The organism is Amycolatopsis sp. WAC 01375, from assembly GCF_003947325.1.
Lineage (GTDB): Bacteria > Actinomycetota > Actinomycetes > Mycobacteriales > Pseudonocardiaceae > Amycolatopsis.
In genome coordinates this window covers 1-54,388 of the sequence record NZ_QHHW01000053.1, presented here as the reverse complement: position 1 = coordinate 54,388, position 54,388 = coordinate 1, and the positions used below count along the sequence as shown (strand labels likewise).

61 protein-coding genes and 1 pseudogene (1 of these 62 cut by a window edge) are annotated in these 54,388 nt (G+C 68.3%); 29 read left to right on the top strand and 33 right to left on the bottom strand.

Features of this window, described 5'->3' with window-relative positions; translation table 11 throughout:
* A protein-coding gene (locus DL991_RS43110; protein ID WP_199754186.1) for a cellulase family glycosylhydrolase crosses the window boundary here: on the top strand, positions 1–20 show its end. 1,684 nt of this gene lie to the left of the window's left edge; the window shows 20 of its 1,704 coding nt (coding positions 1,685–1,704); its start codon lies beyond the left edge, outside the window; it ends in the stop codon at positions 18–20.
* Positions 21–119: 99 nt separating this feature from the next.
* Positions 120–605 carry a hypothetical protein gene (locus DL991_RS34710; protein ID WP_233599172.1) on the top strand — a complete coding sequence of 162 codons (486 nt, stop codon included), beginning with the start codon at positions 120–122 and terminating at the stop codon, positions 603–605.
* On the opposite strand, the gene add is transcribed toward DL991_RS34710, so the two are convergent.
* A complete protein-coding gene (gene add, locus DL991_RS34705; RefSeq protein ID WP_125788587.1) occupies positions 562–1,536 on the bottom strand; it encodes an adenosine deaminase in 975 nt (324 codons plus the stop codon). The two genes, DL991_RS34710 and add, sit on opposite strands and share 44 nt — an antisense overlap.
* Positions 1,537–1,698: 162 nt before the next feature.
* Here add and DL991_RS34700 point away from each other — a divergent pair, with 162 nt between their 5' ends.
* Positions 1,699–1,917, top strand: a complete 219-nt coding sequence (locus DL991_RS34700; protein ID WP_125788586.1) for an antitoxin — start codon at positions 1,699–1,701, stop codon at positions 1,915–1,917.
* Here DL991_RS34700 and recQ read toward each other — a convergent pair.
* The 3 genes from recQ to DL991_RS34685 are packed head-to-tail and all read right to left on the bottom strand — an operon-like array spanning position 1,914 to position 4,971.
* A complete protein-coding gene (recQ, locus tag DL991_RS34695) occupies positions 1,914–3,746 on the bottom strand; it encodes a DNA helicase RecQ (protein WP_125788585.1) in 1,833 nt (610 codons plus the stop codon). The genes DL991_RS34700 and recQ overlap by 4 nt on opposite strands.
* Positions 3,747–3,794: 48 nt before the next feature.
* Complete coding sequence (locus DL991_RS34690; protein WP_233599171.1) at positions 3,795–4,592, bottom strand: SMI1/KNR4 family protein; 798 nt, start codon at positions 4,590–4,592, stop codon at positions 3,795–3,797.
* Positions 4,593–4,623: 31 nt separating this feature from the next.
* A complete protein-coding gene (locus DL991_RS34685) occupies positions 4,624–4,971 on the bottom strand; it encodes a helix-turn-helix transcriptional regulator (RefSeq protein WP_125788583.1) in 348 nt (115 codons plus the stop codon).
* Between the two features lie 98 nt (positions 4,972–5,069).
* Here DL991_RS34685 and DL991_RS34680 point away from each other — a divergent pair, with 98 nt between their 5' ends.
* Both DL991_RS34680 and DL991_RS34675 read left to right on the top strand, forming a co-directional pair.
* Positions 5,070–5,582, top strand: coding sequence for a DUF664 domain-containing protein (locus DL991_RS34680; protein WP_125788582.1), 513 nt, complete (start codon positions 5,070–5,072; stop codon positions 5,580–5,582).
* A gap of 57 nt (positions 5,583–5,639) precedes the next feature.
* Positions 5,640–6,203, top strand: a complete 564-nt coding sequence (locus DL991_RS34675) for a hypothetical protein (protein WP_233599170.1) — start codon at positions 5,640–5,642, stop codon at positions 6,201–6,203.
* 113 nt (positions 6,204–6,316) lie between these two features.
* On the opposite strand, the gene DL991_RS34670 is transcribed toward DL991_RS34675, so the two are convergent.
* Positions 6,317–7,189: a hypothetical protein gene (locus DL991_RS34670; RefSeq protein ID WP_125788626.1), complete on the bottom strand. Its 873-nt coding sequence runs from the start codon at positions 7,187–7,189 to the stop codon at positions 6,317–6,319.
* A gap of 263 nt (positions 7,190–7,452) precedes the next feature.
* Here DL991_RS34670 and DL991_RS34665 point away from each other — a divergent pair, with 263 nt between their 5' ends.
* Entirely contained in the window at positions 7,453–8,403 is a 951-nt protein-coding gene (locus DL991_RS34665; protein WP_125788581.1) for a hypothetical protein, read from the top strand.
* On the opposite strand, the gene DL991_RS34660 is transcribed toward DL991_RS34665, so the two are convergent.
* The 5 genes from DL991_RS34660 to DL991_RS34640 all read right to left on the bottom strand — a co-directional run bounded on the left by DL991_RS34660 (position 8,393) and on the right by DL991_RS34640 (position 11,595).
* On the bottom strand, positions 8,393–9,019 hold the full coding sequence (locus DL991_RS34660; RefSeq protein WP_125788580.1) for a TetR/AcrR family transcriptional regulator: 627 nt from the start codon (positions 9,017–9,019) through the stop codon (positions 8,393–8,395). The genes DL991_RS34665 and DL991_RS34660 overlap by 11 nt on opposite strands.
* A 93-nt stretch (positions 9,020–9,112) precedes the next feature.
* A complete protein-coding gene (locus DL991_RS34655; protein ID WP_125788579.1) occupies positions 9,113–9,421 on the bottom strand; it encodes a cupin domain-containing protein in 309 nt (102 codons plus the stop codon).
* A gap of 36 nt (positions 9,422–9,457) precedes the next feature.
* Positions 9,458–10,486 (bottom strand): polyprenyl synthetase family protein, encoded by a 1,029-nt coding sequence (locus DL991_RS34650; RefSeq protein ID WP_233599169.1) that lies wholly within the window; start codon positions 10,484–10,486, stop codon positions 9,458–9,460.
* A gap of 84 nt (positions 10,487–10,570) precedes the next feature.
* The gene (locus tag DL991_RS34645; protein ID WP_125788577.1) at positions 10,571–11,014 is read right to left on the bottom strand and encodes a single-stranded DNA-binding protein; all 444 of its coding nucleotides are present in this window, start codon (positions 11,012–11,014) and stop codon (positions 10,571–10,573) included.
* A gap of 188 nt (positions 11,015–11,202) precedes the next feature.
* Positions 11,203–11,595 (bottom strand): NUDIX domain-containing protein, encoded by a 393-nt coding sequence (locus tag DL991_RS34640; protein ID WP_125788576.1) that lies wholly within the window; start codon positions 11,593–11,595, stop codon positions 11,203–11,205.
* 79 nt (positions 11,596–11,674) lie between these two features.
* On the opposite strand from DL991_RS34640, the gene DL991_RS34635 reads away from it, so the two are divergent.
* Positions 11,675–12,832: an epoxide hydrolase family protein gene (locus DL991_RS34635; RefSeq protein WP_125788575.1), complete on the top strand. Its 1,158-nt coding sequence runs from the start codon at positions 11,675–11,677 to the stop codon at positions 12,830–12,832.
* Here DL991_RS34635 and DL991_RS34630 read toward each other — a convergent pair.
* Together DL991_RS34630 and DL991_RS34625 are read right to left on the bottom strand one after the other, a co-directional pair.
* Positions 12,825–13,871 carry a winged helix DNA-binding domain-containing protein gene (locus tag DL991_RS34630; protein WP_125788574.1) on the bottom strand — a complete coding sequence of 349 codons (1,047 nt, stop codon included), beginning with the start codon at positions 13,869–13,871 and terminating at the stop codon, positions 12,825–12,827. The two genes, DL991_RS34635 and DL991_RS34630, sit on opposite strands and share 8 nt — an antisense overlap.
* Positions 13,868–14,854, bottom strand: a complete 987-nt coding sequence (locus DL991_RS34625) for a cation diffusion facilitator family transporter (RefSeq protein WP_199754185.1) — start codon at positions 14,852–14,854, stop codon at positions 13,868–13,870. The genes DL991_RS34630 and DL991_RS34625 overlap by 4 nt, the downstream gene beginning before the upstream one ends.
* 75 nt (positions 14,855–14,929) lie before the next feature.
* On the opposite strand from DL991_RS34625, the gene DL991_RS34620 reads away from it, so the two are divergent.
* From DL991_RS34620 to DL991_RS34610, 3 genes are read left to right on the top strand one after another with little or no spacing between them, the layout of a single operon-like run.
* Entirely contained in the window at positions 14,930–15,301 is a 372-nt protein-coding gene (locus DL991_RS34620; RefSeq protein WP_007030039.1) for a metalloregulator ArsR/SmtB family transcription factor, read from the top strand.
* Positions 15,302–15,320: 19 nt separating this feature from the next.
* On the top strand, positions 15,321–15,695 hold the full coding sequence (locus tag DL991_RS34615) for a DUF6153 family protein (protein WP_125788573.1): 375 nt from the start codon (positions 15,321–15,323) through the stop codon (positions 15,693–15,695).
* 48 nt (positions 15,696–15,743) lie between these two features.
* Positions 15,744–16,331: a DUF305 domain-containing protein gene (locus DL991_RS34610; RefSeq protein ID WP_125788572.1), complete on the top strand. Its 588-nt coding sequence runs from the start codon at positions 15,744–15,746 to the stop codon at positions 16,329–16,331.
* 19 nt (positions 16,332–16,350) lie between these two features.
* On the opposite strand, the gene DL991_RS34605 is transcribed toward DL991_RS34610, so the two are convergent.
* Complete coding sequence (locus tag DL991_RS34605) at positions 16,351–16,731, bottom strand: MerR family transcriptional regulator (RefSeq protein ID WP_125788571.1); 381 nt, start codon at positions 16,729–16,731, stop codon at positions 16,351–16,353.
* 28 nt (positions 16,732–16,759) lie between these two features.
* Here DL991_RS34605 and DL991_RS34600 point away from each other — a divergent pair, with 28 nt between their 5' ends.
* Both DL991_RS34600 and DL991_RS34595 read left to right on the top strand, forming a co-directional pair.
* Positions 16,760–17,473 (top strand): methyltransferase domain-containing protein, encoded by a 714-nt coding sequence (locus tag DL991_RS34600; protein WP_125788570.1) that lies wholly within the window; start codon positions 16,760–16,762, stop codon positions 17,471–17,473.
* A gap of 746 nt (positions 17,474–18,219) precedes the next feature.
* The gene (locus tag DL991_RS34595; RefSeq protein ID WP_370308753.1) at positions 18,220–19,440 is read left to right on the top strand and encodes a DUF222 domain-containing protein; all 1,221 of its coding nucleotides are present in this window, start codon (positions 18,220–18,222) and stop codon (positions 19,438–19,440) included.
* Positions 19,441–20,041: 601 nt separating this feature from the next.
* Here DL991_RS34595 and DL991_RS34590 read toward each other — a convergent pair.
* From DL991_RS34590 to DL991_RS34585, 3 genes are all read right to left on the bottom strand, one after another.
* Entirely contained in the window at positions 20,042–21,115 is a 1,074-nt protein-coding gene (locus DL991_RS34590; protein WP_125788569.1) for a SagB/ThcOx family dehydrogenase, read from the bottom strand.
* A gap of 53 nt (positions 21,116–21,168) precedes the next feature.
* Positions 21,169–21,291 carry a hypothetical protein gene (locus DL991_RS43845; RefSeq protein ID WP_255431388.1) on the bottom strand — a complete coding sequence of 41 codons (123 nt, stop codon included), beginning with the start codon at positions 21,289–21,291 and terminating at the stop codon, positions 21,169–21,171.
* An 81-nt stretch (positions 21,292–21,372) separates the two neighbouring features.
* Positions 21,373–24,285 carry a BTAD domain-containing putative transcriptional regulator gene (locus tag DL991_RS34585; protein WP_125788568.1) on the bottom strand — a complete coding sequence of 971 codons (2,913 nt, stop codon included), beginning with the start codon at positions 24,283–24,285 and terminating at the stop codon, positions 21,373–21,375.
* A 430-nt stretch (positions 24,286–24,715) separates the two neighbouring features.
* On the opposite strand from DL991_RS34585, the gene DL991_RS34580 reads away from it, so the two are divergent.
* Positions 24,716–24,994, top strand: a complete 279-nt coding sequence (locus DL991_RS34580; protein ID WP_125788567.1) for a YggT family protein — start codon at positions 24,716–24,718, stop codon at positions 24,992–24,994.
* 58 nt (positions 24,995–25,052) lie between these two features.
* Positions 25,053–25,982 (top strand): Ku protein, encoded by a 930-nt coding sequence (locus tag DL991_RS34575; RefSeq protein ID WP_125788566.1) that lies wholly within the window; start codon positions 25,053–25,055, stop codon positions 25,980–25,982.
* Here DL991_RS34575 and DL991_RS34570 read toward each other — a convergent pair.
* Entirely contained in the window at positions 25,969–26,616 is a 648-nt protein-coding gene (locus DL991_RS34570) for a B3/4 domain-containing protein (protein ID WP_125788565.1), read from the bottom strand. The two genes, DL991_RS34575 and DL991_RS34570, sit on opposite strands and share 14 nt — an antisense overlap.
* An 11-nt stretch (positions 26,617–26,627) precedes the next feature.
* Positions 26,628–27,239: a LysE family translocator gene (locus tag DL991_RS34565; protein ID WP_125788564.1), complete on the bottom strand. Its 612-nt coding sequence runs from the start codon at positions 27,237–27,239 to the stop codon at positions 26,628–26,630.
* A 149-nt stretch (positions 27,240–27,388) separates the two neighbouring features.
* On the opposite strand from DL991_RS34565, the gene DL991_RS34560 reads away from it, so the two are divergent.
* Together DL991_RS34560 and DL991_RS34555 are read left to right on the top strand one after the other, a co-directional pair.
* Positions 27,389–27,889, top strand: a complete 501-nt coding sequence (locus DL991_RS34560; RefSeq protein WP_125788623.1) for an ATP-binding protein — start codon at positions 27,389–27,391, stop codon at positions 27,887–27,889.
* A gap of 178 nt (positions 27,890–28,067) precedes the next feature.
* Positions 28,068–28,274, top strand: a complete 207-nt coding sequence (locus DL991_RS34555) for a CsbD family protein (protein WP_125788563.1) — start codon at positions 28,068–28,070, stop codon at positions 28,272–28,274.
* Between the two features lie 47 nt (positions 28,275–28,321).
* Here DL991_RS34555 and DL991_RS34550 read toward each other — a convergent pair whose 3' ends face one another.
* The gene (locus DL991_RS34550; protein WP_125788562.1) at positions 28,322–29,428 is read right to left on the bottom strand and encodes a cytochrome P450; all 1,107 of its coding nucleotides are present in this window, start codon (positions 29,426–29,428) and stop codon (positions 28,322–28,324) included.
* A gap of 87 nt (positions 29,429–29,515) precedes the next feature.
* Between DL991_RS34550 and DL991_RS34545 the strand changes: the two genes are divergently transcribed.
* From DL991_RS34545 to DL991_RS34535, 3 genes are all read left to right on the top strand, one after another.
* Complete coding sequence (locus DL991_RS34545; RefSeq protein ID WP_125788561.1) at positions 29,516–29,971, top strand: MarR family winged helix-turn-helix transcriptional regulator; 456 nt, start codon at positions 29,516–29,518, stop codon at positions 29,969–29,971.
* A gap of 116 nt (positions 29,972–30,087) precedes the next feature.
* Positions 30,088–30,684: an ECF RNA polymerase sigma factor SigK gene (sigK, locus tag DL991_RS34540; protein WP_125788560.1), complete on the top strand. Its 597-nt coding sequence runs from the start codon at positions 30,088–30,090 to the stop codon at positions 30,682–30,684.
* Positions 30,681–31,397, top strand: a complete 717-nt coding sequence (locus DL991_RS34535) for an anti-sigma factor domain-containing protein (RefSeq protein ID WP_125788559.1) — start codon at positions 30,681–30,683, stop codon at positions 31,395–31,397. Before sigK ends, DL991_RS34535 begins: the two co-directional genes overlap by 4 nt.
* 53 nt (positions 31,398–31,450) lie before the next feature.
* On the opposite strand, the gene DL991_RS34530 is transcribed toward DL991_RS34535, so the two are convergent.
* From DL991_RS34530 to DL991_RS34515, 5 genes are read right to left on the bottom strand one after another with little or no spacing between them, the layout of a single operon-like run.
* On the bottom strand, positions 31,451–32,017 hold the full coding sequence (locus tag DL991_RS34530) for an alkaline shock response membrane anchor protein AmaP (protein ID WP_125788558.1): 567 nt from the start codon (positions 32,015–32,017) through the stop codon (positions 31,451–31,453).
* A complete protein-coding gene (locus tag DL991_RS34525) occupies positions 32,014–32,541 on the bottom strand; it encodes a DUF6286 domain-containing protein (RefSeq protein WP_125788557.1) in 528 nt (175 codons plus the stop codon). Before DL991_RS34525 ends, DL991_RS34530 begins: the two co-directional genes overlap by 4 nt.
* Positions 32,538–32,924 (bottom strand): Asp23/Gls24 family envelope stress response protein, encoded by a 387-nt coding sequence (locus DL991_RS34520; RefSeq protein WP_125788556.1) that lies wholly within the window; start codon positions 32,922–32,924, stop codon positions 32,538–32,540. The genes DL991_RS34525 and DL991_RS34520 overlap by 4 nt, the downstream gene beginning before the upstream one ends.
* A 5-nt stretch (positions 32,925–32,929) precedes the next feature.
* Positions 32,930–33,106, bottom strand: a complete 177-nt coding sequence (locus tag DL991_RS43105) for a hypothetical protein (protein ID WP_037321503.1) — start codon at positions 33,104–33,106, stop codon at positions 32,930–32,932.
* Positions 33,107–33,146: 40 nt separating this feature from the next.
* A complete protein-coding gene (locus DL991_RS34515) occupies positions 33,147–33,611 on the bottom strand; it encodes an Asp23/Gls24 family envelope stress response protein (protein ID WP_125788555.1) in 465 nt (154 codons plus the stop codon).
* A 211-nt stretch (positions 33,612–33,822) separates the two neighbouring features.
* Between DL991_RS34515 and DL991_RS34510 the strand changes: the two genes are divergently transcribed.
* Positions 33,823–35,028 carry an alkaline phosphatase gene (locus DL991_RS34510; protein WP_125788554.1) on the top strand — a complete coding sequence of 402 codons (1,206 nt, stop codon included), beginning with the start codon at positions 33,823–33,825 and terminating at the stop codon, positions 35,026–35,028.
* Positions 35,029–35,045: 17 nt separating this feature from the next.
* On the opposite strand, the gene DL991_RS34505 is transcribed toward DL991_RS34510, so the two are convergent.
* Together DL991_RS34505 and DL991_RS34500 are read right to left on the bottom strand one after the other, a co-directional pair.
* On the bottom strand, positions 35,046–36,605 hold the full coding sequence (locus DL991_RS34505) for an MFS transporter (RefSeq protein ID WP_233599168.1): 1,560 nt from the start codon (positions 36,603–36,605) through the stop codon (positions 35,046–35,048).
* A gap of 450 nt (positions 36,606–37,055) precedes the next feature.
* Positions 37,056–37,418, bottom strand: a complete 363-nt coding sequence (locus tag DL991_RS34500; RefSeq protein WP_125788553.1) for a hypothetical protein — start codon at positions 37,416–37,418, stop codon at positions 37,056–37,058.
* A 155-nt stretch (positions 37,419–37,573) separates the two neighbouring features.
* Between DL991_RS34500 and DL991_RS34495 the strand changes: the two genes are divergently transcribed.
* Positions 37,574–37,978, top strand: coding sequence for a hypothetical protein (locus tag DL991_RS34495; RefSeq protein WP_125788552.1), 405 nt, complete (start codon positions 37,574–37,576; stop codon positions 37,976–37,978).
* 15 nt (positions 37,979–37,993) lie between these two features.
* Here the strand turns inward: DL991_RS34495 and DL991_RS34490 are convergent, their stop codons facing one another.
* Both DL991_RS34490 and DL991_RS34485 read right to left on the bottom strand, forming a co-directional pair.
* Complete coding sequence (locus DL991_RS34490; protein WP_125788551.1) at positions 37,994–38,617, bottom strand: TMEM175 family protein; 624 nt, start codon at positions 38,615–38,617, stop codon at positions 37,994–37,996.
* Positions 38,618–38,634: 17 nt separating this feature from the next.
* The gene (locus DL991_RS34485) at positions 38,635–39,159 is read right to left on the bottom strand and encodes a DUF6790 family protein (protein WP_125788550.1); all 525 of its coding nucleotides are present in this window, start codon (positions 39,157–39,159) and stop codon (positions 38,635–38,637) included.
* 56 nt (positions 39,160–39,215) lie between these two features.
* Here DL991_RS34485 and DL991_RS34480 point away from each other — a divergent pair, with 56 nt between their 5' ends.
* Entirely contained in the window at positions 39,216–39,635 is a 420-nt protein-coding gene (locus DL991_RS34480; RefSeq protein WP_125788549.1) for a MarR family winged helix-turn-helix transcriptional regulator, read from the top strand.
* Positions 39,636–39,646: 11 nt separating this feature from the next.
* Here the strand turns inward: DL991_RS34480 and DL991_RS34475 are convergent, their stop codons facing one another.
* On the bottom strand, positions 39,647–40,897 hold the full coding sequence (locus tag DL991_RS34475; protein ID WP_125788548.1) for a LuxR C-terminal-related transcriptional regulator: 1,251 nt from the start codon (positions 40,895–40,897) through the stop codon (positions 39,647–39,649).
* Between the two features lie 151 nt (positions 40,898–41,048).
* On the opposite strand from DL991_RS34475, the gene DL991_RS34470 reads away from it, so the two are divergent.
* Positions 41,049–42,134: an S-(hydroxymethyl)mycothiol dehydrogenase gene (locus DL991_RS34470; protein WP_125788547.1), complete on the top strand. Its 1,086-nt coding sequence runs from the start codon at positions 41,049–41,051 to the stop codon at positions 42,132–42,134.
* Positions 42,131–42,763, top strand: coding sequence for an MBL fold metallo-hydrolase (locus tag DL991_RS34465; protein WP_125788546.1), 633 nt, complete (start codon positions 42,131–42,133; stop codon positions 42,761–42,763). The genes DL991_RS34470 and DL991_RS34465 overlap by 4 nt, the downstream gene beginning before the upstream one ends.
* 9 nt (positions 42,764–42,772) lie before the next feature.
* Here DL991_RS34465 and DL991_RS34460 read toward each other — a convergent pair whose 3' ends face one another.
* From DL991_RS34460 to DL991_RS34445, 4 genes are all read right to left on the bottom strand, one after another.
* Positions 42,773–43,750 carry a teichoic acid biosynthesis protein C gene (locus tag DL991_RS34460; protein ID WP_125788545.1) on the bottom strand — a complete coding sequence of 326 codons (978 nt, stop codon included), beginning with the start codon at positions 43,748–43,750 and terminating at the stop codon, positions 42,773–42,775.
* Positions 43,751–43,848: 98 nt separating this feature from the next.
* Positions 43,849–45,567, bottom strand: a complete 1,719-nt coding sequence (locus DL991_RS34455) for an ABC transporter ATP-binding protein (RefSeq protein WP_125788544.1) — start codon at positions 45,565–45,567, stop codon at positions 43,849–43,851.
* Positions 45,564–47,306: an ABC transporter ATP-binding protein gene (locus DL991_RS34450; RefSeq protein WP_199746579.1), complete on the bottom strand. Its 1,743-nt coding sequence runs from the start codon at positions 47,304–47,306 to the stop codon at positions 45,564–45,566. Before DL991_RS34450 ends, DL991_RS34455 begins: the two co-directional genes overlap by 4 nt.
* Positions 47,307–47,333: 27 nt before the next feature.
* Complete coding sequence (locus tag DL991_RS34445) at positions 47,334–48,449, bottom strand: serine hydrolase (RefSeq protein ID WP_233599167.1); 1,116 nt, start codon at positions 48,447–48,449, stop codon at positions 47,334–47,336.
* A 109-nt stretch (positions 48,450–48,558) separates the two neighbouring features.
* Here DL991_RS34445 and DL991_RS34440 point away from each other — a divergent pair, with 109 nt between their 5' ends.
* From DL991_RS34440 to DL991_RS34420, 5 genes and pseudogenes are all read left to right on the top strand, one after another.
* Positions 48,559–49,212 (top strand): TetR/AcrR family transcriptional regulator, encoded by a 654-nt coding sequence (locus DL991_RS34440; RefSeq protein ID WP_125788542.1) that lies wholly within the window; start codon positions 48,559–48,561, stop codon positions 49,210–49,212.
* A 239-nt stretch (positions 49,213–49,451) separates the two neighbouring features.
* The gene (locus tag DL991_RS34435; protein WP_125788541.1) at positions 49,452–50,609 is read left to right on the top strand and encodes an oxygenase MpaB family protein; all 1,158 of its coding nucleotides are present in this window, start codon (positions 49,452–49,454) and stop codon (positions 50,607–50,609) included.
* Positions 50,610–50,738: 129 nt separating this feature from the next.
* Positions 50,739–52,775, top strand: a complete 2,037-nt coding sequence (gene ligD, locus DL991_RS34430; RefSeq protein WP_125788540.1) for a DNA ligase D — start codon at positions 50,739–50,741, stop codon at positions 52,773–52,775.
* A gap of 140 nt (positions 52,776–52,915) precedes the next feature.
* Positions 52,916–53,917: a ferritin-like domain-containing protein gene (locus DL991_RS34425; RefSeq protein ID WP_125788539.1), complete on the top strand. Its 1,002-nt coding sequence runs from the start codon at positions 52,916–52,918 to the stop codon at positions 53,915–53,917.
* A 170-nt stretch (positions 53,918–54,087) separates the two neighbouring features.
* Positions 54,088–54,388, top strand: a pseudogene (locus tag DL991_RS34420) (fasciclin domain-containing protein); the annotation flags it as partial.

Here is a 54,388-nt window from a genome sequence, read left to right as displayed (position 1 = left end):
ACGACTTCCCGACCGGCTGAGCCAGGACGCCTCGTGCCCGCTGTCCTCACCGGGCACGAGGCGTTCCCCGGCATGGCAGACTCCGCCGGATGAACGCGTGGCTCACCAGCCTCATCGCCGTGGCCGGGACCCTGCTCGGCTCGACGTCGACCTTCTTGTTCCAGCGGCTCAACACCGCTCGCGCCGAGCGATTCACCCGAGAAGAACGACTCCGCCAGGACCGGACGGAAGCCTGTGCCGACTTCGCGGGCGCGATCACCGGGCTCAGGCGCGGCGCGGTCAGTCTGTGGCTCTTGCGACAGCGAGCCACCGCCACCGACGAGGACGTGCGCGCCGCATTCACCGAATCCGACGTTCTCGGCGCCGCGGCGGACCACGCCCGCTTCCAGGTGGCGCTGCTCACCGGCGATCCGGAGCTGGTGGCGCTCGCCGATGTCGCCTTCGAGCACTGTGCCGCGATCAGGGAAGCGGCCGACCATGCCGGACTGGCCGGTCACGAAGAGCGGTGCCAGCGGGCGCTCGATGCCTTCATCGATGCCGCGGGGGCCCAGGTGCGAGGCGTCAGGCCAGCCAGGCGTCGATCTCTTGGTGGATCGAACGCTTGAGCTCGGCCGGCGCGAAGGACGCGTCGACGGACGCCCTGGCGAGGCCCGCGAGCGCGAGGTCGTCGTAGGCGAACGCCTCGCGAGTGCGCAGGAACTCGTCGGTCAGTGTCGTCCCCGTGATCGACGGGACATCGGTGCTGAGCGTGACCACGAGCCCGGCGTCGACCAACCGGGGGAGCGGGTGCTCCTCGAACGACGGCACGAGCCCGAGCGTCACGTTCGACGACGGGCAGACCTCCAGCGCGATACCGCGTTCCCGCACCTCGGCGACCAGCGCGACATCCTCCAGGATCCGGATGCCGTGGCCGATCCGCTCGCTGTGGCCGACCTCGAGTGCCTCGCGGATGCTGGCCGGTCCGGCGTCCTCGCCCGCGTGGTGTATCAGGCGCAGTCCGGCCTCGTCGGCCTCGTCGCAGATCCCGGCGAACGGCGCGAGCGGGTACTTCTCCTCCCCGGCGAGGCCGATCGCGAACACCCCGTCCGGGGCGTACCGGCGCGCCAGGTCGAGGGTGAGCCGGGCGCGTTCGACCGACCGGCGGCGTGAGTGGTCCAGGAGCATCCGCCAGTGGAGCCCGTATTCGGCCGCCCCCGCCGAGAGTCCTTTGAGGACGGACGCCAGCGGCATGTCCGGCTCGCCCAGTCGTTCGCCGTGCGAAGCCGCCGTGAAGGTGACTTCGGCGTAGCGGACCCCGTCCGCGACCTGGTCCTCGCAGAACTCGCGCGCCACCCGTTCGAAGTCCTCCGGCCTCCGCAGGCAGGACCGCAGCAGCCCGTTGTAGTCACCGAACGCGCGGAACCCGTCGAACACGGGTTGTTCCGCGGGTACGGCGACGCCGTTCGCCTCACCGAGGTCACGGAGCGTGTCCGGCCGGATCGTGCTTTCGAGGTGGACGTGCAGATGGGCCTTGGGCAGCAGCGAAAGATCCCGCATGGGCTCGAACCTAGTGGCCTCGGCCCGCGTCGCGCGCCCCGTTTTCCGTGCTCCGACCGGCGCGGATATCCGAAATGAGTGATTCGGCGCGCTTCGGGGAACCCAGTGACCACTACCGGTCGTTGAGCAGGACACCAGACGACCCCGAGGAAAGGGACCACAGTGCCTCTACTGCGGAAGTTGACCGCCCTGGCCGGCACCGCCGGGGCCGTGCGCGCCTACGTGCGGAAGAACCCGGAGAAGGTCTCGAAGGTCGTGAACAAGGCCGCGACCTTCGTCGACCACAAGACGAAGGGCAAGTACCACAGCCAGATCGACGGCGCGGTACGCAAGGTCGACGGGATGGCCGGACGGCCGCCGCGCCGGCCGTACGAGCACTAGGCCTCGGCGAGCGTCTCGAGGATCTGCTCGCCGTACTTGGCGAGCTTGTTCTCGCCGACGCCGCTGACCGAACCCAGCTCCTGCAGCGTGGCGGGCCGTTTGGTGGCGATCTGGCGCAGGGTCGCGTCGTGGAAGATCACGTACGCGGGCACTCCCTGCTCCTTCGCCGCCGCGGCTCGCCACGACCGCAGCAGTTCGAACACCGGCGCCGCCTCGGCGGGCATGTCGGCTGCCGCGGCCTTCTTCGCGCTGGACCGGGCCGCGGCCTTGGCCGCCCGCTCCGGCTCACGCCGCAGCTGGACCTTCCGCTGCCCGTTCAGTACCTCGGCACTGCCCTCGGTCAGCACGAGCGAGCCGTAGTCGCCTTCGACCGCCGCGAGCCCCTGCGCCAGCAGCTGCCGCACCACGGCCCGCCACTCGGGCTCCTTCAGCTCCGTGCCGATCCCGAACACTTTCAGTGAGTCGTGCCGATGCTGCGTCACCTTCGGCGTCGACTTGCCGAGCAGGATGTCGATGATCTGGCCCGCGCCGAACTTCTGCCGTCGCTCGTTCTGCAGCCGGACGATGGTGGAGAGGAGTTTCTGCGCCGGGATCGTGCCGTCCCAGGTCTCCGGCGGCGCCAGGCAGGTGTCGCAGTTGCCGCACGGCTCGCTCTGCTGCCCGAAGTAGTTCAGCACCTGCACTCGACGGCATTCGACCGTCTCGCACAGCGCCAGCATCGCGTTGAGGTGGGCGCTCAGCTGCCGCTTGTGCGCCTCGGACCCCTCCGACATGTCGATCATCTTGCGCTGCTGGACGACGTCCTGGAGGCCGTACGCCAGCCACGCCGTCGACGGCAGCCCGTCACGACCGGCGCGACCGGTCTCCTGGTAGTAGCCCTCGACGGACTTCGGCAGGTCCAGGTGCGCGACGAACCGTACGTCCGGTTTGTCGATGCCCATGCCGAACGCGATCGTCGCGACGACGATCAGCCCGTCCTCGCGCAGGAACCGCGACTGGTGCTTCGCGCGCGTCCGCGCGTCCAGCCCGGCGTGATAGGGCACCGCCGGAATCCCGTTCTCGACCAGGAAGTCCGCGGTCTTCTCCACCGAGTTCCGCGACAGGCAGTAGACGATGCCCGCGTCGCCCTTGTGCTCGGTGCGCAGCAGCTCCAGCAGCTGCCGCTGCGGCGAGTTCTTGCCGACGATGCGGTACTGGATGTTCGGCCGGTCGAAGCTCGCGACGAAATGCCGCGCGTCCTCCAGATTGAGCCGGGACGCGATCTCGGCGTGCGTGGTCCTGGTCGCGGTGGCGGTGAGCGCGATCCTCGGCACGTCCGGCCAGCGCTCGTGCACCGCGGACAGCATCAGATAGTCGGGCCGGAAATCGTGCCCCCACTGGGAGACGCAGTGCGCCTCGTCGATCGCGAACAGCGAGATCTTGCCGCGATCGAGCAGCCGCACGGTGGATTCGACCGAAAGCCGCTCCGGTGCCAGGTACAGCAGGTCCAGCTCGCCGGCGACGAAGGCGGCCTCGACCCTGTTCCGCTCGGCGTAGTCCTGCGTCGAGTTGAGGAAACCCGCGCGCACGCCGAGGTTGCGCAACGCGTCGACCTGGTCCTGCATCAACGCGATCAGCGGTGAGATCACCACCCCGACGCCCGGCCGGACCAGCGCGGGGATCTGGTAACACAGTGACTTCCCGCCGCCGGTGGGCATGAGGACGAGCGCGTCACCGCCTGCGATGACGTGGTCGACGATGGCGTGCTGGTCGCCGCGGAAGTCGTCGTAGCCGAAGACGCGGTTCAGCGTTTCCAGGGCTTCCGAGGTACCGATGTCGGGGGCTGCCACCCGGACGATTCTAGGGGCGGGGTCCGACAGTCCACGCGCCCGCGCACCTCAGCGCGGGAACTCCCAGTCCAGCGCCCGGTTCGGGGTGACGACCGGCCGGTAGCCGCCGACGACGGACCCGCCGGTCTCCAGCGCCGTCGCGGTCTGCTCCAGCAGTTCGGTCAGGGTCGCGGGCAAGCGGTCGAAGCTCACCGACCCCTCGTGGTTCCAGTCGCCGAGCCGCCCGGTGCCGGTGCGCTGGTCGAGGAAGAGCCCGTCACCGCCGCCGTCGACGGCGACCGGCACGAACCGTCCGTGCCACCAGGAACCGACGTTGCCGTCCAGCCCGCTCGAGATCAGCACATCGCACATGACCTTCGCTTGGCTCGCGACGGTTTCCGTGGACGCGAGGTGGTGGAACGGGGGTAAAGCGAAGCTCTCGCCGATGCCCGAGACACCGTCGTGCTGCAGCAGGAAGGCGATGAGTTCGGCGGGGAAGGCGACGCCGGCCTTCCGTTGCGCCTCGGCGATCCGCGCGATCGTCGCGGGCGGCCGGAGGGTCTTCGCCGTCGTCGGCGCGTTGGCTTTGAGCCACCGTTCGACGCGGTCCCAGGCGGCGTTCACCCGCCGGGTGGTCGCCTCGGGGACCGTGGCGAGTTCGGCAGGGCCCTGACCCGGACGGCAACCGCTGTCGACGGTCAACGTCGGCCGGGTCGTGGGCACGGGTGGTGCGGCGGTCGAGTAGGAGGGCGTGCGTGGTGTCGTCGGCGGGGCCGGGTACGACTGCGCTCCCATGTCCCGCCCACCGCGCTCCGTGACCGCGAAGACGAGCCCCAGCACGATGACGACGCTCGCGACGGCGATCACAACGGCCCGCCTCCACCCCTTGAGCATGGGCCTAGTCGTTCCCTTCGGCGGCCTTCCGTCGCTCGCGGCGGCCACGGGCGATCTCGGTGGCGAGCGCGTCGAGCGGCCCGGTCCAGAAGCGCCGGTACTGCTCCAGCCAGCCGTCGATCTCCTTGAGCGGGCCGGGATCCACCGAGTACAGCCGCCGCGCGCCCTCGGCGCGGACGGTGGTGAAGCCGTTCTCGCGCAGGACGCGCAGATGCTGGGAGACCGCGGGCTGCGAGATCCCGAACTCGGCGCGCACCACCGTGGTCACGTCGCCGGAGCTCTGTTCCCCGCCCGCGAGCAGTTCCAGGATCCGGCGGCGCACCGGATCCCCCAGGACGTCGAACGCGTGCATCCGGCAACTATCACGGCCTGGGCTTATATAAGTCAAGGTTGCAAGGCAGGGGTCACCTCGCGGTGTCATTGTGGAGGGAGACGCAGGAAGGGGATTCGATGAAACTGGCCGAAGTGGTGGCCGACGGGTTCGGCCGCGTCCAGGAGGTCGTGCACGCCGCCGTCGAGGGGTTGGACGCCGACCAGCTGACCGAGAGCCCGGCTCCGGGCGCGAACACGATCGCCTGGCTGGTCTGGCATCTGACCAGGGTGCAGGACGATCACATCGCCGACCTGATGGACACCGAGCAGATCTGGACAGCGCGGGACTGGGTGGGCCGCTTCGAACTGCCCTTCCCGGCGTCGGACACCGGATACGGGCATCGTCCCGAGGACGTCGAGGCCGTCCGCGTCGACTCCGCCGAACTGCTGACCGGGTACCACGACGCGGTGCACGAAGCGACGACGGCTTGGGCCGCGGGCCTCGCCGAAGCCGACCTCGACCGTATCGTCGACGAAGCGTGGGATCCGCCCGTCACTCTCGGGGTTCGCCTGGTCAGCGTGCTTTCCGACGATCTCCAGCACGCCGGGCAGGCCGCGTACGTCCGAGGGCTCGTACTCCGCGATACGTAGGCGAGGTGCCGCTCCACGACGGACGACAGGAGCTCAGCCCGCGGAAACACTGGGCACATGAGTACTTCCACAGTGCGGCGACCGCCGGTGACGCTCACCCCGCGGTGGCGGAAACTCGCCCTCGTCGTCCATGTCGTTTCGTCACTCGGCTGGCTCGGGATCACCATGGTGAACGCGGTCCTGACCTTCACCTCCGTGTTCACCGACGACGCCCGCCGCCAGCACGGGGCCATCCTGATGATGGACCAGATCGGCGGCTACCTGCTGCTGCCGGTCAGCCTGACCGCCCTGATCAGCGGGATCGTGCTCAGTGTCGGCACGAAATGGGGACTGATCCGGTACAAGTGGGTCGCGATCAAACTGGTGCTGACCCTGGCCGCCGCCGGGCTGACGCTGTTCTCCCTGTTGCCGGGTATCCGGGAACTGGCGGTGGCTGCCGAGTCCACTATGGACGGTGCGTTCGTGGAAGCGGGACGCCGGGTGGACGGGTTCTACCCGATCATCGTGTCCACGACGATGTACGTGACCATGACCGTGCTGTCGGTCTACAAGCCCGGCGGCAAGACACCCTATGGCCGCCGGGTGGCCGCGACGCGGGTTCGAGAACGTCAGCCTGCGTAGGCCGTGTCTCGTAACTCGAGCCTCCGGAAGTCCGTGAAGGCCTCCTTGCCTACCGTGAAGGTCCGTGAAGGAGGCCTTCACGGACCCCCGACACGTCACATTTGCCTTACCCCTCACTCGAACTCCTCGAGCGCTTCCTCGACCCGCTCGGCTTCGGCGCGCAGATCGTCCAAGACGGTCTGCGCGGCCGCGGTCTCGCTGTTCGCGGTCTCTTCCTCGAGTTCGGCGTCGGCGAGCCGCCGCCGGAGGTCGTTCGCCTTCTCGGTGGCCTTTTCGGACCGGCGTTCGGCACGGGAGAGGTCGATCTCGGCCTGTTTGCGGGCCTTCGCGAGATCGGCCGCCTCGCGCCGGAGCCGGTTGAACTCCGCTATCCGCTTCTCTTCGCGTTCGGCCTCTTCGCGGGCCTTGGCGATGCGCTCCCGGTCGGCCTTCTCGGCGGCCTCCCGTTTCGCCTTCCGCCGATCGTCCAAATGCGACACGGTGGCGGGCTTTTCCCGCTCCGGGGCGGGTTTGCGCTTCGGTTGCGGGGTGAACCCGCTGGTCAGCCACTGGTCGCCCGAGCTGTCCGCGCCGCTGCTCAGCCGCCCGGCCAGCGCGAGTGCCGCCACCTCGGGATCGGCCACGACGGCCTCGAGGGTCGCTTCGACTTCGCGGGTGACGGGCTCGCTCATCGACCGTTCGTCCCGCAGGATCCGGTTCACCAGTTCCTGACGCCGCCGGGCCAGCTTGCGCAGGTCCGCGCCGGCCAGGGCCGAATGCGCCTTTCGCAGATCGTCGCCGAGCCTGGCCAGCTCCGCGAGCTCAGGGGAGCCCGCCCGGCGATTGAGGATCGTGGCCGCGAGCGTGGGCTTCCGTAACGCGCGGATCCGTTCGGCCAAGGCGGCTTCCCCCGCCGCTTTTGCCTCTTTCGCCCGCTGGTTGCGCACCGACACGAACTCGGCCGGATCGCCGGCGTAGAGCTCATCCGCGACCTGGTCGAAGTCCATCGTCCTCCGCAGGGTCAGTGGCCGGTCAAGGCCGATCAGGTGGCCATGCTGCCGCATTCGTCCGACGATGATCCCACGAGACCGCGGAGCTTTCACCTTTTCGGTGGTATTCGGTCACGCTCCACTTTCGGCGTACCCGGCGGAACACCGATTACCCGGGGCCGGTCGGCCCAAGGGCAGATCGGCATTTTGGAGGTGGTGCGCCCTCTCCGGCGCAACAACGATGAGCGGCAGGGGGAAGCCATCTGCCGCTGGAGGCACGAATGTCCGTCACCGAACGCGCTCCCGTTTCGCCGCAGGCGCATTTCCTCGGCTCCGGTCCGTATCCGGAACATCGGTGGCGGGTGGTGCTCTGGTCCGTCCTCGCCGGATTCGCGCTGACGGTGATCTGGTCGGCGCCCTTTGTGGACAGTGTGATCGGCGACAGCGTCGCCAACACCCTCCTCGGTCACGACGCCAAGGAGACCCCGATCGGCGGAGTGCTGGCCGGGACGTTCTTCGCGTTCGTCTCCGGGCTCGCCGGAACGTTCACCGCGTGCAATATCGCCGCTTTCGGCGCCGTCGCGCCGCTTGTCGGCGGAGGAGCCGCCGGGCGGCCGAAGTTCGGCGACACCTTGAAGCCGCTGGGCTGGATCGCGGCGGGAATGCTGACGGTCTCCGTGGTGTACGGCGTCGTCGTCGCGCTCGTCGGCACGAGGATGCCGCAGTTCTCGACAGTTTCGTCGCCGGGCGGGCTCACCCCGCGGAACATCCAGTCGATGATCGTCTACGGCGTGATCGGGATCGTGTTCATCGTGCTGGGCCTGGCGTCCGTCGGGCTCGTCCGCAACCCGATCGGCGGCCTCACCCGCCGGTTCCCGCCCGCGCCGCTCGTGCTGATGGGCGCGCTCATCGGCGGATTCCTGATCGGCAGGCCGTTCCCGCTGTTCCGGATGATGTTCCGCAGCGCGGCCGAAAGCCACAACGTCTTCTACGGCGCCGCCGCTTTCTCCCTCCAGTCGGTCGGCAACATCCTGGTGATGGCGTTGTTGTTCCTGCTGCTCACGCACGGCACGGGCGGACGGCTTCAGCGATGGATGCTCGCGAAACCCACCAGGATCGCCGTGGTGACCGGTGCCGCGTTGCTGGTCGCCGGCACTTTCACGTTGCTGTACTGGGATCTGCGGGTGCTGGGCCGGACCGGCGTCATCTGGTATCCGACCATCAAGTGGTGAACAGCCGCGCCAGCAGCTGTTCGACCGATTCCTGAAGGCACCTCGCCGCGTCTTCCCGGCCGGCGAGGTGTTTCAGCAGACCTTGCTGGAACAGCCCGTCGAAGAGCGCGTACGTCGTCGACGGGGCGAAATCCGCCGGCTTCCCGAGAAGTTCCGCATAGCGGGAGACGACCCGCCAGATCATCAGTTCGAGTGTCTCGTCGATGGCGAGGACCTCGGCCTGGAACAACTTCTCGAACAGGCTCTGGTTACGCAGGTCGTACCAGAGCCGGTGCAGCCGGGCGTTTTCCCGCAGCGTGGCCGCCGTCGCGGCACCGAAGGTCCGCTTCAGTTCTTCGGCCGTTTCCGCGGTCTCGACCATCCGGTCGTACCGGGTGACGCATTCGGCCTTGTACTGCTTGACGCAGTAGGTGATCAGCTCGGCCTTGTTCCGGAAGTAATAGTGCAGCACCCCGTGGGAGAACTCGGAGTTCTGCGCGATCTCCCGCAGGCTCGTGCGCGCGTAGCCCAATTCGGACAACGTGACCAGCGCCGACATCGCCAGCTGCGCGCGTCGCTGATCGAACCTGTCCACCCGGCGGGTTTCGTCACCGCTGCGGTCCGCCACGTCGGTCACAGTTCCCGGTTCCCGTCGCCTCGGGTGCCCGCCGGACACGAGCACGTCGTCGGATTCTAGCCCGGGAAAGGGTTTTCTTGCGCCCGACAGAATTCATTCGAGCCACTCGGTGATGAAATGGTCGCTCTCGTGGATGTGGACGGCTTCGTAGGTTTCCGGGCCGATCACGGCGAACTTGTGCGGGGTGTCCGCGGGCACGACCAGGACGTCGCCCGCACCGCCTTCACGTTCGGCGTCGCCGATGGTGAACCTGGCCCGGCCGCGGATGATGACGAACGTCTCCCGGTACGGGTGCTGGTGCAGCCTCGGTCCGGAACCGTCGACGTCGGTCCGTTCGCGGATGATCGAGATTCCGGAGCCGATGTCGCGGCCTTCGACGTTTCCCAGGTTGTCGGTGGTCATTACGCCACCTTAAACCTGGTCACACCCTTCACAGGCCTATTCGCCGCGGTCGACCACGAACGCCGAAAGACCGACGAGCAGCGCTCTCGCCGGCCGGTCGGGGAGGCCGAGCGCGAGGTCCCTCGCCTTGGCGGCGTATCCGTGGGCTTCGGCGAGGGCGCGGTCGACACCGGCGGAGCCGCGCAGGAGCCCGAGTGCCTCCTGGCGGACCGCCGGATCGGAAACCGGCCCGTGGCCGATGATCTCGCGCAACCGCGCTGCACCTGGCCCCTCGTCGTCGAGCGCGTGCAGCATCGGCAGGGTGACGATGCCTTCGCGGAGGTCCGTGCCCGCGGACTTGCCGAGGTCGGTGGTGGACGCGGAGATGTCGAGGACGTCGTCGGAGATCTGGAACGCGACGCCGATCAGTTCGCCGTACTGACCCAACGTTTCGATGGTCCGCTCATCCGCACCCGACACCTGGGCGCCGAGTCGTCCCGCCATCGCGATCAGCGAGGCGGATTTGTCGGCCATCACCTGGATGTGGTGCTCGTAGGGCGCGTGACGGCCACAGTCTTCGAACGGTCCCGTCGTTTCCAGGAACTGCCCGCGGACGAGCCTGCCGAACGTCTGCGCCTGCGAACGCAACGCGTAGTCGCCGAGCCCGGCACCGACACGTGCCGCGCAGGCGAGCACGTAATCGCCGATCAGGACGGCCTTCTTGTTGCCCCACAACGAGTTCGCACTGGTCACCCCATGCCGCATCGGCGCCTCGTCCATGACGTCGTCGTGGTAGAGCGTCGCGACGTGGACGAGCTCGGCGAGTACGGCCGCCGAGATCGCATCGCCTCGTCCGTCGCCGAACGCCGCTCCGGCCAGCGCCATCAACGGCCGCAGCCGTTTTCCGCCCGCGCGCACGAGATGGGTGGCGGCTTCGGTGAGATCCGGCTGCCCGGGACTGCGTAACACCTCCTGAAGTCTGTCTTCGACCAGGGACAACCCGGTGCGGAGTTCGGCGGCGAACTCCGCGTGCCGCTCGTCGGCCGGGTCCAGCCCGATTTCGGTGAGGATCGTGGTCGTGGTCACGACCTCCAGCATCCGAGCCGGACGGCCGCGACCGCATGCCGCCGGAGAGGGAGATCGTTCCCTCCCGGGAGGGAAACCGCCGGGTCAGAAGGGCGGCTCCGGACTCCCGGCGGTCACCGGCGTTCGTTCCCACGCGCCGTCCGACGGGGTGCCTCCCGAACTTCGGCCCGCCTTGTTCACCTTTGCCGTGGCATAACGCAGCGACGGGCCGATCTCGTCGACGTCGAGCTCCACCACCGTGCGTTTCTCGCCTTCCTTCGTCTCGAACGATCGCTGTTTCAACCTGCCCTGCACGATCACCCTGGTCCCCCTGGTGAGTGATTCGGTCAGGTTCTCCGCGGCCTGTTTCCACAATGAGCAGCGCAGGAACAGCGGGTCGCCGTCGCGCCATTCCCCGCTCGCGCGGTCCAGTACGCGCGGCGTCGACGCGACCGTGAAGTTCGCGACCGCCGCCCCCGAGGGGGTGAACCTCAACTCCGGGTCGGTCGTCAGGTTTCCGATCACCGTGAGCACGGTTTCTCCGGCCATGGGACTTTCTCCTCGCTTCCGCGCGCGGGCCCGGCCGGGCCCGCTGTCGCCTGGGAAGAGGAGACCACCGGGGTACGACAGTTTCCGGCGGTCCTGGGTGGCCGGATGTCAGGAAAGGGTCGTTCAAGACGAAAAGTGTCCTGAACGACCCTTTCATGACATCACGGTGACCGTCGCATGTGGACCGATCAGTCCTTGAGCGCGTGCCGGAAGTGTTCGGCGAGGTCGAGCGCGACGGCTTCTTCCCGCGTGTACCAGAGGTGTGCGTCGTGTTCCTCGGGATCGAGCACGACGTCTCGCGGCTCGTCTTCGGCGAGCGTGTACACCGTGGCGTGGATCCGCATCGGCTTGCCCGTGACGTCGTCCCAGCTGCGGGCACCGCGTTCCCCGGTGACGCGAACGGTCAGCCCGGTCTCCTCGGCGAACTCGCGGACCACGGTCTCGGCGGGCCGCTCGCCCGGCTCGACGGTGCCGCCCGGCAGCTCCCAGTGGCCGCCGAGGAAGGACCCCGGCCGCCGCCGGATGAACAGGATCTTCCCGTCGCGGATGAGCCTGCCGTAGGCCAAGTACTTGTCCGTCACGAGCGCATCTTCCCGCACTCGGGAAGCCCGGTCCGATTGAGGACCGAACCTGTCCGCAATGCCTCGTAACGTGGGCATCATGGAAAACACCGAGATCCGCGCCTTCCGCCTCGACGTCCCTCAGGAGCAGCTGGACGAACTGCACGCGAAGATCGACAGCGCGCGCTGGCCCGCTCCGCTCCCCGGCGACGGCTGGGACACCGGAGTGCCGGTGGCATGGCTGCGCGGACTCGCCGAGTATTGGCGCCACGGTTACGACTGGCGCGCCGCCGAACGCGAGATCAACGGCCACCCGCAGTTCACCACGGTCATCGACGGGCAGCGGATCCACTTCCTGCACGTTCGCTCGCCCGAAGCCGACGCGACGCCGCTGATCCTCACGCACGGCTGGCCGGGTTCGGTGGTGGAGTTCCTCGACGTCATCGGTCCGCTCACCGACCCGAAGGCGTACGGGGGTGACCCGGCGGACGCGTTCCACCTCGTGATCCCGTCGCTGCCCGGTTTCGGTTTTTCGGGTCCTGTCTCGGATTCCGGCTGGACCATGCCGCGGATCGGCCGCACATGGGCGGAGCTGATGCGACGGCTCGGGTACGAACGCTACGGCGTGCAGGGCGGCGACCTCGGCGCTTCCGTGTCGCCGGAGGTGGCGAGGTTCGCGCCGGACAAGGTGATCGGCGTGCACGTCAACGGCGGACTGACGCCGATGCCCCCGATGTCGTTGTCGGAGGAGGAACTCGCTTCGCTCACCGACGTCGAACGCGACCGCGTGAAGCGGATCGGCGCGTTCATGCAGGAGGAGTTCGGGTACATCGCGATCCAGTCGACGCGGCCGCAGACCCTCGGCTATGGGCTCGTGGACTCGCCGGTCGCGCAGCTGGCCTGGATCATGGACAAGTTCCGGGAGTGGACGCATCCGCGCCCGACGCTGCCGGAGGAGATCATCGGCCGGGACCGGTTGCTGACCAACGTCATGTTCACCTGGCTCACCGGCACGGCGGCTTCGTCCGCGTACGTCGGCTACGCGCAGGCGGAAACCTGGGGAGCCGTCGAGAAGAACTCCGGCGTGCCGACGGCGGCGTTGATCTTCGCGCACGACGTCGGGATCCGGCGGTACTCGGAGGACGCGCACACGATCGTGCGGTGGACCGATGTCGATCGCGGCGGGCACTTCGCGGCGTTGGAGGAGCCCGAGATCCTGGTCGGGGACGTGCGGGAGTTCTTCCGCTCCCTCAAATGACGAGGACGGCGGCTTCCCCGAGGAAGCGGCCGTAATCGTCCACTTCGGACTCCAGCCCGACGATGACGGTCCGCGCGAGCGTGGCGAAGGGCTCGACGACGACCTTCGTCCGCTTCGCGGTCCGCTTGGTGTGCCAGATTCCGGCGATCCGGCCGTCGACCAGTACGGTCGGCGCGATCATCCCGCCGCCGGAATTGACGCGCTTCGCCTCGGCCGGGTCGAGGAGAAGTTCGCGGTCGCGGTAGCCCAGCAGGTAGGTGTCGAAGGCGCCGAGCAGGCGCGGGGGACACGGTGGAGCGGAGAGGCCGGTCTCCGGCAGCGCGAAGCCGTGGCCGGCGGGCACGAGATCCAGCGCAGCGAAAGCCTTGCGGCACAGGCCGAGCGGGAGACCGGACCAGGCGCCGAAGTCCTCGGCGGTCGCGACGCCATACGCGGTCAGGTATCGGTGGGCGAGTTCCGCGTGCGGTTCGTCCGGTGTGTGGTCCTCGGTGGCCCATTCGTCGAGGAGTACGTACGTCGGCTCCGTTCCGTCGTCCTGACCTCGGCAGAGCAGACCGCGATTCGCCGCGTACGCCAGGAGATGGGCCGGAGCCTGGGATCCCGCGTCGAGCGCGATGCCGTCGGCGGCCAAGCCGTCCAGGATCTCCTGCCGGGTGAGTGCCTTGCCCGGCAAGAGATCCTGGAGCTTTGCGAGTGCGCGTTCGCAGAGTTCGCCGGTGAGCCCCAGTTGCGTGCGGCGGCCTTGCCCCGCCTGGACGTTACGCGGCCCGAACAACCGGTTCAGCCAGCGGAGATCCGCCGTCGGCACCAAATGGAGCGTCTTGCGCATCAGCCAGGTGCGCGCCACCGCGCGGGATCCGTCGACGTCCGGCGCGCTCAGTCCCCGGCTGCGGGCCCGGATCGCGAGCCGGGCGGCGGGAGTCGACTGCGCCTGGATCGCGGCGACCGACCTGGCCACGGCGAGCACGTCCGCGGCCGGGGCGGCCAGCAGTTGCGCGTGGGCGCGGACGGCGCGGATGTCGTTGTCGGACAGCGTCACCCGTTGACGATCTCATGGGCGTTCGCCGGTTCGGTGTGCACGACCGCTTCCGCGAGCCGCGGGAGGACTTCGCGCAGCCGCCGCTCGACCTGATGGGCGAGGTGGTGTGCCTCGGTGACGCTCAGCCCGGACTCGACCGAAACCGCCAGTTCCGCACGCAGGCTGTGACCGATCCAGCGCATCCGCAGGTCCCGGGTGCCGAGTACCCCGGGCACCTCGGCGGCCGCGCGTTCGGCGCGATCGACGTCGGCCGGGTCGACGGCGTCCATCAGGCGGCGGAAGACCTCCTTGGCCGCGTCGCGCAGGACGAACAGGATCGCGACCGTGATGGCGAGGCCGATGATCGGGTCGGCCAGTGGGAAACCGAACGCGACACCGGCCGCACCGAGCACGACCGCGAGGGAGGTGAAGCCGTCCGTACGCGCGTGCAGCCCGTCGGCGACCAGCGCGGCGGATCCGATCTCTCGGCCGACGGTGATCCGGTACCTGGCCACGAGTTCGTTGCCCGCGAAACCGATGACCCCCGCCGCGGCGACCACCCACAGATGCTGGACCGGGCGTGGATCGAGCAGTCGCTGGATCGACTCGTACCCGGCGAGGAAGGCCGACGCGGCGATGAGCAGGACGACGAGCACGCCGGCAAGGTCTTCGGCGCGCCCCAGTCCGTAGGTGTAACGGCGGGTGGCGGCGCGGCGGCCGAGCAGGAAAGCGATGCCGAGCGGGACCGCGGTCAGCGCGTCGGCGAAGTTGTGGATCGTGTCGCCGAGCAGGGCCACCGATCCGGTGATCAGCACGAGCACGAGTTGGGCGACGGCGGTGACGAACAGAGCGATGAACGACCAGATCAGCGTCCGGACGCCGCGTTTGCTGGTCTCCAGCGCGGTGTCGACGCGATCGGCGCTGTCGTGGCTGTGCGGGGTCAGCAAGTGGCGGAGGCGGCTCTTCCCCTGCCCGTGGCCGTGACTGTGTCCATGGCCGGTCATTCCTCACCTCACTGTTCTGATACCTGCGCAGTCATGCAGGTACGCAGACAGAAGGGTAGCGGCTATCCTCCTGACATGCACGAGTCGGTCCCGGATTTCGAGATGCCCACCGAGGAGCAGGTCCACCTGGCCGCGGAGACGTTCCGGCTGCTCGCGGATCCGACCCGGATCAAGGTGCTCTGGGCGCTCCTGCAGGGCGAGTCCTCGGTCGCCTGTCTCGCGGAACTGGCGGGCGCGGCGCCGACGGCGGTCAGCCAGCATCTCGCGAAACTGCGGCTCGCCGGACTGGTCAAGGGTCGCCGCGAGGGGACGTTCGTCTACTACTCGGCGGCCAACGACCACGTCCGCGGCCTGCTCGCGCAGGCGTTGTTCCACGCCGATCACATCGATCGCGACATCCCGGCGCTGCATTCGGCGGGGAAACCCCACCGTCCGGCGGCGCGCTGAATCCGGCTACGGTGGAACCGTGACCCAGTCCTCGTACCCGGCCGCCCTGCGGTGGCTGCTGTTGTGCGTGGTGGCGCTGGGGCTGGTCGGCATGCATCACGTGGTCGCCGAGTCCGGCCACGGTGCGGGGCACTCGGCCGTCGCGATGGCGGATCCATGTTGCGCGGACACGCCTTCGCACGACGATGGCGGACACAAAGGACTGCATCTGTGCCTCGCGGTACTCGCCGCGGCCGTGCTGCTGATCGTCACCTGGCTGCTCGTCCGGAATGGACGGACGGCGGGGGCGACCTGGAAGTCACGCCGGGGCGGCGGTTCGGCGTCGGGCCGTGATCCTCCGCGCTGGAGACCGGTTCCCGAGAGATTGTCCTTCCTTTGCGTGTTGCGGGTGTGACAGGCGGGTTCGTCCCGCCCTGCCCGAAACCGAGTTGAGGAAAGAACCATGACCAGCAGGAAACTGGCCGGGGCGGCCCTCGCCGCCCTGGCCTCCTTCGCCGTGCTCACCGGATGCGCGAGCTCCGACACCGCGTCCACCGGGCACGACATGTCCACGGTGAAGGCGCCGGATCCCCAGCAGGCCGGCCACAACCAGGCCGACGTCACGTTCGCGCAAGGGATGATCCCGCACCACGAACAGGCGCTCACGATGGCGAAACTCGTCGACGACCGCACTCGCAACGCGAAGGTCGTCGACCTCGCCGCGCGGATCCAGAAGGCGCAGGATCCGGAGATCCAGCAGCTGAACGGATTGCTGAAAGGCTGGGGAGTGGCACCGTCGGGCGAGCACTCCGGGCACGGCTCGGCGTCCGGCATGATGACCGAGGAAGATCTCACGAAACTCGGCCAAGCCAAAGACGCCGCCTTCGACAAGCAGTGGCTGGAGATGATGGTCGAACATCACGAAGGCGCGCTCGAGATGGCGAAGACCGCGCTGCAACAGGGCAGCAACGCCGAGGTGAAGGCGTTGGCGCAGAAGGTGATCGACGGTCAGCAGGCCGAGATCACCGAGATGCGCGCACTGCTCGGCTGAGCCGGGACGGTGGCGCGGGTCAACAGGCCCGCGCCACCGCCTCCCGAAAGTGCGGGCACTGGGTGAAGTCTTCGTGTTCGCATCCGAGAGCGCAGTCGACGATCGCGAGCGACGCTCGCGCGGCGGCGATACGTCGCTCGAGTTCTTCTTTGTGCTGTCTGAGGGCCGCTTCGCGTTCGCCGGGCTTCAGGAACATCTCACGGATGCCGTCGAGGCTCAATCCCGCCTCCTTCGAGCGCAGGATGATCGCTATCCGGTACAGATCGCCGTCGTCGTACCGCCGCCGATCACCCGCCCGCGCCGGCTTGAGCAGGCCGACGGATTCCCAATGGCGCAGTACATGCGTCGCCAGGCCGAAGCGCTCCGCGACCTCGCCGACGCTCAAGGTGCTTGACTTCATGTCGCCATTAAGTCGGACGATCCCCGGTATGTCCATGTTGCAGCGGCTCGACGCCGCCGATGCCCTGCCGGGAGCCGCCGAACTGCGGGCCCGGACCTACGAACTGCTCCGGCTCGAGCCCGGTTCCGCGGTGCTCGACGTCGGCTGCGGTGCCGGCCTGGCCGTATCCGAGTTGTCTTCCTGGGGATTCCGTGCGCTCGGCGTCGATCTCTCGACCGAGATGGTCGGAGAGGCCCGTCGTCGATCGCCTTCGTCTGAGTTTCTGGTCGGTGACGCTTACTCGCTGCCAGTCGACGGAGGGTTCGCGGGATACCGGGCGGACAAGGTGTTCCATGAACTGGCCGAGCCCGAGCGCGCTTTGGCGGAGGCGCGCCGAGTTCTGGCTCCTGGCGGGCGGATCGTGTTGTCAGGACCCGATTGGGAGGCGCTGATGATCGATTCCGCCTATCCGGCACTGACGCGCGAGATCGTGCGCGCCCGGGCTTCGGTGATCGCCGCACCCCGGATCGCGCGCGGGTTTCGACGGTTGCTGGCCGGATGCGGGTTTCGTGAGGTTTCGGTGGAGGGGGTCGTCGGTTTCCTTGGCGGGGCTTCGTTCTTTCGCGGGTTGGTGGAGGTGGCCGTCCGGGTGGGCGCGGTTTCTGTTGAGGAGGGGGAGGTTTGGCTGGCGGAACAGGTTGATGGTGGGGGTTTTGTTGCTGTGCCGCAGTTTTTGGCCAGTGGTCGCGCTGTGGCTCTGTAGTTGGCCGGTTTGTGTGGTTGCCGGAAAACGGTAGCACCCGTGGTGCCTGTGAACCGGGCGTGGGAAGGTCCCCCAGCGTACGGGACTTCCCGGCCCTGGCCCTCGCCTTGGGGCGAGTTGTGGCGCTACTGCTGAGCCGGTTTGTGTCGTTGCCGGGAAACGGCGACGCTCGCGGCACCTGTGAACCGGACGCTGGAAGATCCCGTGCGTACGAGACTTCCCGGCCCCCGCCATTGGGCGAGTAGCGGTACTACTACCGGGCCAGTTTGGGTCGGTTGCCGGAAAACGGCAACACCCGCAGCACCCAGGGGCGGGATGTCGGGAGATCTCCTTGTACGCGGGACTTCCTGGCCCCGCCCCATCGTTGGGCGAGTTGCGGCGCTACTACCGGGTCGGTTTGTGTCGTTGCCGGAAATCGGCGACGCCCGCGGGGCGGGATGTCGGGAGATCTCGTTGTACATGGGACTTCCCAACCTCGGCCCTCGCCGTTGGGCGAGTTGCGGCGCTACTACCGGGTCGGTTTGTGTCGTTGCCGGAAATCGGCGACGCCCGCGGGGCGGGATGTCGGGAGATCTCCTTGTACATGGGACATCCCAACCTCGGCCCCCGCCATCGGGCGAGTAGCGGCACTACTCCGAGCCGGTTTGTGTCGTTGCCGAAAAACGGCAACGCCAGCGATGTCTATGACATCGAAAACTGTCGGTGGTCGGTTGTACGTTCTGTGTGTGGATACTTCTGACGCCGTTGTGGCGCTACTCAAGGAAATGACCGAGTCGGATGTGTTGGGGGAGGTTATTGGTTCGCTGGATTCGTTGGGGGATAGGGATGTGGTGGATGTCGCGGTGGCGGCGTCGGTGGGGATCGCACGGTTGGAGGCGGTCCGGTTCCGTGCTATCGGACAGTTGGGGCGTCATCGTGGCGGGGTTTCGAGTGTGGTGCAGGAGGTGGCGTTCGCATTGTCTGTTGTGGACCGTCACGCAGGCACCCTGGTTTCCACCGCGGAGGCGTTGACCACCCGGCTGCCGCGGACACTCGGGTTGATGGACCGGGGTTTGGTGGATGGGTTCGGGGCGGCGAAGGTCGCGGCGGCGACGTCGTGGCTGTCGGATGAGGATGCCCGGGCCGCAGACGTGTTGTTGGAGGACCGCCTGGAGGGGAAGAACTCCGAGCAGGTCCGGAAGGCGGCGAGTCATGCGGCGATGACGGTGGATCGGGAGGGTGCTTCTCGCCGGTCTGAGCATTCCCGTGCGGGCCGCCGCCTCACGGTGCGCCACGGTGAGGCAGGGGTGGCGTCGATCGAGGTCGAGGACGGGCCGGTGGAGAAAGTCGCCGCCGCCTACACGCGGATCGATCGGGAAGCACGCGCCCTCAAGACCGGCGACGAGCCCCGCACCCTGGACCAGCTCCGCGCCGACGTCGCCCTCGACCTCCTGCTCAGTGGCCAGGGCGGCAAGAGCGAGCGGGCGGAGGTATTCCTCTACATGGATCTGAACACCTACCTCGGCGTGAACGAGGATCCGGCGGAGCTGGCCGGGCACGGACACATCCCGGCGTCGCTGGCCCGTGAGATCGCCAGTGGGCCGGACACGGTACTGCGGCGGATCATCACCGACCCGCTCTCCGGGCAGGTGCTGGATTTGGGGCGGGATCGGTATCGGCCGACGGCGGGGGTGGGAGAGTTCGTGCGGGTGCGGGATCGTGAGTGCCGAAGACCCGGCTGCCACCGTCCCGCCCAAGCCTGCGACCTCGACCATGTCGTGCCGTGGCAGTTCGGCGGCCACACCAACGCCGATGAACTGATCGACCTGTGCCGCCGCGACCACCGACTCAAAGACGAACCCGGCTGGATTTACCGGCTTGCCGCGGACGGCACTCTCACCGTCACCACACCGACAGGGCAGCGTTACGACAGTTCGCCTCCACCGCTGCACGAACCCCGGACGGCCGACGAGCCACCACCGTTCTGAACCATCGCCGGAAAACGGCAACAGCCTCCTCCGGCAAGACCCTCACCTGCGGGGTGCCTCACCAAGGCCCATCCGCGCCGCCGCACTCTTCGGCGCAGGAACGCTTTCTGGGTGTTGCCGGATGCTTCGCTAAGGCAGCTTCTCCACCCACGACTATGACTTGCCGTTGCCCGTGCTGCCACGGTCCCTCCGCTAGCCGAGGAACCTCCGCCGAGTTCTGGGACGTCGCCGGAAAATGGCGACGGTCTGGGCCCGTGCCGTGGCCGTTCTATGGCAACGGTGAGGCGGTCGAGCTCGCTCAAAGACGAACTCGGCTGGACTATCGGCTTGCCTCGGACGGCACTTTCACGGCGACCACGCCAGCGAGTAGAGTCGCGAGGGTTCGCCCTCGCTTGGTTGGCGAACCCCACCTTCTGAGCCATCGTCGGAGAACGGCGACGACCAGGCGTGGACTTCGGCGAGTTGTCGTTCGCAGGCGCCTTGGTCCCTTTGTGCCGTGGCTGTTTTTCGGCAACGACGAGACCGCCGGCACAAAGACGAACCCGGCCGCAGCACCCCAGCTCACTGCGGCGCACTGCAAAGCAAAGCAAACGAGCGACCCTCAAGCGCGGGTACCGAGCACCGACATCCCCAGCACCAGTTCGTTCGCCGGATCGCAGCCGAGGAGGTCCTCGACCAGTTCGTCGCGGAGCGCCGCGGTGAACGTGACGTTCAGGCCGAGCGCGGTCGCCAGCAGGTACACGGTCTGGCTGAGGTGGCCGACGTCCATCAGCAGTACCCGGTAGGTGCGGCTCACCGGGTACTTCCACTGGTTTCGCTCGATGACGCTCGTGTAGATCAAAAGCGCGCCGGCGTTGCCGGTCCAGTGCTGGTCGCCGGCGAGTGCGATCAGTTGGTCGTCGTCGATCTTGCCGTCCAGTGGCGTGAGGCCGTGCCGGAAACCGTCGTAGTGGTAGACGGCCCGATCGAGGCCTTCGACATTTCTCGCGTAGACGTACACCTCTGTCGGGTGCCTCGCTCCGCCGGACGGGCTCGTCTTGAAGACGTTGCCGGTGGCGGGGATGTCGGGATGCGTTTCCGGTCTCGTCGGCCGGGCGGCGGTGAGAAGTGCGCTCAAATCGCGCAGCCGCAAGGGTTCTTCGCCGAACTCGCGGACGCTTCTGCGCTGGTTCAGTGCGTCGCCGAGTCCGATCGCGTTCAGTTCTTCCGTTGACGGTTCGGGCAGCGCTATCGTCTCGTACTCGCCCGAAGGTCGCACCGGAGAAGGCGGAGGGCTGGCCTTCGCCTTCTCCAGCAAGGATTTCGCCGTCATTTCGCTGGTCGTGAACTCGGTCTCGCGCAACGAGCGGGTGCCATAGTGAAAAGCCCTCGCGGACGTTCCCCAAGGGCCCCAATCCCGGAGGATCTCTTCTTCCCGCTGGTGCCGGGTGGAACCTTTGACCACCAGCACGTCGTACCGGATCATCGCGCGCGCGATACGGACGAGCCTTTCCCCGATCTCGGGATTCTCGTCCGCCGCGCGGACCGATTCCGGTTCTCGCCAAGAACCGAACCAGCGCAGGACGCGTTCGGTTCCTTCGGCGAGTTTGAGCTGGCGATGTCCGAGGTGGTCGTCCCAGACGACGTCACCATCGGACCAATAGAGCGTTCCGCAAGAGGAAACCCTTACCAGCATCGAATGTCTTGCGCCCCAGTCCCCAGTAATACTTTCCGAATACGTCAGGTCATTCAGCGTCGCGAGCGGAAAGGAGGCCCGCCGTTCGGCGGCGGCTCGAACCCACCCCAGGTGCTCTGTGCCTTGTACTCCGCTTCGAGCTCGTACAAGAACTCGTCGTCATCTTCCTCGTGCATGCCGTCGATCCTCTCCGTGAGCGGTTACTCCGGTCAAGCGAATATACCTACGCCAACAGAGTACCGGAGCGGAACGACTAATTACGCCGAGTAATCAGTCAGGTGCTGCTTGAGTTCGCGCACCTCTGACGACTCGGAAATGCCGAGATCGGTGTACAAGCGCAATGCGAAGCGGCGATGACGTTCCGCATTCAGTCGCTTACCGAGAATGTCGAACGCCGCCGCCATCTCCTTGTGGGCGATGGGCAGCATGCTGCGATTACCGGTCGATTCGAGCACTTCCACCGCGGTGGTGAACTGGGCGACCGCGAGTGCGGCATCGCCGAGTGCACGCGAATTGATACCGAGAGCGAGATAGCATTCCGCCTCGAGATCGGGTGATTCGTTCTCTTGCGCGAGTCTCAGCGCCTCGTCGAGTTCCTCGGCGGCTTCGGGATAGCGCCTGTTCTCGGTGTGGATCAGCCCGATCCGGTGCCTGGCGCGGGCTTCGATGAGCACGCTGCCGTGGGCGTGGGCGGTCTCGCGGACCCAGCCGAGGTGTTCGATCGCCTCGTCCGACTCGCCTTTGAGCCAGTGGGTGACCCCCGAGTTGCCCCTGGCCCGGCACTGCATCCGGACGTCGCCGGTGGTCGCGGCCAGTGCGAACACCTCGTTGAACAGCCTGTTCGCTTCGGTGAACTCGTTGAGCCGCCACAGGGTCAGCGCGTACATGTGCAGGGCCTGGTACTCGAGGACCACGTTCCCGGTGACCCGCGCGGCGGACAGGGCGAGGGTCTCCAGCTCCCTGGCCTGCCGGTAGTAGCCGCGGTTGTCGAAATAGCGCCACACCGCCGAGCAGAACGGCACGAGGTCCGAATAGTGCTGGTGGTTGTTCATCGCGACGGCCACCGGCAGCACGTTCTGCCATTGGGCGTCCATCCAGTGCGCGGCCTGGTCGTAGTCCGCGAAGGACTGTCCGTACTCGCTCTTCGGGACCTCGAGGCCGCCCGGCTCCTCTTCGGAATCCGGGTCGATGAAGTCCATCGCGGCCGCGACGGTGCTGCGGTAGTAGTCGAACAGCCGCCGCATCATCGCCTCGCGCTGGTGTTCGGGCTCCTCGGCGAGCAGGAGTTCGCGACCGTAGCTGCGGAGGAGGTCGTGCATCTCGTACCGGTCCATCGACGGCTGGCGCAGGAGGTTCACGTCGACGAGGCGTTCGGCGAGGCGGCGGGCCTTCCCGAGGTCCACTTCGGCCAGCGCCGCTGTCGAATGGAGGTCGAAAGCGGCACCGGGATGGTGGCTCAGCCGGCGGAACACCCGGCGTTCGGTTTCGCTCAAGTTCAGATAGGACACCCGGAAAGCGCCCGCGACGTCGCGTTCCCCCGCGGTGAGTTCGCCGAACCGGTTCCGCTCGTCGCGCAGCTGCCTGGCGACGAAGTCGAGCGTCCACGAGGCCCGCGCGCGCAGCCTGCTCGCCGTGACCGCCAGCGCGAGCGGAAGGTCGCCGCACAGGCTCGCCACCTGGTCGGCCGCGTCCGGGGATTCCCGCTTCAGCCGGGCGGGGCCGACGATCCGGCCGAGCAGGTCCACCGCGTCGGCCCGGGTGAACGGTTCGAGGGACAGCAGTTCGGCGCCGTCGAGGTCCACGAGCCGGGTGCGGCTGGTGATCAGCACGCAGCAACTCGCCGAACCGGGCAGCAGCGGGTTCACCTGCGTCGCCCCGATGGCGTTGTCCAGCACCAGGAGCACGCGTTTGCCGGCGAGACAACTGCGGAACAACGCCGCGCGCTGCTCGGTCCCGGCGGGGATGTCCGAACCCTGGATGCCGAACGATCGCAACAGTGCTTCGAGCGCGGACCCCGGGTCGACCGGATCACCCGCCGGCGAGAAGCCTTCGAGGTTCACGAACAGCTGCCCGTCGGGGAACAGCGGGGCGAGCCGGTGCGCGGCGTGGACGGCCAGCGCGGTCTTGCCGACACCGGGCATCCCGTCGATCGCGATCAGCCGCGGCCCCGAGGAGGAGCCGTCCTGGCCGATTTCGAGAACGCTCCGCAGTTCCGCGGCGCGGCCGCCGAACGCGGGGAGGTCCGCGGGAAGCTGCGCGGGGCGGGGGAAGAGCGCCTTCTGCGCGTCCGCGTTCTCACGCCGCCCGACGGTGTCCATCCCGGCCCGGAGCCCGCCGACGCCATACCGGACGAGGGCGCCGTCCTCCATCAGTTCGGCGTCGGCGCGCAGGATCTGCTGGTGCAGCGCGCTCAGTTCGGCGCTCGGGTCGACGCCGAGCTCCTCGGCGAGCGCGATCCTGGTCCGGTCGAACGTCCGGAGCGCGTCGGCGCCGCGGCCCGCCCGGTAGAGCGCCAGCATGGTGAGGCACTGGAGGGTTTCGCGGGTGGGATGCCAGGCGGCGAGGTCGAGGGCCTCGCGGGCCGCCGCCTCCGTCTCGCCGAGCCGGAGCCTGGCGCCGATCAGGAGCTCGCAGGCGGCGAGGCGTTCTTCGTCGAGCCGTCGAGCCGTCTGCTCGATGGCCTCGCCTTCGAGTCCGTCGAAGGCCGGGCCGCGCCAGAGCGAGAGCGCGTCCGCGAGTTTGACGGCCGCCTGCGAGATCAGCCCGGCCGCCAGGAGTTCGGCGCCCTGGTTGTAGTCCGCTTCGAAGCGGACCGAGTCGAGCGAGGCGCTGCTGAGGACGACGCGGTACGCCGAGCCGGTGGTGACCACGGCGGAGCGGGCCACGCCGAGGTCGTGCCGCAGCCGCGCGATCGCGTTGCTGACCTGGCGGACGGCGGTCTTCGGCGGATTTTCCGGCCACATCGTGCCGATCAGGTACGACACCGGGACGAGCCTGCCCGCATTGATCAGCAGGGCGGCGAGAAGACGCTGCTCACGGCGCCCGCCGAGCCGGACGGGGACGCCGTCGACCTCGGCTTCGAGCGGGCCGAGAACGGAGAAGCCGAGTTGGGAGCTGTGGGCGGCGGTCCGGGGAGATCCCGCCGAATCGGGTAAACGATCAGCGGTCATATGCGACTATGTCGTCCGAGACCGTGAGCGTGCTCACGCACTACCTCCAGTCCGTTCGCCGGCTGATCGGCACCCTAGCCCACCGCTTCGGCCTCCAGCCAGGTCGGCGCGGGGGCACGCCGTACGGCATTCGGCCTAACGGGCGCGCGCTCGGCTGCCCTGGAACCGGTTCGATTCTACGCCCGGCGGCCCCTGAACTGCGCGGATGCCCGGCGGTGGAGAGCCGATGTAATTCCGATGCAGGGCCTTGGAAAGCTGAAGACATCAGCTGGCGGGTCGGCGCGACGGGGCAGCGCGCCGAACCGTGTGTAGGGGCTCCGCGGCGGTTGGCCTTCGAACTGGGGGTGGCCAACCGCCCTGGTAGCCCTTTCCCATCACAGGTTGCTCCCAGCTGAGCACGGCACACTGGAACAAAGAGGAGTGTGCTGTCATGAGTGCTCTTGGCTATCTTGTGGGCGTCCTGCTCACCCTGTTCCTGATCGTGCTCGTCGTCCGGATGGTGCTGGACTGGACCGTCAACCTCGCCACCCGTCCGCCGGCCTGGTCCTTCCGGGCGCGCGGGATCGCCCATCGGCTGACCGAGCCCGTGCTGGCGCCGGTCCGCCGTGTTCTCCCGCCGGTGCGGGCCGGCGGGGTGGCGTTCGATCTCGCCTTCACCCTGGTGTTCCTCGGGGTCGTTCTCCTGCAGTCCCTCGCTTTCAGCCTCTGACCAGGTGTGATCCGCCGCCGTCGCGGGTACCAGGTGGCGGGAGGAGAGGAGTGTGCCCATGCGCCCGGTCTGGAGCGGTTCGCTTTCACTCGGTCTGGTGACGGTGCCGATCCGGTTGTACAGCGCGGTCGAGGACCACACGGTGCACTTCCGCCAGTTCCAGCGCGGCACCGAAGACCGCATCCGGTACCGGCGGGTGAACGAGCGCACCGGCAAGGAAGTCGGCTACGACGACATCGTCAAGGGTTACGAGCTCGACAGCGGTGACTACGTGGTCGTCGAACCCGAGGAACTCGACGAGATCGCTCCCGGGCGGTCGAAGTCGCTCGACATCGAGAGTTTCGTCGAGCTGGACGCCATCGACCCGATGTTCTTCGACAAGACGTATTGGCTCGCGCCCGCGAAGGACGAGTTCGAACGCCCGTACGCGCTTCTGCTCGAGGCGATGAGTTCGTCGGGCAAGGCCGGGATCGCGAAGTTCGTCATGCGTGGCCGCGAGTACCTGGCCCTGGTCCGTTCCGGCGACGGCGTCATGGTGCTCAACACCCTGCATTTCGCCGCCGACCTGCGGGATCCCGCCGAGCAGTTGCCGGATCTCCCCAGCAAGGCGAGGGCGCGCGGCAAGGAACTCGACATGGCCGTCAACCTGATCGACGCGATGAGCGGCGACTGGCGGCCCGAGGAGTACCGCGACACCTACACCGACCGTGTGCGTGAGCTGATCAAGGCCAAGAAGAAGGGCGACACCATCACGCCCGCCACCGAACCCGGTGAGCCGACGAAGGTCGTCGACCTGTTCGAGGCGCTTTCGAAGAGCGTGGAGAGCGGGAAGGCCAAGAAGAAGTCCGGGGCGAAGAAGCCTCCAGCGAAGCAAGATCTCTCTTCGTTGTCGAAGGCGGACCTGGAGAAGCTGGCTCGGGAACGGGACATCAAGGGACGGTCGAAGATGACACGGGCCGGCCTGGAGAAGGCGCTCAAGGCCTCGTGACGATGCCCGCCGTCGCCAGTTCGCCCGAGATGGCCTCGATCAGCAGCCGGACGTCCTCGGCCGCGGTCGGGTGCAGCCCTTCGGAAACGATCAGCACTTCGGACGTCGTCGCGGAGACCGCCGAGTGCCCGCTCTGCCGGTTCGTCCACCGCCTCGCGTGGGCTTGACCGTCCTCGTCCGCGAAGATCACCTCGCCGGGGTTCGGCTGTTCGACCGTGCCGGCGAAGGTCACGTACTTCTCATCGCCTCGCGCGTGGCGGACCTCCAGCGAGCCGCTGATCTTCGCGACGTCCAGCACCGCGACGGGAATGGCGTAGGCGACCGAAACCGCGTTGCAGAGGTCGATCACCGGATGGATCCGGGGGAGCGAGCCTTCTTTCCGCAGCCGGCGCAGCAGGGACTCCGACGCGCAGCGGTACTGCGTCGGCTTCAAGCCCATCCTGGCGAACGCCCGCCGCCAGGCTTGGATCTCGGGGAACTCCGATTCCGGGCCATCAGCCAGCCGTCGTGTCGCTCGTTCGACGAACCTCTCCAGGTCGACCGGCATTTCCGGGGTGATACCGCCCGCCTGGAGGGTGCCGACGGCGAGGCCGGGGTGAGCGGCGTGGATCTCGGGGTGGTGCTGGAGTCGCATGCTGGACCTGTCTACTGGGTGGTGAACGCGAGTTTGACGCCGAGCGCGGCGAAGGAACCGGCGAAGATCCGCCGAAGCCAGGCGAGCACGCGCGGCCGTGAGAGAACGTGGTGCCGCACGCCGGCGGCGAGGATGCCGTACACGCTGAACACCACGAACGTCGCCAGCATGAACACCCCGCTCAGCAGCAGCATCCGGGGGATCGAACCGGGTTCGCCCGCCGGGACGAATTGGGGCAGGAACGCGAAGAAGAACAGTGTCAGCTTCGGGTTCAGGACGTTGATCAGCACGCCGGAGGTGATCGTCCGCAGGGCTGACGCGGGTTCGGGATCGCCCTCCACGACGATCGCTTCCCGGTCCCTCAGCGTCGCCCAAGCCATGTAGAGCAGGTACGCCACGCCGAGGTACTTGAGGATCTCGAACGCCAGCGCGCTCGCGTGCAGCAGTGCCGCGAGACCGGTGATCGCGGCGACCATATGCGGGATGATGCCGAGGGTGCAGGCGGTCGCGGCGATGACGCTCGCGCGTCTGCCGCGGGCCAGTCCGGCGGAAAGCGTGTAGACCACGCCGGTGCCGGGCGTGGCGACCACGACCAGCGTGGTGATCAGGAAGGCGATGCTCACGCCGATCACTGTGGGCGGTCTTTGGCCCCGTGAACAGAGCCAAAGCCTGCCCGGTCCACTGGACCAAAGGCTTGCGTGAGGCGGCGTGAAGGCTTCACCGGATGGAGTGGCATGATGCACGCTCGCACGTCGACGAGGAAGGCCTTGGTTTGAGCGCGCGCACTTCCCAGATGGACGACCTCCGGCTGGTGGCACAACCGAATGCCGTGTTGTGCTCCGAGCTTTTCGTCCGTCTCATCTTGTCGGACTGGTCCTTGCGGCCGTTGCTCGATCAGGCGAAGACCGCCGCCGCCAGATTGGTGGGCGCGCTCGTCGACGTCGCCGACCCGAAGGAGCCGCCGTTCCTGACGCTCAGACTGCGGTTGCGCTCGGACGTCCTGGTCATCGAGGTCGACCACGACGTGGACGGGCTTCCCGCGCCCACGCCCGCTCCTGGTGAGCGGACCGGGGTGGCGCCGGGCAAGACCGGCGGCGTGACCACGTGGTGCGAGTTGCCGCTGCCCGGTGGCCTGTCCGCCGGACAGGTCCAGCTGCCGCGGCGGGGCGACCGCCGAACCCTGGTGGACGAGCCTGTCTCCGGCGCGCCCGTCGGCGCCGACCCCGAAGTCCTGGAACGGCTTTTGACGCGGCTGAGTGGCTGGTCGGGCTGATGGGCACGAAGCGCGCCGCCACGCCGGTCCTGGAGATCGAGTACGAACACGCCGGTGCCGCCGTGGCCTCACTGCTCCCGTGAGAGCGATCACCCGTCCGTGCGCATGACGATCTGGATCTTCGCTTGTCCTACCGGGTAGGCGCACGATCCGGGCGCCACGGACGGAGGAGGACCCGATGTCGTTGGGCGACAAGATCAGCAACAAGGCCGAAGAGTTCGGCGGTAAGGCCAAGGAAGCCGCCGGCGACGCCACCGGCAACGAGGAACTGCGTGCGGAAGGGCAGGCCGACCAGGCGAAGGCCGGTCTCAAGGGCGCCGTCGAAGACGTGAAGGACGCCGTCGGCGACGCGGCGGACAAGCTCCGCGACACCTTCAAGAAGTAGCGGCTCTCGCGGGCCGGGGCGGCGGTTTTCCGCGCCCCGGCCCGCTTTCAGCCGTGCAGCAGCACCGGCAGGCTGGTGAGCCGCGTGCCCTGGATGCCGCCGAGGAACGTCTGCCGGAGTTCGGCGTGGGGCACGGCGAGCCGGGCTCGGGGGAAGTCCGTGCGCAGGACCGTCGCGACCGCCCGCAGTTCGAGCTGCGCGAGCTGGGCGCCGACGCAGAAATGCGGGCCCGCGCCGAAGGTCAGATCCGGACCGGGTTTCCTGGCCGGGTCGGTGTTGATGCCCTGGATGTCGACGAGCACCGGCGCCTTGGCGGGGAGCCGGATCCCGGCGAGGTCGAGCTCAGTGGTCGTGAACCGCCAGAGGGTGAACGGGGCGGGCGGATGCTCCCGGAGGGTTTCGCGAACCAGAGCGCCCTCGGGGGCGGTGTCCCCGTCGAGTAGCCGTGAGATCAGGAAACCGATCGAGGCGTCGGTGGTCAGCTGCCCGGCGAAGATCAACGCGAACAGGTGATACCGCAGATCGTCTTCGGACGTCTCGGGCGGGAGGTTGTCGCGCAGTTCCTTCGCGAGCCCGTTCCTGTTCGGCGTCAGCCCCTCGGCGGCGAGGTCCGCGATCGCGGCGATGGCCTTGCCCTGGGCTCCCGGTGCGGGGTCGGACATGCGGCGGCAGGCATCGACGGCGGCGTCGAGCAGCCGGAGCGGGATTCCGAGCAGGTCGAGCAGCACGGTGAGCGGGAAACGGGTGGAGAACCCGTCCATGAGGTCGACGTTTCCGTCGCCGAGTTCCGTCAGCAGCGCGTGCGCGATCTTGTGGATCCGGTCCGACTGAGCTTGGATCCGTTTGGCGCTCAGGAGAGGAGCGTGTGCTCGCCGCAAGAGCGTGTGGTCCGGGCCGTCCAGTGTGGTGAGTGACGGCTGTTCGGCGGCGGTTTGTTCGAGTCCGGTCCACCCCTCGGGGGCCAGCGCGGGATCTTTGGTGATGCGCGGGTCCGACAAGACCGCACGGGCCAGCTTCTCGTCGGTCACGATCCAGGCGCTTCCGCCCTCGGGGGCGGCCACTTCGACGAGAGGGCCGGCGGCTCGCAGCGCGGGCCGGACGGGATCGGGCTCGGTGATGCCGCGGGTCTTCGCGGCGAACGGATCGGGGAGCACGGGAACTCCTTCATGAGAAAGTAGCTTCACGATGAAGGTATATTTGCGACCGGTAGGTTGTCAAAGCACCTGAGTCGAGGAGGGCTGATGGAGGATCGCGTCACGTCGTTGCTGGACGGTCTCCGGAGCTTCGGGGCGAATTACACCGAGTTCACCCGGCGTTTCGCGAACTGGCTCGGCCTGCACGCCACCGACGCCGCCGCGCTGGTGGAGATCCTCTACGCCGAAGACACCGGCTCGCCGCTGTCCCCGGCCCGGCTCGGCGAACGCATCTCGCTGACCTCCGGCGCGACCACGAACCTGCTGAACCGCCTGGAGAAGCTCGGCTACGTGGTGCGCACCCGGGAGAACACCGACCGGCGGGTGGTGACCTTGCGCAGCGGCCCCGATATCCAAGGTCCCGCGCGGGAGTTCTTCGGCCCGTTCAGTGCCGGGCTCGCGGCGCTGGTCGCGGAGTACCCGGCGGAGGAGATCGAACGGTTCGAGGGCTTTCTGCGGCATCTGCGGTCCACAATGGACAAGGTGCTCGAAGAGCAGGGGTAAGACCCCATTCGAGTGTTCTCACCCACTCGACCAGTCCGCGACGCCCTCGGTGCCGAATCCCTCCCTGACGCCACGGAACCGCGTAGCCGGGCGTCGGGTGAGGTGGAGGCAGCTTGATGGTCGAGGGTGTACGGACGAGTCCGCGTGGAAGCGGCGGCACCGGGACGGAGCCTGCCGAAACGAGCCTGATGCAACGGGTCGCGGCAGGAGACGAACAGGCGTTCGCCGACCTGTACGACGTCGTCGCGGGACCGGTGTGGGGAGTGGTGAACAGGGTCGTCCGCAACGGCACGTTCGCCGAAGAGGTCACCCAAGAGGTCCTGGTGGAGGTGTGGCGGACGGCGGCGCGGTTCAAACCGGGCAAGGGGAGCACGCTGGCCTGGGTGCTCACCATCGCGCACCGGCGGGCGGTGGACCGGGTGCGTTCGCATCAGGCCTCGCTCGACCGGGACGACCGCGCGGGCAGACTCGATTTCCGGCGCCCGTTCGACGAGGTCGCCGAATCGACGATCAGTAATCTCGAGCAGCAACGGGTGCGCCAATGCCTGACCGCGCTGACCGACCTGCAACGGGAATCGGTGGTGCTGGCCTACTACAACGGTTACACCTACCCGGAAGTCGCGGAAGTGCTCAAGACCGCGCCCGGCACGGTGAAGACCCGCATCCGCGACGGCCTGATCCGGCTGCGTGACTGCTTGGGGGTCGGGCAATGACGGCGGAACTGCACACGCTGACCGGGGCCTACGCCCTGGACGCCGTCCCGGAGGAGGAGGCCGCGGCGTTCAAGCGGCACCTGCGGGGTTGTCCCTCGTGCGGCCAGGAAGTCCGGGAGCTCCGGGAGACCGCGGCGCGGTTGGGGGCGGCGATCGGCATCGCGCCACCGGCGAGGCTGCGGGAGGCGACGCTCACGCAGGTCGTTGGAACCCGTCAATGGCCTCCACTGGTCGCTGTCGCACGTCGAGACGGGCCTTTGAAGACGAGGATCGCCCTTTGGGGTGCCGCGGCGGCCGCCGCCGGAGCGCTGGTGTTCGGCCTGGTCACCACGAACACCGAGCCGGGGACCGATCCCGCGCAACAGCGGCTCGCCTCGGTGAACGCGGTGCTCACCGCCCCCGACGCCTCGACGGCCAAGGGGGCCGAACCCGGGACGACCACGGTGGTGACTTCGCGGAGCCACGGCAAGATCGTCGTGCTGGCGGGTGATCTGCCGCCGCTGGCTCCGGGCAAGGCGTACCAGGTCTGGCTTCTCGGCGCGAGCGGCGTGCATTCGGCCGGGCTGCTGGCGCAGGACGGTCCACATCGGACTCTTCCGGTCCTCGCCGAGCTGCCCGGCGGGATCGACAGGGTCGGCATCACCGCGGAACCCGCCGGAGGTTCGCGGACACCGTCCACCCCCGCCGTCGCGATGATCCCCCTCGGGACGTGACCGGAGGGGGATCATGCGTGATCAGAGGCGTAACTCGCGTGATCGGGGGCGGATCACTGGATGCGGGAGCCGGCCTTCGCGGAGAAGCGGAACTCGATGGTCGTCGGGAGCTCGTCGAGATCGAGTGCCTGGCGCAGCCTCGGCAGGCCCTCACTGGTGATCCGCTCGCGGATGGCGGCCAGGTCGCCGTCCTGTTCGGCGCTCAGCACCACGGCCAGCACCGGCGCGTCCTGGGTGCCGCCGAGCGTCGCGTGCGCGGCGTGGACGCCGGGGTAGGTCGCGACCTCCGCGGTGAACGGGTCGACCGCGGTGCTCGCGGCCAGCGTGGTCTGGCCGGTGTCCTGGCCGAAGCGCCAGGTGTGGGACTTCGGTTTGCGGACGGGCTGCGCGATGAGCCACCGCAGCACCAGCAGGCCGACGACCACCGCGCCACCGGCGACGGCGTACCAGACCCATCCGGGTGGCGTCGCCGTACCGGGGACGAGCGTGGCGCCGGGGTCGAGCGGCGGGATCCGGCCGAAATGGGTGCCGACGGCGAACACGCCACCGGCGAGCAGCACGAGCCCGGTCAGCACCAGCAGGGTGCGGTTCAGCCGGGCGGGACGGTTGAGGTCGGTCATGACGTGCTCCTGGTGGCCTTGACCCGGACCCGCACGGCCGGGACGGTGGCCGGGCCGATCTGGGCGAGACGGTGCTCGATGGCGGCGCGGACGGCGTCGGCGAGTCCCGCGGTGTTCGTCCTGCCGGTGGTCACCACCGAGACGATCCCGCGCCGCTTGACCTTCAGCTTCGCCGCCGAAACACCGTCCACAGTGGACGCGGCGGTGCGCAGGGTCGACCGGTAGCTGCGCCGTGAGGCGCCGGAGTCCGGGTCGCCTTCGAGTGGCAGCACGGTCGGCTTCCCCGGGACGATCGCGCTCACGAGGAGCACCAGGCCGAGCAGCGCGACCACACCGCCGGCGATCGCCGGCAGCGGATCACTCCACCGGAGTCCGTGCAGCGCGGACGCGACGGCGTCGTAGCGGATCCACGGGTTCTCCCCGAGGATCGTCTGCACCGCGACGGTGGCGGCGAGGACACATCCGGCGAGCACCACGAGTGCGACGAGCACGGCCGGGACGCTGCGGCGGGGGCGCCGTTTCATCGGACCCTCCTCGTTTCGGTCTCGGTGGAATGCAAGGCCGTCACGGTGATGTCGACCCGGGTGACGGTCAGGCCCGAGAGCTCGCCGACGCGGCGGATCAGATGCTCTCGCGCGGTTTCGGTGGTGGCGCGGACCGAAAGCGGGTACTTCACCGAGAGCCGGACGTCCAAAGTGGTCGCCGAGCCGGTGACGTGCGCGCTCACCTTGGCGCCCTGGTCGAGGTCTTCGCCGCCGACGGCGATCCCGAGCACCCGGGAGGCCGCGCCGCCGATGCCGTCGAGCTCGGTGATCGCCCGTGCGGCGATCCGCTCGACGGCACCGCCGGCGACGGTCAGGCCGCCGCGCCCGTCCGTTTCCGGCGCGGCGGCGGTCATGGTCGTCATGGCGATCAGCCCCTGTCGCGGCCGGCCAGGGCCGAAAGGTCGAGCTTGCCGTCGAGGAACCGGCCGACCAGCAGGCCGAGGGCGGCGAGGACGAGCACGACGAGGAAGGCGCCGAAGCCGCCGAACGCGCCGGCCACGCCGAGCACGAGACCGGTCAACAGGCCGAGATGGGTGGCGTTCATGAACGTTCTCCTTGCTGTGGGGCGCGGACGGCGCCGGTGGTCACTGGACGCGGCCGGATTCGGTGGTCTCGTCGGCGTCGTCGTCGCCCGGGATGTGCACGTCGGACACGTTGATGTTGACCTCGACGACCTCGAGCCCGGTCATCTGCTCGACCGCGCCGATCACGTTGCGGCGCACCGATTTGGCGAGATCCGCGATCGCGACGCCGTATTCGACGACGATCTGCAGGTCGACCGCGGCCTGGCGTTCGCCGACCTCGACGGAGACACCCTGCCCGGCGGACGCGGTGGCGCCCGGGATGCGCTCGCGCAGCGCGTTGAACGCCCGCACGGCGCCGCCGCCGAGCGCGTGGACACCGGTGATCTCGCGGGTCGCGAGGCCGGCGACCTTCTGCACGACGGTGTCGGCGATCGTGGTCACGCCCTGCGTGGAGACCAGGGCGCTGTTCTCGGTGGGGGCGGCGGAGTTCGAGTTCGGCTTGGCCGTGGTGGCGGTGTTCGTCATCGCGCTCTCCTGAAGTTCGGTTTCCGTTGCCTGCGGTGGAAGTTCTTCACTTCCACACTCCATAGACCCAGCGGCGCGAAGATCGTCACGACCTGATCGTGTGGTCTGGATCTCACCCTCCGTGGGTATGTCTTGGTCGCGCGGCTGAAGGGACCTCTGGTCTTCGCGGGGCATCTCTGTTAGGAAAGGTTCCTAACTAACTGGAGGCGATGTGCGCGGACGTGGACTGGCGGCGGCGACGGTTCTGGTGGTCCTGTGCAGCGGCTCGGCCGCCGTCGCGGAGACGACGGCGGCGCGGACGGCGCGCAACATCATCTACATCCAGGGCGACGGTCTCGGGCTTGGCCAGCGCGACCTGCTCCGCCTGGCGCTCAAGGGCAAGCACGGCAAGCTGGCGATGGACGGGCTCGCGGCCACCGGTCTCGTGCGGACGTCGTCCGACGATCCCGACGAGATCGTGACCGACTCGGCCGCGGCGGCCACCGCCCTCGCGACCGGGCACAAGACGCGTAACGGCGCCGTCGGCGTGGACGCCCACGGCCGACCGCTGGAAACGATCCTCGAACGGGCGAAGCGGGCGGGGAAGTCGACCGGCCTGGTCACCACCGCGCAGGTGACAGGCGCCTCGCCGGCGGCCTTCGCGGCGCACGTGCCCAGCAGGGACTCGCAGAGCGACATCGCGAAGCAGTACATCGAGAACAGCCGCCCGGACGTCCTGCTCGGCGGCGGCGAGGACTGGTGGTATCCGAAGGGGAACCCCGGGCTGTGGCCGGACAAGCCGGGGGAGGAGAGCCGCAGTCCTTACGGCAACCTCGTCGAACGCGCGCAGCGAACCGGCTACACCTACGTGCGTGACGGCGACGAACTGCGGAATACGCGGGCGAACCGGATCCTCGGCCTGTTCGCGAACGAGGACATGGTCGATTACGGCCCGGACGGCGTCGGGAAGTACGCGCCGCGGGTGCCGCTCCAGCAGATGGCGCGCAAGGCGCTGGACACCCTGTCGAAGAACCCGCGCGGCTTCTTCCTCTTCCTCGAAGAAGAGGGAACCGACGGGATGTCGCATGAGAACAACGCGCACGGCGTGATCGACGCGGGCCGCGCGCTCGACGCCACCGTCGCCGAGGTGATGCGGTTCGTCCGCACGCACCCCGACACGCTGGTGATCATCGGCGGCGACCACGAGACCGGCGGACTGTCCATCGAGAACCACGACCCCTCCGACACCGATCCGGATCAGGACGGTCCGTTCGACGTGCCGGGCTCGAAGCTCAAGTTCACTGTGGACTGGACGACCCACGACCACACCGGCTCCGACACCCCGGTCACCGCCGAAGGCCCCGGCGCCACCCGTCTCGGCGGCACGGTCGAGAACACCGACGTGCACTGGGTGATGCGGGCGGCGAGCGGCCTTTGAGCGGGGATCCCTGACGGTCAGCCGGCCCGCACCGATGCCGGTGTCGCCGATTCGATCGGGTCCTTCTTCTTTCCGGTGGCAGGCAACGTGGCCATGAGTACGGCCGCGCCGAGGAGGGTGGCGACCGCGATCCAGCCCGCGCCGACGTGCATGGCATGAATGAACGCGTCGTCGGCGGCCCGCGCAAGCGTGGGCCGGTCGACGGCGGTGGCGACGTGGCGGGCCTGTTCGGCGGACACCCGCGCCTGATCCCGCACCGGGCCGGGTGCGTCCGCCAGCGAAGGTTCGATCGCCCGCCGGTACACGACCGACATGATCGTGCCGCCGACCGCGATTCCGAGCACGCTGCCGGTTTGCCGCACCGTGTTGGTGACGGCGGACCCCGCACCGGCCTGGTCCAACGGCAGGTCGCCGATCAACGCGGCCGTGACGGGGCCGATCACCATGCCGATCGAGAGACCCTGAACGAGCAACAGGATTTCGATCCAGACGAGTGGGGTGTGCAGCCCGAGGAACCCGTATCCGGCCATCGTCAGCGCGGCCATCGTCAGCGCGGGCACGGTGACAAGGCGTAGCGACAGGCGGCGGACCAGGCGGGTGGCGAGGGGTGCCCCGGCGAGCGCGCCGAGAGCGGTCGGGACATTGGCCAGACCCGCTTTCATCGGTGAGAATCCGAGCGCGCCTTGGAGGTAGAAGGCGTTGTAGAAGGTGATCGCGGCCACGGCGAAGAGCAGTAATCCGAGGGCCACATTGCCGCCGCCGAACGCGCGTCGCGCGAGCAGCCTCGGGTCGAAGCCGGGCACCTTGGCTCGCAGTTCGACGAGTACGAAAACGGCCAGCAGAACCAGACCGAGAACGATCGGCGCCCAGACGTCGGCACGACTCCACGCGGTCACCTGCCCCGCCCGGATCAGCCCGTAGGACAATGCCACGAGTCCGCCGGCCGACAGCACCATTCCGGCGGGGTCCAACGGCCGCGGAGTGGGGCTGCGGAAATTCGGAACCAGCACGGCGAGCCCGGCGAACGCCAGCACCGAGACCGGGACATTGATCAAAAAGACCGAGCCCCACCGGAAATGATCGAGCAGGAACCCCGCCAGCACCGGGCCCGCGGCCATTCCGACACCGGCCGACGTCGAGAAAACGCCGATCGCGGCAGCGCGGGCGGGGCCGGTGAAGGTCCACATGAGGATGGCCAGCATGGCGGGCGTGATCAGCGCGCTGCCCACCCCCATCACAGCCCGGGCCGCGATCAGCTGGCCCGCATCGCTCGCGTACGCCGCCCACAGCGAGGATCCGGCGAAGACCGCCAACCCGCTGGAAAACACCGTCCGGTGACCGAAACGATCGCCCAAAGCGCCCGCGGTGAACATCAAGGTGGCGAAGGCCAGCGTGTACGAACCGGTGGCCCATTGCAGTTCACCGGGATCGGCCCCCAGCCCGCGGACCGGGTCCGCGAGGGTTTCCAGCGTCGTACTCAGGACGGTGTTGTCCAGCCAAATCAGCAGCGAACACAACATGAGAACGGCGAGAATCAACCGCTGCCTGAATTTCGGCAGCGTCGCAGGCGTGGTCAATGAGCACCTTCGGATATCGATCGGCGGGAACTCGAGCGACCATAAGCAAACTCCGCGACGCTGTCAAATATGGTTTTTATTGGCGATACTGTTGCGGTTGATTGAATTGTATGCCTTCGGCTGGGTTTGCGGAATGAACAATTCTGTGCCCTCGGGATGATTTGTCATTTGAGGGATTTCATGCCTTCGTGAGTGCGGTATCCAGGCGCGCGAGTCACGCCTTGCTTCACGACCGGCCGCCGAGGTCACAGCCGTCCCACTGTCACCAGGGATCACATCTGACGGTAGCGAAAGCCTCCTTCACTACCGTCAGAGTAGGCAAGGAGGCCTTCACTACCAGGAGAACGCGTACGCAGGAGCGACACCTGGCCCCCGCCACGACACATTCGACTTACCCCTCGATAACCAGGTAGGGGTGCCCTGCGGCGCCGGTCCGGTCCCTCCGGTTCGTCAGGCGACGAGACGCCGTTCCTGTGGATCGAAGCAGACCAGCTCCAGTGCGAGGGCACGCTCGACGGCGAATCTCGCGGCTTGCTCGTACTTGCTGTAGACCATGCCGAAGTAGAACAGTGGGCCGCTGGCGTTGTTGATCAGTGGTCCGTCCGACCAAGGGACGTCATCTTCGTCGTCCTCGGCGTCTGGGTCGAGATCGGGCCGGCGTGCCACCAATGCGCCGATGTAGTGCTGGATCAATATGGTCGGTGGAGTGCGTAGTCCTCCCATGTGCTCGCTGTGGAGGGTATCGAAGGTTGTGTGTGCGGCTTTGTGGTCGGCGGGACGGGGCCCTTCCCAGACGGCGAGGTGGTAGCTCATGGGCGGAGTGTCCTCGACAGGTCCGACAGTTCGGACGGAGGCGACTTCTGCTAGGTGGTGCCCGGGGACTCGGTGCTCACCGGGGCAACGTTTGTGACGGACCGCACCGGTCATCGCGTTGACCTCTAGCCTGGTCGAGGTCCGACCATGAGGCCATGACCCTCGAAGCAGACGAAATGCTCCTGTTCCGGAACACCATGCGGATCACCGACGGCCACCTGGAGCAGTTCGCCGCCGCCGTGCGCGAAGCCGTCGACTTCGTCGAGCACAACGCGCCGCAGGTGATGGTGCAGACGTTCGTGGACGCTGATCGCATGCTGGCCTACAGCTATCAGATGTACGCCGATTCGGACGCGGTTCTCGAACACTGGCGGATCTCCGAGAACCACATCAACGCCGTGTCGGAGCACTGCACGGTGGTGGACTTCCAGGTGCACGGCTCACCGGACGAACGAGTGCTGGAGGGGATGCGGGGGATGATCGACGACGGCACCGCTGTCGTCACGCCACGGATCGCGGGCTTCGTGCGCCCCCTGCCGGACCCGCACGGCACGACATGACTCGTACGCGTCGGTTCACGGTTCGCGGTCCTGGACGCGGCGTGCGATGGCGAGTGCGATCGGCGCCACGAGCCAGCACAGGTACGCGCCGGTGTCCTCGGTCAGGAACGAGACGGGAATGGAAACCCCGAACACCGCGGCCAAGCAGATGCTCCGCGTCAGGCTTTGGGTGAAGACCCGGGGCGGGCCGTCGGTCCGGTACAGGTGTTCGCGCCGGATCTCCCGGATGATCAGCGCGAACGACGCGGAGGCCAGCACCTGGACGATCGCGTAGAGGCTGAACCGGAGTGGGAAGGCTCCCTCGGCGGTGATCACCCGCGTCGCGAACGGCATCAGGACCTGCATGAACAGCCATCCCAGGGTGAGGCTGATCAGCCGGCCGTTCAGCGAGCGGACATAGGGGAAGATCTCGTGGTGGGCGCGCCAGTGGGCGGAGATCACCACGAAGCTGAGCGCGAAGGCGACGTACTCCTTGCCGTGGGCCGAGATCGAGCTCAGCATGGCGGCGGTGGTGTCGCCGTGGGGGATCGGGAGATCCAGTGCCAGCAAGGTGAGCGCGATCGCGATCACCGCGTCGACGAAGATGGTGAGCCGCTCGGCGGCGGCCTTCCCGATCGCGTGGCCGGTCTGTGTCGTCATGGTGGGCTCCCGCGGTCTCAGGCGGCGATTTCCGCGGCCGGTCGTGGGAGGGCCGCGAGTCGCCGGGATCGCACGGCGAGGATGATCATGACCGCGGGGATCAGGAGGTCGTTGACGAGGACTCCGCCGGTGTTGCCGGGGGAGTGGTCGCCGCCCGCGAACCATTGGTAGACGTGGCCGATCGCGGCTCCCCAGAGGAACATCCCGCCGCCGATGCCGATGGTGATGCGTTCACGCGCGGACGCCGAGGCGGCCCGGAAACCCATGACGGCCAGTGCGAGGTTGGCGAAGGCGATCTCGAACATGAAGGGCGTCCGGTCGAAGCCGATCGCCGTGGCCATGACATCCGGGAAGGCGAGGAAAGCGATCGTCATCCACAGGCTGCCGCAGCCGAAGGCGCCGATGGCCCACCAGCGCTGCCAGATCTCGAGTCGTTCCTCGGGTGATGTCGCGTGGCGGGCGCGGAGGAAGGCTCCGGCGGCGGGCACGACGATCCAGACCAGCGGGAAGGCGGATTGGGCGAAGTAGGAGAAGTTGTCCATGACATCAGTCTTACCTAGTTAATATTAACCAGTCAACACTCTGGTATGGTGAGGTCGTGGATGACGGACTCGCAGACCTGCTGCACCGCGTGGTCATGCTGATGGGCGAAGCGGCCCGTCGGCGCGCCGATGACTCCGGTGGTTTGACCTACAGTCAGATACGGATTCTGGGCACGCTCGAGGACATCGAGCCGACGACGCAGCACCGGCTCGCTCAGGCGCTGTCGGTCTCCGACCCGGCGATCAGCCGGGCCTTGCGGCCGCTCGAAACGGACGGTCTGGTGCGGATCACCGTCGACCCCGAACACGCGCGGCGGCGGCTGGTCCGGCTCACCGATCTCGGCCGGAAAGCCTTCCATGCCGCGGGAAAGCCGCTCTACGACGAGTTCCGCGAGGGACTCATCGCCGCCGGCTTTCCTTACGAGCGCTACCTCGAAGACACCCTTCGGCTGGCGGAAATCCTCGCGCCCGACTGAGTCCGCTGGACTCAGAGGTTGGTGATTCCGGCGCTCAGTGCCAGGGCCGCGGCTTCACCGCGTGAGGTGACGTCCAGCTTCTTCAGCAGGCCGGTGACATGGAACTTGACCGTGCTTTCGGTGATCCCGAGTGCGTCGGCGATGGACTTGTTGCGCTGCCCCCGGGCGACCAGCCGCAGCACTTCGAGTTCGCGGCGGTTGAGATTCGACGGCAGCGTCTCGTCGGTCCGGCCCGCGGCCGGTTCGAAGGGGACGCTGATGGCGACGTGGCTTCCCCATTCGGGGAGGGCGTCGATCCGGACGGTGGCGCCGAGGGTTTTCGCGCGTCCGTCGAGTTGCAGGCGCAGGCCGGCGCTGTCGAGGCTGCCCGGTCCTTGATCGCGGATGTCGAGGTGCAGTGCGGTGCTGTCGGTCGACCAGGCGACCCGGAGGCGGGTCAGCTCGGGTTGGCTGGTGAAGGCCAGCACCGCCGTGCAGGTCATCGCGCGGGCGGCGTGGGCGATCTCGCCGGGTATGGGCCGCCCGTTCTTCGGCGGGGCGACGAAGTCCAGTCGCGCGTCGTGGTGGCGCAGCATTTGCCGGATTTCCCGCCGCAGCCTGCCGAACGCGGTGTGCGCGGGTTCTTCGGACTGTGCGAGATCGGTTTTCTGGGCCGACCGGAGCGCCACCAGCGCGGCCGAGGCGGAGTCGGTCGCGGCGAGCCGGGCGCGGTGGTCGTCCAGCCGGGAGGACCGCAGTGTGGTGAGGATCGTGACGAGCGCGGTTTCGTGCGCGGCGGCCATTTCGGCGATCGTCCTGGCGCGTTCGCTGGAGGCCGCGCGGGATTCGGCGAGGTAGTCGGGGCTGGCCTGCGTCACCTGCTGGCGGATCGAGGTCGCGACGACGCCGAAGACCTCGGCCAGTGAAGCGGGATACGGGAAGCGGGTCCGGCTCGACCGGGGGACGAGCGCGAGCAGGGTGCCGATCGGGTCCTGCACGGCCCAGACGGTCCGGGTGGCGCCGCCGAGAGAGGCCGTCGTGGTCAGCTGATGGCCGGGCGGCACGCTCGCCTTGAGCGCTTCGAGTTCGGCGATGGTGATCTTGTCGGTGATCTCCCTGGCGCCGGTGACTTTGCGCGGCCGCCCGGTGCACTCCCGGGTGAAGATGACCAGAGCCTGATGCGGCCAGCGGTCGGCGAGGAAGCGCGAGAACCGGTCGGCGATTTCACGCAACGGGCCTTCGATGACGTCGCGCAGTGCGGTCAGGTCGGCGGAGTCGGGCATCCAGCGAGCCTAGCCGCCGGATTACCTGGTCGAAAGGACAGGATCCACTGGACCGATGACCAGGTCGCTTCCGAGGCTTACGGGCTTAGCCTCACGTGAAGCATGCGTCTACGCGCATGCCTGTGTTGCCGAACGGCGGAGGAAACAGGGAATGTCACAGCAGGTGCGCGGAGTGATCGCCAGGTCCCGGAACGCTCCGGTGGAGCTGACGGACATCGTGATCCCGGATCCGGGCCCCGGCGAGGTCGTCGTGTCGATCGCGGCCTGCGGGGTCTGTCACACCGATCTGACCTACCGCGACGGCGGCATCAACGACGAGTTCCCGTTCCTGCTCGGTCACGAGGCCGCGGGCACCGTGGAGAGCGTCGGCGACGGCGTGGAATCCGTACGACCCGGGGATTTCGTCGTCCTCAACTGGCGCGCGGTGTGCGGGCAGTGCCGGGCCTGCAAGCGCGGACGCCCGCAGTACTGCTTCGACACCTTCAACGCGACACAGAAGATGACGCTGACCGACGGCACCGAGCTGACCCCGGCGCTGGGCATCGGCGCGTTCGCGGACAAGACGCTCGTCCACGCCGGACAGTGCACCAAGGTCGACCCCGCCGCGGACCCGGCCGTGGCGGGCCTGCTCGGCTGCGGCGTGATGGCCGGACTCGGCGCGGCGGTCAACACCGGCGCCGTCGGCCGCGGGGATTCGGTCGCGGTCATCGGCTGTGGTGGAGTCGGCGACGCCGCCGTCGTCGGGGCCCGGCTGGCCGGGGCGGGCACGATCATCGCGGTCGACCGGGACGAGCGGAAGCTCGAGTGGGCCCGTGAGCTCGGCGCGACCCACACCGTCAACGCCTCCGACACCGACACGGTCACCGCGATCCAGGAACTGACCGGTGGTTTCGGCGCCGACGTCGTCATCGACGCGGTCGGCCGCCCGGAGACGTGGAAGGCCGCCTTCTACGCACGTGACCTGGCGGGCACGGTGGTCCTGGTCGGCGTTCCGACGCCGGACATGCGCCTGGAGATGCCGCTGATCGACTTCTTCTCCCGCGGTGGCGCGCTGAAGTCGTCCTGGTACGGCGATTGCCTGCCGGAGCGGGACTTCCCGATGCTGATCGACCTGTACCTGCAGGGCCGGTTGCCGCTGGAGCGGTTCGTGACCGAGCGGATCCCGCTCGACGGGGTCGAGAAGGCCTTCGACGCCATGCACGCCGGCGAGGTCCTGCGTTCGGTGGTGATCCTGTGAGCGGGAACCTGAGGATCGAACGCGTCGTCACCGCCGGGGTCTTCGAACTCGACGGCGGGAGCTGGGACGTCGACAACAACGTCTGGCTCGTCGGGGACGACGACGAGGTCGTGATCGTGGACGCCGCGCACGACGAGAAGACCATCACCGAGGCCGTGGGCGGCCGTGACGTGGTCGCCGTCGTCTGCACTCACGGGCACAACGACCACGTCACCGTCGCTCCGATGCTGAGCGAACACCTGGATGCCCCGGTCGTGCTGCATCCGGGCGATCGGGAGCTGTGGGAGATGACCCACCCCGGACTTCGTTTCCGGTCTACGGAGGACGGCGAGCGGATCGCCGTCGCCGGCACGGAGCTCGAGGTCATCCACACACCGGGACACTCGCCCGGATCGGTTTGCCTGCACCTTCCCGAGGCCAAGGCGCTCTTCTCCGGGGACACGCTCTTCGCGGGCGGCCCCGGCGCGACGGGGCGCTCGTTCTCCGACTTCCCGACGATCATTTCCTCGATCAGGGAACGGCTTTTCGCCTTGCCCGAGGACACGAAGGTCCACACCGGACACGGCGACCCCACCACCATCGGTACCGAAGCGCCCCATCTGGCCGAGTGGATCGCCCGCGGACACTGAGTCCCGGCCTCAGTCGATGAGGACGTTCTTGTAGAACAGGTTCGCGTAGCGGTTGATATTGTCCATGCTGCTGCGCGAACCGAAACCCATGTACAACCGGGTTTCCCCGGCCAGGCTCCGGTAGATCCCGAGTCCCTCCGGCTCTCGGAACACCAGCGACTGCCCCGCCTTGGTCAGCGCGCGGCTCTTCACCGTGCCGGTGTTCATGTCGATGCACGTGACGTAGGAATTGATGTCGGCGGGATCCGCGTGGCCGGTACCGTCCAATGTGTACAAATACTGGCCGTAGATGGTGTACCCCTGGAACGTCACCGTCTCGCTGGACAATGCGGGCTGCGGGAAGTGCACCAGCGGCGCGCTGAAGTTGCCTGCCGCGGCGGACGCCAGCGGGTACACGCTGATGTGCATCCTGCCGCCTTCCTTGCGGCGCACCGCGATCCGCTTGTTGATCGGATCGGTGGCACAGGTGATCGTGTCGCTGCCGGTGAGGAACTTCTTCACCGACGGCGTGCCACCGTTGACGAACTTGAACCTGGCCAGCGCCGTCCCGCGACCGGCACCGGTGGGTCCGTCCGAGTCGCATTCCATCCAGATGTAGGAGTCGGTGCCCACCGGTTCGACGCCGATCGAGACACCGTGCCCGGCGTTGTTGAGATGCATCGAGCCCTGGATCTCGCCGGAGAAGTTGACCTGCGTGATGCACAGGTCGTCCCCGGTCCCGCCGTTGCGGGCGTTCACGATGAAGATGCGCACGTTCTGGTTGTCGAAGGCGAAGCCCTGCATCACGTGGTGCGACTCGTGCAGGATCTTGCTGCGGAACTCGTCGTAGGACGGCTCGGTGAGGTCGAAACGCTTGGACACCGGCATCGCGGTGATCGCGGCCGAAGCCGGTCCGGCGAACATCGCGCCGGAGCCGAGCAGTGCCGTCGTCGCGGCGAGTCCGCCGCCCATGCGCAGCAGTGAACGTCGAGAAACTTGCTCGGACATGAGCGCTCACCTTCGTCGAGTTTCGAGGTCCGATCGAAACTTCTTCAAGCTCGTACAAGATTCGTACAATGCGGCCGCGAACCCGGGCACGCCGCTCTCTAGTCCCCGCTCAAAGCCGGTGCCAGGGAAGCAGTCCAGAAGTCGGCGTAGCGTCCGCCGCGGCGGAGCAGCTCGTCATGGCGGCCTTCTTCCACGATCCGGCCGCCGTCGAGGAAGGCGATGCGATCGGCGCCCCGGACCGTCCGCATCCGATGCGCGACCAGCACGACCGTCCTGCCCGCCATCAGGCGTTCGATGCCCTCGTGGACTGCGGTCTCGTTCACCGGATCCAGCGCGGAGGTCACTTCGTCCAGAAGTACGATCGGCGCGTCCTTCAGCAGAGCACGTGCGATCGAGACGCGCTGACGTTCGCCTCCCGACAGCAGCGTGCCACCCTCGCCGACGATCGCCGCCCAGCCGCCGGGCAGCCGCTCGATCACCTCGTCCAGCCGTGCGGCGCTCGCGGCCGCCCGCAGTTCGGCCTCGGTGGCGTCGGGACGGCCCAGTCGTACGTTCTCCTCGATCGTGCCGTCGAAAAGGTAGACGTCCTGGAAGACGATGGCGATCCTCGCCATCAACTCCTCGGTGGCGACGGAGCGCAGGTCCACGCCGCCCACGCGCACCGCGCCCGCGTCCACGTCGTGGAAGCGCGCGAGCAACTGCAGCAGTGTGCTCTTGCCCGCGCCCGAGGGGCCGACCACGGCGAGTCGCTGCCCCTCGGGCACGGACAACGACAGGTCGTCGAACACCGTGCGATCGCCATGCCGGAAGGTGACGGACTCCAGATCCAGGCCGTGACCCACCGGCCGGATCGGGTCGGCTGCCTCGGGCAGGGGCTCGGTGCGCAGGACCGCGTCGAGCCTGGCCAGTTCGGAGCGCGCGGAGCGGAGTTTGCCGCCGATGTCGGCCAGCGACAGGACAGGATCGGCGCCGCGGGCGGCCAGCACCAGGATCGTCAGCACCTCCGCGACACCGATGCTCCCGCCGAGCGCGAGGTAGGTGCCCAGAAGCAGCAACACGGTGAACATCGCCTGCACCACGAGCGTCAAGCCGATCATGCCGGGCAAAACCGACAGCACGGTACGGCGGGACGCGCGCTGAAGTCCTTGCAGCGCCTCATCGAGCAACGCGAAACGGTGGGCGCTCCGGCCGCCGGCGCGCAGCACCGGCTGAGCCTGAAGGAACTCGATGACGCGGCCGGTGGCCTCGGTGTCACGTTCGTGGCGGTCGGCATCGTGCCCGGCCACCGAGCGACCGGTCCGGAGCTGGATCGCCACCACAAGGGGAACGGCGAGGAGCGCGACCAGCCCCAGCTGCCAGTTGAAGGCGAGCATCACGCCGATGATCGTCACGGGGGTGACGAAGGCGGAGATGTAGGGCCCCAGCAGATGCGCGATCACGCCCATCGTCTCCAGCACGCCCTTGCCCGCCAGGACGGACAGCTCCCCGACGCGGCCGGTGCTGTACCAGCCGAGGGGCAGCCGGGCCAGATGATCGCCGAGGCGGTGGTACATCCCCCGCAGCAACGTGGTTCCGGCGCGGAAGCCGAACAGATCGCTGACATAGCGCAGCACCGCGTAGATCGCGACCGCGCCGCCGAACATGATCAGCCAGGGCACCGCGTCCGCGGGATTGTTGCCGAACAGGGCCGTCAGCACGGGAACCAGCAGTGCGTAGGACACGCCCTCGACGACCGCGGTCATCGTCATCAAGGCCACGGTGCGACGCACTGGCCGGGCGTAGTCCTGGCCGAGGACGTGCAGCAGGGTGGGGATCATCGGTACTCCTCGGATTGCCAGAAGGCGGCGAACTTTCCGTTCCGTGCCAGCAGGTCGGCGGGTCTGCCCTGTTCGACGATCGACCCGTCGTCCAGCATCACGACGGTGTCGGCGCCCGCGATCGTCTCCAGGCGGTGGGCGATGAGCAGGATCGTGCGATCGCTCTCCAGCGTCGTCAACGCCCGCCGTACCGCCTGCTCGGTCTGCGGGTCGGCGAAGGCGGTCGCCTCGTCCAGCACCAGGACGGGGGTGGCGGCGAGCAGGGCCCTGGCAAGCGCGATCCGCTGGGCCTCGCCACCCGACAGTCCGGCTTCCCGCCCCAGCACCGTGTCGTAGCCGTGTGGCAGCTCGAGAATCCGATCATGGATGTTCGCCATCCGGGCTGCATGGACCACGTCGTCGAGATCGGCGTGCGGTACGGCGAGCGCGATGTTGTCCGCGACGGAGGCTCGCAGCAGGCGAACGTCCTGGAAGACGAAGGAGACCATCCGGTAGAGGTCATGGCTGCCGAGCTCACGCAGATCGACGCCGCCCAGGGTGACCGAACCGTGGGCCGGGTCGAAGAAACGCGGCAGCAACTGGACCAATGTGGACTTGCCGCTGCCCGAGGGCCCGACGATCGCGGTGACCGTGCCCGGTTCGAGGACCAGGTCGATCCCGCGCAGCACCTCGCGATCGGCCTCGTAGCCGAAGCGGACATCACGCAGTTCCACCCGGTGGCCCCGAGGCGCGATCGGATGCGCGGGCTCCGGCAGCGGTGCGACCTCGAGCACGGTCCTGATCCGGCCGATCGCGCGCTTGGCGGCCTGCAGATCGTCGAAACTGTGGGCGATCAGTGCCGCCACCGGGGCGGTCAAACCCAGTCCCAGCAACAGGAACGGCAGCAGGTCGGCCGGGGGCAGGCCACCGGTCGTGATCAGCACGGTGCCGCCGATCAGGACGACCAGCAGCACGAACGGGGGTGACAGCACCAGCTGCATGCCGGCCGCGAGCACGGAAAGGCCGCGTACGAAGCCGTGGTAAACGCCGACGAAGTCGTCGGTGGCCGTGCGGAACCGGCGGTGGGCGCGCCCGGCGCCGCCGAACGCCTTGACCACCGAGATGCCCTGCACGAACTCGACGACGGAATCGGCGATCCGCCCCATGGCCGCGTCGAACCGCTTCTCCTGTTTCAGCCGGGCCGGGGTCATCATCAGCGGGATGTGCGCCAGCGCCAGCGCCACCGGGATCAGCGTGATCAGCGTGAGCCGCCAGTCGATGGTGAACAGGTAGACCAGCGAGACCAGCGGCACCACGAACGCGGCGACGAGCTCGCCGGGGGCGTGGGCGATGAACGGGTGCACGGCACTGACGTCCTCGCCGACCACCTTGGCCAGCTCACCGGTCCGGCGCCGGGAGAACCAGCCGATCGGCACGCGTCCCAGCCGCGCGGCCAGATGACGGCGAAGGGTCAATTGCACCCGGCCGTCGAGAAGGTGCCCGATTCCGGACGACGCCGCGGTGAACAGCAGCCGGACGAGCAGGCCGACGGCACCGGCGATCGCGGCGAACCAGACCCGATCGTGATCGATCGGGCCAGGGACGAGCAGCGCGCGCCCCAGTTCGACGACCGCCAGCAGCGGCGCCAGTCCCGCGACCGCGCCGATCACCTGCAGGAAGACAACGGCGCCGAAGCTCCATCTGTAAGGGCGCAACAGTCCGGCCATGGACTGTCCCGCCGCGAAATCGGTCGTAGTCATCGCTCTCCTGATTTCGTGGCGGGCCGGTCAGCCGCACATCGCCGTGTCGTACAGCGCCGCGAGCGCGTCGTTGATGGGATGGGGCAGCGGAGTGCCCGTGGCGTCGAACCTGTTCCACCGCTGCATGTTCACCGCGACGGCCAGCCGCCGCTTGCCGTCGGCGCTGGTCATGGCCAGTGAGCCGGCACCCCAGACGGTGCCGCCATGCCCCCAGAAGGTGCCGGTGGGCGTCTCCATCGGGTACAGGCCCAGCCCGTAGTCGATGATCTTGCTTTCCTGGGAGACGACGCGGACGGTGCGCCGCATTTCCGCCAGCGACGACGGGCTGACGATCTCCCCGGCGAACAGCAGGCCGAAGAACCGGTTGAGATCCGAGACGGTCGAGATCAGCGATGCCGACGGCCCCACATAGGACATGTCGAAGACGCTGAAGTCGCGCGGCGGCTCGTACCTGCCGAACCACGCCTCGTAGATCCGCGACTGCGGGCCGTCGAACCGCGGTCCATCGGGAAACTCCGTGTCGCGCAGGCCGGCGCGTTCGATGACGTTCTTGGTGATGCACTTTTCGGCCGTGGCGCCGGTTACGTGCTCCAGGAGTTGGCCGAGAAGCAGATAGTTGGTGTTGGAGTACAACCCCGGAGTGTCGCCTGGCGCGGAGAAAGCCGGTGCGGCGACGCCCTTCTCGATCAGCTCGATGGTGTCGAACCGGGTGTGCCGGTGATCCTCCAGGCTCTGCGGCGTGGTTTCGGCGAGGGCCGGGAACGCCTTGAGCGAGGGGTAGACATACGGAAGGTATTCGGCGAAGCCACTGGTGTGGTTGATCAACATCCTGATCGTGATCGCGTCGCCGCGGCTCCCGGGAACCAGCCTCGGGAGGTAGCGGCCGATCGGCGCGTCGAGTCCGATCTGACCGTCTTCGACCAGCTGCAGCACGGCGGCGGCGGTGAAGGTCTTGGTGATGCTGCCGACGCGATGCCGCATGTCGGTGGTGACAGGGCGGCCGGTGGCGAGGTCGGCGACCCCGGCGGCGCCGCACCAGACCTCGTCGCCGTCACGCACCTCCGCAAACAGGCCAGGCATCCCGGCGCGGTGGACATTCTCGATGGCGATGGTCAGCTTCGCGGAGTCCAGCGGTTTCCTCACGACATACGTCCTTTCGTCTTCCCCGAGTCCGTCTCGTGCCACCATTATGCACGCAGTGCGTGCAACACCAAGTGCATAAGTTAAGCTGGGGCTCGACGAGAGGGGTGAGATGACAGGCAGAAGGCGCTGGTCGACCGAGGACATCCTGGACGCGGCGGCGGAGTTGCTGCGCACGGGCGACACCGAGTCCTTCAGTGTGCGCAAGCTCGCGGCAGTGCTCGGGACCGATTCGTCCAGCCTGTACCGGCACTTCCGCAGCAAGACCGAACTGCTGCGCGCGGTAGCCGACCGGATCCTCCTGTCCGCTATGGACGGTTACCGGCCCGAAGGCGACTGGAAGCAGCGCATCACGACCCTGGCCCTGCGCGTGCGGGAGGCCTTCGGTCAGCACCCGCAGCTCGCCGCGGTCTGGGGACGCTACGCCTCAGGCGGCACCGGTTCCCGCCTCGTCATGGAAGAAGTGCTGCAGGCGCTACGCGAATCGGGGCTGCCCGACGCGGAAATCCCGGCGCGCTACCACCGGATCGCGGTTCTCATCGCGGCGTTGATCGCCTCGGAGGCCGGGGTCAGCACCCTCACTCCCGAAGAGTACGAACAGGGAATGGAACTGTTCCGCGTCGCGGTACTCGGCGCCGATCCCGAACGCTTTCCCGCACTGGCCCATTTCGCCCGCGACGTCCGCCCTCTCGGCGAGGACCGCCTCGCCGTGTTCGAAGAGATCCTCGCCGTCCAACTCGCCCACATCGAGGCCGCGATCGGCTGAGAGGCGGACGGGCTGGTCACCTCGGTGCCGCACGCTATTGGACGCGACCCTGCCGATCAGACGGGCCGGGACGATCGCCTGCCGGAGGGAGGGCCCGAGCACCATCGTGGCGCCCATTTTCGCGGAGCATCGACGGCTGCGCGGAGTGACGCACAGCGAGCGCGGCCGCAATCAGATCGAGTGCGAGCTTTCCCCTGACGGCGCTAGCGGGGCATTCCGGCGTGAACAAGGCTGATCCGATGTCGGAAACGCTCGAGCCGCCGAGGCTGTCGGCCCTGGAAAGACTGAAGTATCAAGGCGATCCGCTCGCCGATGCCGTCGTCGCCGAGTTGGTGGCCGACGAGCGGACGAGCGCGGTGAACGAGGTCCTGGCGCAGTTCAGGGACAACGACCAACCCATTCCGGAGAACCTGCCGGAATCGGTGCGCCGGTACCTGATCGAGACCGACACACCGCCGGGTTGGGCGGATCTCGAGCGGGTCGCGGCGGCGTACGAGTTCTTCGTCGACGACGGTATGCACGTCGCTTCGGTGCTGTCGTTCGGGGCGATGGTGAACTGCTATGCCCAGCCACGGCCGTCTCGCGTCCTGTCACTGACCCACCGGCTCAACCAGCCGCACCGACGGCTGTCGGAGACCTCCCAATTCGTGCTGAACCTCATGGGCCCCGACCCGTTCGGTTCCGGTGGCGCCTTCGTGCCCACGATCCAGAAGACCCGGCTGATCCACGCGGCCGTCCGGTACTTCATCACCAGATCCGGTGAGTGGGACGTCGAGGCGGAGGGTGTCCCGCTGTGCCAGCAGGACATGCTGGGAGCACTGCTGATCTTCTCGGTGCAGGTCATCGACGGGATGCGGCGGATGGGCGTCACGGTGACCGACCGCGAAGCCGAGGATTACTACTACGTCTGGCGAGTGACGGGCGCGATGCTCGGCATTCCCGCCGAAGCGATGCCCGAAACACTGCGAGAGGCCCAAGAACTGAACGCCGGACTCGTCGAGGCGAGCTACGGTCCCTCCGCCGAAGGCACCGAACTGACCCGCAACCTCTTACGACTGTACGAAGACATGGTGCCCGGCAAGGCCTTCGACGGAGTGGTCGCCGCGATGGTCCGCCAGGTCGTCACCGAAGAGGTCGCCGACTGGCTCGAGGTGCCGCGCTCACGCGGCTGGGGTCGCGCCGTCGGCGCGGGCGTACGGGCCATGCGACTGCTGGAACGATCCGAGGATCACAGCCGGGTGGCCACGGCGGTGCTCGACAAGGCAGGCGATCTCCTGCTCGGCGGCAGCGTCCGCACCCTCACCGACGGACAGTCCACCGCCCTGACCATCCCGGCGGCCCTCCGCGAGAAATGGCTCGCCGCGGGCGTCTGCCCCGTCGCACCTCAGCGGACCTGACGCTCTCACGCAGGGCGGCTGTCACGGCCGCCACCTGCGCAGACCCGGCATTGTTAGGCTGTTCGGGTTACCGTCTTTTCAGGCCGCCGGACGAGCGGGGTCCGGCAGGCCCGACGACGGGAGCTGGTGATGGCGCGGACGGCGGGCGGCCGTGGTGGCACCGAGGTCCCCGCCTGGGTGGAGCCGATGCTGGCCAAACCGGACGGCGGCCGGCTGCGGGAAGGCCCCGAGTGGGCCTACGAGTACAAGCTTGACGGCTATCGGGCGTGCATGCGGATATCGCCCGCCGGTACGACGGTGCTGACCAGCCGCAACGGTATCGACTTCACCGCCGAGTTCGCCGGTCTCGGCGGCGTCCTCGCCGAAGCCCTGGAGGGCAGGGCCGCGGTGCTGGACGGCGAGATCGTCGTCTACAACGAGGCCGGGGAGATCGACTTCGGGGCGTTGCAGGAGCGCCGTGGCCGCTTCCAGACCCACGGAACGAGCCGCCGCGGCGAGCCTTTCGACGATGTCCCGGTGCGGTATCTCGCCTTCGACCTGCTGCAGCTGGGTACGGAGAAGTTGCTGAACGAGCCCTATGACGAGCGCCGCCTGCTGCTGACCGGGCTGCCGATGCCCGATCCCTACCGGATCTCCACGGTGCGCGGCTTCACCTTCACCGAACTCGCCGCGGACCGCCGCACCCCGGCGCATCTGCTCGAGCACGTCGTCTCCAGCGGCCACGAAGGACTGGTCGCCAAACACCGCACCTCGGTCTACAACCCCGGCCGCCGCAGCGACGCCTGGCTCAAACACCCGCTCACCCGGACCACCGAGGTCGTCATCTGTGGTTACCGGCCCGGTCAGGGCCGTATCACCGGGCGCATGGGCGGTCTTCTGCTCGGTGCCCACGATCCGGGCACCGGCGACCTCGTCTACATCGGTGACGTCGGGACGGGGTTCAGCGAGGCCGAACGCTCCCGGTTGCAAACCCGGTTGGACGCACTGGCACGGCGGAGCCATCCGTTCGCCGTCACCCCGCCGCGCGAGGACACCGTGCGGGCGCGCTGGGTGGACCCGGTGCTGGTGGGCGAGGTCGAATACCGGCACTTCACCCGCGGCGCCGGCCGCCTCCGCCACACGGCCTGGCGAGGTCTCCGGCAGGACAAGGAACCTCGCGAGGTCCTCAAGCCTCAGCAGCCCGGGCCCCGTGGCGCCGAGCCGGCCCGGATCGCCACCGAAGCGCCCGGCACCGGGGAACCACCCGAGGCACCCGTGCGGCTCGGCCCGAAGATCACCGTGCAGGCGGGAGAACGCCGCCTCACTTTGTCGAACCTGGACAAGGTGCTCTACCCGGACGGGTTCACCAAAGGCGAGGTCATCAACTACTACTCCCGCATCGCCCCCGTCCTGCTGCCACACCTGTCCGGGCGGCCGATCACGTTCATCCGCTTTCCCGACGGCGTCGAAGGTGAGCAGTTCTTCGAGAAGAACGTCCCGCACGGCGCACCGGCCTGGCTTCCCACCGTGCGGCCGGCCCGCTCCGGCTCCCGCGGCGCCGGTGAAGCGGTCACGTACGCGCTGCTCGACGAACTCGGCGCCTTGGTGTGGGCGGCCAACCTGGCCGCACTCGAACTTCACATTCCACAATGGACTGTCGGCGCCGACGGAGCCCGTCGTCCGCCGGACCGGCTGGTGTTCGACCTCGACCCCGGGCCGGGCACCTCGATCGTGCATTGTTGCCGCGTCGCGGAACGGCTTCACGACGCTCTGACCGCCGACGGGCTGACGCCGTTCGCGAAGACGTCCGGGTCGAAGGGTATGCAGCTCTACTGCGCCGTTTCCACCGGCGATCCCGCCGCGCCCTCGGCCTACGCGAAGAAACTTGCGCAACGCCTCGCACGCGAGACCCCGGACGACGTGACCGCCGTGATGGCCAAGGCCCAGCGGACCGGGCGGGTGTTCATCGACTGGTCACAGAACAATCCGGCGAAGACCACGGTCGCCCCGTACTCACTCCGCGGTCGCGACCAGCCCACCGTCTCCACCCCGGTCACCTGGGACGAGGTCCGCTCCTGCCGGCGTCCGGCGCAGCTGGTGTTCACCGCGGACGACGTCCTCGACCGCGTCGGCGAGCAGGGAGACCTGTTCGCCGGCCTCGACACGGCCCGAGCCGATCTTCCCTGACACGGGGCCCTGGCCGATCACGAAGTAGCGGCGGATCCGGGTGAGCCGACCAAGCCGCCGCGGCCGCGGGAACGAAAGCAGGCTGTCCGCGAAGGTCAGCACCTGTCCGTCGTCGTCGACGGGCGGGAAGGAGATCGCCTGTGTTCGGCAAACGCTATGCCGCCTCGATGATCAACCGTAGTGCGGAGAACGAACAGGACCGCCGCCGTTTTCTGCGCGCGGCCGGAGTGACCGGTCTGGGTGTCGTCGGTGCGGGGGCGCTCGGTGGTGTCGCCGGTCCCGCCGCGGCGGCGATGACCGCCGTGCCCGCCGTCAAGGAGACCGCAGCCGCCCAGATCAGTGATGGCGCGGTGCTCAATTTCGCGTTGAACCTCGAGTATCTGGAGGCCGAGTTCTACCTGCACGCCGTCACCGGCAACGGATTGGCGGATTCGCTCACCACCGGTACCGGCACCCGCGGCGGGGTGACCGGCGGGCGGGCGGTGCGGTTCAAGACCAAGGCCGCGCGCCAGTACGCGCAGGAGATCGCCGGAGACGAGAAGGCGCATGTGGCGTTTCTGCGTACCGCGCTCGGATCCGCGGCGGTCAGCCGCCCGGCGATCGACCTGCAGGCAAGTTTCACCGCGGCGGCTCAGGCCGCCGGCCTGGTCCGTAAAGGACAGAGCTTCGACGCGTTCGCCTGCGAGGAGAACTTCCTGCTCGCCGCCTACCTCTTCGAAGACGTCGGCGTCACCGCCTACAAAGGAGCCGCGCCACTGATCAGCAACAAGACCTACCTTGAGGCCGCTGCCGGGATCCTGGCCGTCGAGGCCTACCACGCCGCCAACATCCGCACCGCCCTTTACCAGCACAGCGGCGGCATTCTCGGCCTCGGGCTGCTCGGCCGGGATCTGCGCGAAGCCAGCGTGAAGCTTTCCAACGCCCGCGACAGTCTCGACGGCACCAGCGATCTCGACCAGGGCGTAGTCGACCGCGAGGGCCGGGCGAACATCGTGCCCACCGATGCCAACGGTATCGCCTTCAGCCGTACGCCAGGCCAGGTTCTCAACATCGTCTACCTCACCCCCAAGGCCGCCACCTCGGGCGGATTCTTCCCCAAGGGTGTCAACGGCGACGTCAACACCAGCGACGCCAACGGCTGAGCGGGCCGTGCGGGGCCGGGCGGGACGACTGGTCTTGCCCGGCCCACTGCCGTCACTCGAACGTGTCATCCGGGCCACCTGTCCGCCGGGCGGTTCGCACCGAATACCCCACAAGAAGCGGGCCCGCGCCGAGGGGCTCATTCATCCGCAGAACAAATGGAGTTGTTTTCGTGAGCAAGCTTCGTGTCGCAGGAATCGGTTTCACCGCGGTCGCCGCGCTGGCGTTGTCCGCCTGCAACGGCAATGACAACGCCTCGTCGGGCGGTTCCCCGGCGCCCGCCCCCTCCAGCGCGGCCCCGATGTCCAGCTCCGGTACGGCCGGTTCGCCCGACGGCGTGACCACGAACGCCGACGTGTTCGGCCCGGCGTGTTCGCAGTTGCCGCAGGGCAGCGCGCCGGGTTCGCTGGACTCGATGGGCCCGCAGCCCGTCGCCAGCGCCGCGTCGACCAACCCGCTGCTGACCAAGCTGG

Bases quoted from the DNA above. Each gene is read 5' to 3' on its own strand.
- DL991_RS34555 (WP_125788563.1), top strand. From the start codon at position 28,068: ATGTCGTTGGGCGACAAGATCAGCAACAAGGCCGAAGAGTTCGGCGGT.
- DL991_RS34645 (WP_125788577.1), bottom strand. From the start codon at position 11,014: ATGGCCGGAGAAACCGTGCTCACGGTGATCGGAAACCTGACGACCGAC.
- DL991_RS34455 (WP_125788544.1), bottom strand. From the start codon at position 45,567: ATGATCCCCACCCTGCTGCACGTCCTCGGCCAGGACTACGCCCGGCCA.
- ligD (WP_125788540.1), top strand. From the start codon at position 50,739: ATGGCGCGGACGGCGGGCGGCCGTGGTGGCACCGAGGTCCCCGCCTGG.
- DL991_RS34655 (WP_125788579.1), bottom strand. From the start codon at position 9,421: ATGACCACCGACAACCTGGGAAACGTCGAAGGCCGCGACATCGGCTCC.
- DL991_RS34435 (WP_125788541.1), top strand. From the start codon at position 49,452: ATGTCGGAAACGCTCGAGCCGCCGAGGCTGTCGGCCCTGGAAAGACTG.
- DL991_RS34520 (WP_125788556.1), bottom strand. From the start codon at position 32,924: ATGACGACCATGACCGCCGCCGCGCCGGAAACGGACGGGCGCGGCGGC.
- DL991_RS34535 (WP_125788559.1), top strand. From the start codon at position 30,681: ATGACGGCGGAACTGCACACGCTGACCGGGGCCTACGCCCTGGACGCC.
- DL991_RS34685 (WP_125788583.1), bottom strand. From the start codon at position 4,971: ATGCACGCGTTCGACGTCCTGGGGGATCCGGTGCGCCGCCGGATCCTG.
- DL991_RS34545 (WP_125788561.1), top strand. From the start codon at position 29,516: ATGGAGGATCGCGTCACGTCGTTGCTGGACGGTCTCCGGAGCTTCGGG.
- DL991_RS34570 (WP_125788565.1), bottom strand. From the start codon at position 26,616: ATGCGACTCCAGCACCACCCCGAGATCCACGCCGCTCACCCCGGCCTC.
- DL991_RS34620 (WP_007030039.1), top strand. From the start codon at position 14,930: ATGCACGAGTCGGTCCCGGATTTCGAGATGCCCACCGAGGAGCAGGTC.
- DL991_RS34495 (WP_125788552.1), top strand. From the start codon at position 37,574: ATGACCCTCGAAGCAGACGAAATGCTCCTGTTCCGGAACACCATGCGG.
- DL991_RS34605 (WP_125788571.1), bottom strand. From the start codon at position 16,731: ATGAAGTCAAGCACCTTGAGCGTCGGCGAGGTCGCGGAGCGCTTCGGC.
- DL991_RS34470 (WP_125788547.1), top strand. From the start codon at position 41,049: ATGTCACAGCAGGTGCGCGGAGTGATCGCCAGGTCCCGGAACGCTCCG.
- DL991_RS34475 (WP_125788548.1), bottom strand. From the start codon at position 40,897: ATGCCCGACTCCGCCGACCTGACCGCACTGCGCGACGTCATCGAAGGC.
- DL991_RS43105 (WP_037321503.1), bottom strand. From the start codon at position 33,106: ATGAACGCCACCCATCTCGGCCTGTTGACCGGTCTCGTGCTCGGCGTG.
- add (WP_125788587.1), bottom strand. From the start codon at position 1,536: ATGCGGGATCTTTCGCTGCTGCCCAAGGCCCATCTGCACGTCCACCTC.
- DL991_RS34485 (WP_125788550.1), bottom strand. From the start codon at position 39,159: ATGGACAACTTCTCCTACTTCGCCCAATCCGCCTTCCCGCTGGTCTGG.
- DL991_RS34665 (WP_125788581.1), top strand. From the start codon at position 7,453: ATGTCCGTCACCGAACGCGCTCCCGTTTCGCCGCAGGCGCATTTCCTC.
- DL991_RS34440 (WP_125788542.1), top strand. From the start codon at position 48,559: ATGACAGGCAGAAGGCGCTGGTCGACCGAGGACATCCTGGACGCGGCG.
- DL991_RS34450 (WP_199746579.1), bottom strand. From the start codon at position 47,306: ATGACTACGACCGATTTCGCGGCGGGACAGTCCATGGCCGGACTGTTG.
- DL991_RS34680 (WP_125788582.1), top strand. From the start codon at position 5,070: ATGAAACTGGCCGAAGTGGTGGCCGACGGGTTCGGCCGCGTCCAGGAG.
- DL991_RS34670 (WP_125788626.1), bottom strand. From the start codon at position 7,189: ATGGACTTCGACCAGGTCGCGGATGAGCTCTACGCCGGCGATCCGGCC.
- DL991_RS34585 (WP_125788568.1), bottom strand. From the start codon at position 24,285: ATGACCGCTGATCGTTTACCCGATTCGGCGGGATCTCCCCGGACCGCC.
- DL991_RS34500 (WP_125788553.1), bottom strand. From the start codon at position 37,418: ATGAGCTACCACCTCGCCGTCTGGGAAGGGCCCCGTCCCGCCGACCAC.
- DL991_RS34515 (WP_125788555.1), bottom strand. From the start codon at position 33,611: ATGACGAACACCGCCACCACGGCCAAGCCGAACTCGAACTCCGCCGCC.
- DL991_RS34525 (WP_125788557.1), bottom strand. From the start codon at position 32,541: ATGAAACGGCGCCCCCGCCGCAGCGTCCCGGCCGTGCTCGTCGCACTC.
- DL991_RS34675 (WP_233599170.1), top strand. From the start codon at position 5,640: ATGAGTACTTCCACAGTGCGGCGACCGCCGGTGACGCTCACCCCGCGG.
- DL991_RS34530 (WP_125788558.1), bottom strand. From the start codon at position 32,017: ATGACCGACCTCAACCGTCCCGCCCGGCTGAACCGCACCCTGCTGGTG.
- DL991_RS34590 (WP_125788569.1), bottom strand. From the start codon at position 21,115: ATGCTGGTAAGGGTTTCCTCTTGCGGAACGCTCTATTGGTCCGATGGT.
- DL991_RS43845 (WP_255431388.1), bottom strand. From the start codon at position 21,291: ATGCACGAGGAAGATGACGACGAGTTCTTGTACGAGCTCGAAGCGGAG.
- DL991_RS34490 (WP_125788551.1), bottom strand. From the start codon at position 38,617: ATGACGACACAGACCGGCCACGCGATCGGGAAGGCCGCCGCCGAGCGG.
- DL991_RS34600 (WP_125788570.1), top strand. From the start codon at position 16,760: ATGTCCATGTTGCAGCGGCTCGACGCCGCCGATGCCCTGCCGGGAGCC.
- DL991_RS34610 (WP_125788572.1), top strand. From the start codon at position 15,744: ATGACCAGCAGGAAACTGGCCGGGGCGGCCCTCGCCGCCCTGGCCTCC.
- DL991_RS34460 (WP_125788545.1), bottom strand. From the start codon at position 43,750: ATGTCCGAGCAAGTTTCTCGACGTTCACTGCTGCGCATGGGCGGCGGA.
- sigK (WP_125788560.1), top strand. From the start codon at position 30,088: ATGGTCGAGGGTGTACGGACGAGTCCGCGTGGAAGCGGCGGCACCGGG.
- DL991_RS34575 (WP_125788566.1), top strand. From the start codon at position 25,053: ATGCGCCCGGTCTGGAGCGGTTCGCTTTCACTCGGTCTGGTGACGGTG.
- DL991_RS34580 (WP_125788567.1), top strand. From the start codon at position 24,716: ATGAGTGCTCTTGGCTATCTTGTGGGCGTCCTGCTCACCCTGTTCCTG.
- DL991_RS34625 (WP_199754185.1), bottom strand. From the start codon at position 14,854: ATGACCGGCCATGGACACAGTCACGGCCACGGGCAGGGGAAGAGCCGC.
- DL991_RS34635 (WP_125788575.1), top strand. From the start codon at position 11,675: ATGGAAAACACCGAGATCCGCGCCTTCCGCCTCGACGTCCCTCAGGAG.